The sequence below is a fragment of the Vibrio sp. Vb1554 genome (assembly GCF_033344235.1).
The window spans coordinates 1-57,671 of record NZ_JAWPOJ010000001.1 but is presented as its reverse complement, the minus strand read 5'-3'; the positions used below and the strand labels follow the sequence as shown (position 1 = coordinate 57,671).

Annotated in this window: 48 protein-coding genes and 2 pseudogenes (1 of these 50 running past the window's edge); 26 read left to right on the top strand and 24 right to left on the bottom strand. The window is 44.7% G+C overall.

Annotated features, from left to right (window positions below; translation table 11 throughout):
- From malG to malE, 3 genes are all read right to left on the bottom strand, one after another.
- On the bottom strand, window positions 1-820 hold the 5' portion of the coding sequence (gene malG / locus R8N28_RS00250; RefSeq protein WP_005375275.1) for a maltose ABC transporter permease MalG. The gene continues 71 nt to the left of window position 1, outside the view; 820 of the gene's 891 nt are visible here — the first part of the coding sequence; it begins with the start codon at window positions 818-820; its stop codon lies off the left edge, out of view.
- 12 nt (window positions 821-832) lie between these two features.
- Window positions 833-2,407, bottom strand: coding sequence for a maltose ABC transporter permease MalF (malF, locus tag R8N28_RS00245; protein ID WP_065275438.1), 1,575 nt, complete (start codon window positions 2,405-2,407; stop codon window positions 833-835).
- 79 nt (window positions 2,408-2,486) lie between these two features.
- Window positions 2,487-3,665 carry a maltose/maltodextrin ABC transporter substrate-binding protein MalE gene (gene malE, locus R8N28_RS00240; RefSeq protein ID WP_005375272.1) on the bottom strand — a complete coding sequence of 393 codons (1,179 nt, stop codon included), beginning with the start codon at window positions 3,663-3,665 and terminating at the stop codon, window positions 2,487-2,489.
- Between the two features lie 672 nt (window positions 3,666-4,337).
- On the opposite strand from malE, the gene malK reads away from it, so the two are divergent.
- The 17 genes from malK to R8N28_RS00155 all read left to right on the top strand — a co-directional run bounded on the left by malK (window position 4,338) and on the right by R8N28_RS00155 (window position 22,468).
- On the top strand, window positions 4,338-5,456 hold the full coding sequence (malK, locus tag R8N28_RS00235) for a maltose/maltodextrin ABC transporter ATP-binding protein MalK (protein WP_005375271.1): 1,119 nt from the start codon (window positions 4,338-4,340) through the stop codon (window positions 5,454-5,456).
- Window positions 5,457-5,878: 422 nt separating this feature from the next.
- On the top strand, window positions 5,879-7,279 hold the full coding sequence (locus tag R8N28_RS00230; protein WP_065275439.1) for an undecaprenyl-phosphate glucose phosphotransferase: 1,401 nt from the start codon (window positions 5,879-5,881) through the stop codon (window positions 7,277-7,279).
- 10 nt (window positions 7,280-7,289) lie between these two features.
- Window positions 7,290-8,495, top strand: coding sequence for an outer membrane beta-barrel protein (locus R8N28_RS00225; protein ID WP_053307882.1), 1,206 nt, complete (start codon window positions 7,290-7,292; stop codon window positions 8,493-8,495).
- Window positions 8,496-8,507: 12 nt separating this feature from the next.
- Window positions 8,508-9,041 carry a polysaccharide biosynthesis/export family protein gene (locus tag R8N28_RS00220; protein ID WP_005375265.1) on the top strand — a complete coding sequence of 178 codons (534 nt, stop codon included), beginning with the start codon at window positions 8,508-8,510 and terminating at the stop codon, window positions 9,039-9,041.
- Between the two features lie 15 nt (window positions 9,042-9,056).
- Window positions 9,057-11,237 (top strand): GumC family protein, encoded by a 2,181-nt coding sequence (locus R8N28_RS00215; protein WP_047102586.1) that lies wholly within the window; start codon window positions 9,057-9,059, stop codon window positions 11,235-11,237.
- Window positions 11,215-12,024 (top strand): putative capsular polysaccharide synthesis family protein, encoded by an 810-nt coding sequence (locus R8N28_RS00210; protein WP_065275440.1) that lies wholly within the window; start codon window positions 11,215-11,217, stop codon window positions 12,022-12,024. The genes R8N28_RS00215 and R8N28_RS00210 overlap by 23 nt, the downstream gene beginning before the upstream one ends.
- 2 nt (window positions 12,025-12,026) lie before the next feature.
- Window positions 12,027-13,079, top strand: coding sequence for a glycosyltransferase (locus tag R8N28_RS00205; protein WP_065275441.1), 1,053 nt, complete (start codon window positions 12,027-12,029; stop codon window positions 13,077-13,079).
- Window positions 13,045-14,292 carry an O-antigen ligase family protein gene (locus tag R8N28_RS00200; protein ID WP_031780999.1) on the top strand — a complete coding sequence of 416 codons (1,248 nt, stop codon included), beginning with the start codon at window positions 13,045-13,047 and terminating at the stop codon, window positions 14,290-14,292. The genes R8N28_RS00205 and R8N28_RS00200 overlap by 35 nt, the downstream gene beginning before the upstream one ends.
- A gap of 15 nt (window positions 14,293-14,307) precedes the next feature.
- On the top strand, window positions 14,308-15,141 hold the full coding sequence (locus R8N28_RS00195; RefSeq protein WP_005375258.1) for a putative capsular polysaccharide synthesis family protein: 834 nt from the start codon (window positions 14,308-14,310) through the stop codon (window positions 15,139-15,141).
- A complete protein-coding gene (locus R8N28_RS00190) occupies window positions 15,138-16,169 on the top strand; it encodes a glycosyltransferase family 4 protein (RefSeq protein ID WP_065275442.1) in 1,032 nt (343 codons plus the stop codon). Before R8N28_RS00195 ends, R8N28_RS00190 begins: the two co-directional genes overlap by 4 nt.
- A gap of 8 nt (window positions 16,170-16,177) precedes the next feature.
- On the top strand, window positions 16,178-17,485 hold the full coding sequence (locus tag R8N28_RS00185; RefSeq protein WP_065275443.1) for an oligosaccharide flippase family protein: 1,308 nt from the start codon (window positions 16,178-16,180) through the stop codon (window positions 17,483-17,485).
- A 2-nt stretch (window positions 17,486-17,487) separates the two neighbouring features.
- Entirely contained in the window at window positions 17,488-17,883 is a 396-nt protein-coding gene (locus R8N28_RS00180) for a VanZ family protein (RefSeq protein WP_033906760.1), read from the top strand.
- Window positions 17,884-17,950: 67 nt separating this feature from the next.
- Window positions 17,951-18,271 carry a N(4)-acetylcytidine aminohydrolase gene (gene yqfB, locus R8N28_RS00175; protein WP_005385855.1) on the top strand — a complete coding sequence of 107 codons (321 nt, stop codon included), beginning with the start codon at window positions 17,951-17,953 and terminating at the stop codon, window positions 18,269-18,271.
- A 50-nt stretch (window positions 18,272-18,321) separates the two neighbouring features.
- Window positions 18,322-18,921 carry a TetR/AcrR family transcriptional regulator gene (locus R8N28_RS00170; protein ID WP_005385858.1) on the top strand — a complete coding sequence of 200 codons (600 nt, stop codon included), beginning with the start codon at window positions 18,322-18,324 and terminating at the stop codon, window positions 18,919-18,921.
- A 151-nt stretch (window positions 18,922-19,072) separates the two neighbouring features.
- Window positions 19,073-20,107 (top strand): NADP-dependent oxidoreductase, encoded by a 1,035-nt coding sequence (locus tag R8N28_RS00165; RefSeq protein ID WP_065275444.1) that lies wholly within the window; start codon window positions 19,073-19,075, stop codon window positions 20,105-20,107.
- A gap of 14 nt (window positions 20,108-20,121) precedes the next feature.
- Window positions 20,122-20,739 carry a glutathione S-transferase family protein gene (locus R8N28_RS00160; protein ID WP_005375238.1) on the top strand — a complete coding sequence of 206 codons (618 nt, stop codon included), beginning with the start codon at window positions 20,122-20,124 and terminating at the stop codon, window positions 20,737-20,739.
- Between the two features lie 289 nt (window positions 20,740-21,028).
- Window positions 21,029-22,468, top strand: a complete 1,440-nt coding sequence (locus R8N28_RS00155; RefSeq protein ID WP_017821260.1) for a catalase — start codon at window positions 21,029-21,031, stop codon at window positions 22,466-22,468.
- Between the two features lie 194 nt (window positions 22,469-22,662).
- Here R8N28_RS00155 and R8N28_RS00150 read toward each other — a convergent pair whose 3' ends face one another.
- The 4 genes from R8N28_RS00150 to norV all read right to left on the bottom strand — a co-directional run bounded on the left by R8N28_RS00150 (window position 22,663) and on the right by norV (window position 26,766).
- A complete protein-coding gene (locus tag R8N28_RS00150; RefSeq protein WP_005375233.1) occupies window positions 22,663-23,541 on the bottom strand; it encodes an NAD(P)-dependent oxidoreductase in 879 nt (292 codons plus the stop codon).
- Window positions 23,542-23,725: 184 nt separating this feature from the next.
- Window positions 23,726-24,064, bottom strand: coding sequence for a DUF1971 domain-containing protein (locus R8N28_RS00145; protein ID WP_005375231.1), 339 nt, complete (start codon window positions 24,062-24,064; stop codon window positions 23,726-23,728).
- 42 nt (window positions 24,065-24,106) lie between these two features.
- Complete coding sequence (norW, locus tag R8N28_RS00140) at window positions 24,107-25,255, bottom strand: NADH:flavorubredoxin reductase NorW (RefSeq protein ID WP_065275445.1); 1,149 nt, start codon at window positions 25,253-25,255, stop codon at window positions 24,107-24,109.
- Between the two features lie 8 nt (window positions 25,256-25,263).
- Window positions 25,264-26,766 (bottom strand): anaerobic nitric oxide reductase flavorubredoxin, encoded by a 1,503-nt coding sequence (gene norV, locus R8N28_RS00135; protein ID WP_065275446.1) that lies wholly within the window; start codon window positions 26,764-26,766, stop codon window positions 25,264-25,266.
- A 190-nt stretch (window positions 26,767-26,956) separates the two neighbouring features.
- Here norV and norR point away from each other — a divergent pair, with 190 nt between their 5' ends.
- The 4 genes from norR (at window position 26,957) to azu (ending at window position 31,113) form a co-directional block, all read left to right on the top strand.
- On the top strand, window positions 26,957-28,489 hold the full coding sequence (gene norR / locus R8N28_RS00130) for a nitric oxide reductase transcriptional regulator NorR (RefSeq protein ID WP_065275447.1): 1,533 nt from the start codon (window positions 26,957-26,959) through the stop codon (window positions 28,487-28,489).
- A 397-nt stretch (window positions 28,490-28,886) separates the two neighbouring features.
- Window positions 28,887-29,405 carry a transcriptional regulator gene (locus R8N28_RS00125; protein ID WP_065275448.1) on the top strand — a complete coding sequence of 173 codons (519 nt, stop codon included), beginning with the start codon at window positions 28,887-28,889 and terminating at the stop codon, window positions 29,403-29,405.
- A 269-nt stretch (window positions 29,406-29,674) separates the two neighbouring features.
- A complete protein-coding gene (locus tag R8N28_RS00120; RefSeq protein WP_065275449.1) occupies window positions 29,675-30,325 on the top strand; it encodes an HAD family hydrolase in 651 nt (216 codons plus the stop codon).
- Between the two features lie 335 nt (window positions 30,326-30,660).
- The gene (gene azu / locus R8N28_RS00115) at window positions 30,661-31,113 is read left to right on the top strand and encodes an azurin (protein ID WP_005375211.1); all 453 of its coding nucleotides are present in this window, start codon (window positions 30,661-30,663) and stop codon (window positions 31,111-31,113) included.
- A gap of 226 nt (window positions 31,114-31,339) precedes the next feature.
- On the opposite strand, the gene R8N28_RS00110 is transcribed toward azu, so the two are convergent.
- The 6 genes and pseudogenes from R8N28_RS00110 to R8N28_RS00085 form a co-directional block, all read right to left on the bottom strand.
- Complete coding sequence (locus R8N28_RS00110) at window positions 31,340-31,690, bottom strand: ethanolamine utilization protein EutQ (RefSeq protein WP_017635301.1); 351 nt, start codon at window positions 31,688-31,690, stop codon at window positions 31,340-31,342.
- Window positions 31,687-33,003 carry an NAD(P)/FAD-dependent oxidoreductase gene (locus tag R8N28_RS00105; protein WP_005385877.1) on the bottom strand — a complete coding sequence of 439 codons (1,317 nt, stop codon included), beginning with the start codon at window positions 33,001-33,003 and terminating at the stop codon, window positions 31,687-31,689. The genes R8N28_RS00110 and R8N28_RS00105 overlap by 4 nt, the downstream gene beginning before the upstream one ends.
- Window positions 33,004-33,015: 12 nt before the next feature.
- Complete coding sequence (locus R8N28_RS00100) at window positions 33,016-34,299, bottom strand: NAD(P)/FAD-dependent oxidoreductase (RefSeq protein WP_237289146.1); 1,284 nt, start codon at window positions 34,297-34,299, stop codon at window positions 33,016-33,018.
- Window positions 34,288-34,449: pseudogene (locus tag R8N28_RS00095) on the bottom strand (rubredoxin); the annotation flags it as partial. The pseudogene R8N28_RS00095 and the gene R8N28_RS00100, both read right to left, overlap by 12 nt.
- Before the next feature lie 142 nt (window positions 34,450-34,591).
- On the bottom strand, window positions 34,592-36,028 hold the full coding sequence (locus tag R8N28_RS00090) for an aldehyde dehydrogenase family protein (RefSeq protein WP_064369653.1): 1,437 nt from the start codon (window positions 36,026-36,028) through the stop codon (window positions 34,592-34,594).
- A gap of 1 nt (window position 36,029) precedes the next feature.
- A complete protein-coding gene (locus R8N28_RS00085; protein ID WP_017635305.1) occupies window positions 36,030-37,217 on the bottom strand; it encodes an aromatic ring-hydroxylating oxygenase subunit alpha in 1,188 nt (395 codons plus the stop codon).
- Between the two features lie 319 nt (window positions 37,218-37,536).
- On the opposite strand from R8N28_RS00085, the gene R8N28_RS00080 reads away from it, so the two are divergent.
- Complete coding sequence (locus tag R8N28_RS00080) at window positions 37,537-39,273, top strand: BCCT family transporter (protein WP_021035854.1); 1,737 nt, start codon at window positions 37,537-37,539, stop codon at window positions 39,271-39,273.
- A 92-nt stretch (window positions 39,274-39,365) separates the two neighbouring features.
- Here R8N28_RS00080 and R8N28_RS00075 read toward each other — a convergent pair whose 3' ends face one another.
- From R8N28_RS00075 to R8N28_RS00050, 6 genes are all read right to left on the bottom strand, one after another.
- Window positions 39,366-40,292 carry a LysR substrate-binding domain-containing protein gene (locus tag R8N28_RS00075; RefSeq protein ID WP_054578636.1) on the bottom strand — a complete coding sequence of 309 codons (927 nt, stop codon included), beginning with the start codon at window positions 40,290-40,292 and terminating at the stop codon, window positions 39,366-39,368.
- A gap of 247 nt (window positions 40,293-40,539) precedes the next feature.
- On the bottom strand, window positions 40,540-41,904 hold the full coding sequence (locus tag R8N28_RS00070; RefSeq protein ID WP_065275452.1) for a TrkH family potassium uptake protein: 1,365 nt from the start codon (window positions 41,902-41,904) through the stop codon (window positions 40,540-40,542).
- Window position 41,905: 1 nt separating this feature from the next.
- The gene (locus R8N28_RS00065; protein ID WP_025768537.1) at window positions 41,906-42,559 is read right to left on the bottom strand and encodes a potassium channel family protein; all 654 of its coding nucleotides are present in this window, start codon (window positions 42,557-42,559) and stop codon (window positions 41,906-41,908) included.
- A 151-nt stretch (window positions 42,560-42,710) separates the two neighbouring features.
- Window positions 42,711-43,409, bottom strand: coding sequence for a response regulator transcription factor (locus tag R8N28_RS00060; RefSeq protein WP_025768538.1), 699 nt, complete (start codon window positions 43,407-43,409; stop codon window positions 42,711-42,713).
- A complete protein-coding gene (locus R8N28_RS00055) occupies window positions 43,406-44,440 on the bottom strand; it encodes a DUF4118 domain-containing protein (RefSeq protein ID WP_025768539.1) in 1,035 nt (344 codons plus the stop codon). The genes R8N28_RS00060 and R8N28_RS00055 overlap by 4 nt, the downstream gene beginning before the upstream one ends.
- 237 nt (window positions 44,441-44,677) lie before the next feature.
- Complete coding sequence (locus R8N28_RS00050) at window positions 44,678-46,531, bottom strand: ABC transporter ATP-binding protein (protein WP_033906862.1); 1,854 nt, start codon at window positions 46,529-46,531, stop codon at window positions 44,678-44,680.
- Between the two features lie 145 nt (window positions 46,532-46,676).
- Here R8N28_RS00050 and R8N28_RS00045 point away from each other — a divergent pair, with 145 nt between their 5' ends.
- The 4 genes from R8N28_RS00045 to fhuB are packed head-to-tail and all read left to right on the top strand — an operon-like array spanning window position 46,677 to window position 52,500.
- Complete coding sequence (locus tag R8N28_RS00045; RefSeq protein ID WP_054578633.1) at window positions 46,677-48,779, top strand: TonB-dependent siderophore receptor; 2,103 nt, start codon at window positions 46,677-46,679, stop codon at window positions 48,777-48,779.
- 51 nt (window positions 48,780-48,830) lie between these two features.
- Window positions 48,831-49,616 (top strand): ABC transporter ATP-binding protein, encoded by a 786-nt coding sequence (locus R8N28_RS00040; protein ID WP_017635311.1) that lies wholly within the window; start codon window positions 48,831-48,833, stop codon window positions 49,614-49,616.
- Window positions 49,607-50,536 (top strand): iron-siderophore ABC transporter substrate-binding protein, encoded by a 930-nt coding sequence (locus R8N28_RS00035; protein ID WP_065275453.1) that lies wholly within the window; start codon window positions 49,607-49,609, stop codon window positions 50,534-50,536. The genes R8N28_RS00040 and R8N28_RS00035 overlap by 10 nt, the downstream gene beginning before the upstream one ends.
- A complete protein-coding gene (gene fhuB, locus R8N28_RS00030) occupies window positions 50,533-52,500 on the top strand; it encodes a Fe(3+)-hydroxamate ABC transporter permease FhuB (RefSeq protein ID WP_065275454.1) in 1,968 nt (655 codons plus the stop codon). Before R8N28_RS00035 ends, fhuB begins: the two co-directional genes overlap by 4 nt.
- A gap of 95 nt (window positions 52,501-52,595) precedes the next feature.
- Here the strand turns inward: fhuB and R8N28_RS00025 are convergent, their stop codons facing one another.
- The 5 genes and pseudogenes from R8N28_RS00025 to R8N28_RS00005 form a co-directional block, all read right to left on the bottom strand.
- Window positions 52,596-53,444 (bottom strand): mechanosensitive ion channel family protein, encoded by an 849-nt coding sequence (locus R8N28_RS00025; protein ID WP_005375171.1) that lies wholly within the window; start codon window positions 53,442-53,444, stop codon window positions 52,596-52,598.
- Between the two features lie 95 nt (window positions 53,445-53,539).
- Window positions 53,540-54,880, bottom strand: a complete 1,341-nt coding sequence (locus tag R8N28_RS00020; protein WP_065275455.1) for an HlyD family type I secretion periplasmic adaptor subunit — start codon at window positions 54,878-54,880, stop codon at window positions 53,540-53,542.
- Complete coding sequence (locus R8N28_RS00015; RefSeq protein WP_005375169.1) at window positions 54,855-56,573, bottom strand: type I secretion system permease/ATPase; 1,719 nt, start codon at window positions 56,571-56,573, stop codon at window positions 54,855-54,857. Before R8N28_RS00015 ends, R8N28_RS00020 begins: the two co-directional genes overlap by 26 nt.
- A gap of 152 nt (window positions 56,574-56,725) precedes the next feature.
- Window positions 56,726-57,316, bottom strand: coding sequence for a calcium-binding protein (locus R8N28_RS00010; RefSeq protein ID WP_005375168.1), 591 nt, complete (start codon window positions 57,314-57,316; stop codon window positions 56,726-56,728).
- A gap of 206 nt (window positions 57,317-57,522) precedes the next feature.
- A pseudogene (locus tag R8N28_RS00005) lies at window positions 57,523-57,597 on the bottom strand (helix-turn-helix transcriptional regulator); the annotation flags it as partial.
- Window positions 57,598-57,671: the final 74 nt, after the last annotated feature.

Below are 57,671 nucleotides of genomic sequence, written 5' to 3'. Positions count from 1 at the left end.
TTGGCACTGCTGAAAGTACAGCAGCTGCGGCAAAGTCACCCCACAAGTAGTTTTGTGGATATAGGTATTGCTGCATACCCACTGCAAGTGTGTACGAGTCTACATCAGAAAGCAGTAGTGACGCTACAGGAACTTCACCAATTACCATGATGAACGACAAGATGAAGACTACCGCTAGGATTGGCACAGACAGTGGCAGCAATACCAAACGGAATGCTTGCCATGGTGTAGCACCATCAAGAGCCGCCGCTTCTTCTAGAGACGAGTCAATACTTTCGAAGTAGCCTTTAATGGTCCAAACGTGCAGTGCGATACCACCTAAGTAAGCGAAGATCAGACCGCCATGCGTGTTCAGACCAAGGAAAGGAATGTACTGACCCAGTTTGTCGAACAACGCGTACAGAGCAACCAATGCCAACACTGCAGGGAACATCTGGAAGATCATCATCGCTTTAAGAATGGTGTTCTTACCTTTGAACTTCATACGAGCAAACGCGTAAGCCGATGTGGTTGATAGCGCCACGATTAGGATTGCAGAAATACCACCCACTTTTACAGAGTTCCACAGCCATGTCATTACTGGGAATGGTGGCGGTGTAACTGTACCGTCTGGATTAGTCACCGAGAAACCTAATGCCAATTTCCAGTGATCAAGTGTTGGGTTGTCTGGGATCAGGCTACCCGTTGCAAAGTTACCTTCACGGAATGAAATCGCGATGATCATCAGTAAAGGGAAAATAATCAGTGCCAAGAATGCCCACATTGCAATATGAGTAGCCCAAACACGATACTTTAATGACTTACCTTGTACCATTGCCATTGTAATTTCTCCTTAGTCCTGAGCTACTTTAGTTACGCGTAGGTTGATAAGTGCCAATGCGCCAACCAATAGGAAGATAAGCGTTGCTACCGCACTTGCTAGGCCGAAGTCTTGACCGCCAGCACCTTCGAATGCGATTCGGTAGGTGTAACTTACTAGTAGGTCGGTGTAACCCGCAGGCTCTGATGTACCAATCATATTTGGACCACCGCCAGTCAACAACTGGATAAGTACGAAGTTGTTGAAGTTAAATGCAAAACTCGCGATCAACAATGGTGTTAACGGCTTCAACATCATTGGTAGTGTGATACGTGTGAAGTTCGTGACAAAGTTCGCACCATCAATGGCTGATGCTTCATATAAATCGTCTGGAATCGCTTTTAGTAAGCCCATACACAAAATCATCATGTAAGGGAAACCAAGCCAAGTGTTAACAATTAAGATCATGGTTTTCGCCATGAACGGATCAGAGAACCAAGCCGGGCTAATGCCGAATAAGCCTTCCAACAACATGTTGATCTCACCAAAGCTTTGGTTAAACAAACCTTTAAAGATCAAGATAGAAATAAACGCCGGAACTGCATAAGGCAGGATTAGCAACAAACGGTAAACTGAGCGACCTTTAAGTGCTTCCCACTGAACCACACTGGCAAGGACAAGACCAATAACAAGCGTAAATAATACGGTTAGCGCAGAGAAAACAATGGTCCAGATAAAGATACTGATAAACGGCTCTTTGATACCATCATCTTTCCAAACACGCTCAAAGTTGTGGGTACCAATGTTCACCACGAAACCTGGTGACACTGTGCTGCCAACAAATTGACCGTTTTCATCGACAGGCTGGTAGTAACCTACTTCCATATTTGGACGTAGCGTTTCTTCAGTCCGGTTGTTGTAAAGCGTTTCACCATCTTCTTGTAATGTGTACAAAGGCACAACTGCAGCAAATTTGCGCAGCCCACTCATGCGGATATCATCACCACTTGGCAAATGTAAATCGACACTGCTCAACGCACTGCGGTTCTTAACAATCGCCTTGATTGATTCTTTTTCACCCGTTACTTCTTCAATTGGTGAAAGATCAAACTCCGATGCTGAAAGGTTATCAAACTGAAAAGTCGGGCTTGCAAGTAGCTCACCATCTTTTTCAACCACAAGTTGATGGCCTTGCTCCGTTTTATACAAAGTGAACGGGTAGCTATCACCACTTTGGTAAGTTCGGTCCAAAAGTACGTTCTGAGCGCGATCAAAAGAGAGTTGGTTTTTCGCGCTATAGTTGGTAAACGCCAAACCTATGGTGTACGCCAAAGGAAAAAGAATGAAAAGGATCATCCCTGCTATACCAGGGTAGATGTAACGGTGTGCGTACGTCTTTTTGCTACCAAAGATGAACAACGCTAAAGCGGTAAGAATGAGCGTAAGTAGTGCAAACGCAATCTCACCGCGAGAATACATAAGGATTGTTGCGTAGCCATTGATGATGCCGACTGTGCCTAAAAGTGACCATTTCATGAACACTTTTTTGCTGCTCGGAAGGCTGGCTTCTGGTGCTGTCATAGCATTTGTACCTTGAACTGACTGCATAGGGAACCTGCTAGCGAATATAGAATAAATATAGAAAAGTAAGGAGGAGTTACCTCCTCCTTAAAAAGGTCTTACTTAATTATTTAGTCATTTGTTTTTCTGCATCTGCAAGAGCTGCATCGACAGTTTGACGACCGTCAACTACGTTGATGATTGCGTTCTTAGCCGCACCCCAGAATGCGTTCATTTGAGGGATATTTGGCATGATTTCGCCGTTCATCGCATTGTCCATTGTTGCAGCGATACGAGTATCTGAATCTAGCTCACGTTGGAACGAGTTAAGCGCTACCGCACCTAGAGGCTTATCGTTGTTAACCATACGTAGGCCATCGTTTGTTAGTAGGTAGTTCTCAATGAACTCAACTGCTAGGTCTTTGTTTGGAGACGCAGTGCTGATACCAGCTGTTAGAACACCAACGAATGGCTTAGAAGATTGACCTTGGAACTTAGGTAGCGTAGTCACGCCGTAGTTAACGCCTGACTTCTCAATGTTGCCCCAAGACCATGGACCGTTGATCGTCATCGCTGTTTTGCCTTGGTTGAACGCAGACTCAGACACGGAGTAATCCATATCCGCAGAGATTACGCCTTTATCAACTAAGCCTTTTACGAAGCTCATTGCGTCTTTAACGCCTTCTTTCGCGATACCAGCGTCTTTAACATCGTAACCTTCAGAAGTGTATTTGAACGCGTAGCCGCCATCAGCCGCCATTAGTGGCCAAGTGAAGTACGGTTCTTTTAGGTTCCACATGATTGCAGACTTGCCGTCTTTTTTAAGTTTTGCATCTAATGCTGCAACCTCTTCCCAAGACTTTGGTGGGTTTGGAACTAAGTCTTTATTGTAGATTAGAGATAGAGACTCAACCGCAACTGGATAGCCGATCAATTTGCCGTCGTAACGTACTGCATCCCAAGCGAAATCAACGATACCTTCTTGAATATTCTTAGAAGGTTTAATTTCTGCTAGCAGGCCAGCTTCTGCGTAACCACCGAAACGGTCGTGAGCCCAGAATACGATATCAGGACCGTCGCCAGTCGCTGCAGTTTGAGGGAATTTGTCTTGAAGGCCATCTGGGTGAGCCACAGTCACTTTAATGCCTGTGTCTTCTTCAAATTTCTTACCAACTTCAGCAAGGCCGTTGTAGCCTTTATCACCGTTGATCCAGATAGTAAGTTGTCCTTCTTCGATGGCAGCATTAGCACCAAAAGAACCCAAAGCAACAAGAGTACCTAGTGCTACAGCGCTTAACTTTTTCATGTTCGTATCCTTTTTATATTTTTGATGTAGGGCTAGTCCATTGAGGTTCAGCCGTATTTCGACATATATCATCTGAAATAATCCAATATGTCTCATCCTCCTAATCCCTACGCCCTTACAATTATGACGTATTTTCGTGATCTAAATCGCCAAGGGTAAGAGACTCAAATCACAAAATGGATAGTTCCTGTGATCGGTTTCAACTTTAGGTGGTGCAATAATGTGATTTCCGACCAACTGCTTTCTTCCTCCTCCTTTTTTACTCCTCCCTTTCTACTCCCCCTACAATTATTTCTATTAGGAGGATGTCGCACTACGAACAATCTTAGAAACTGCAGTCATCCAAGAGTGGATGGTAAGAACCCTTTCCCAGCAGTGCCTACGTATTAGGAAAAAGATTTGCTGGTTTTGCATTGCCAGACGAGTGGAATGTCATTATTAGTGTTGTTTGTGGTAATTATTTCACGGGGGAGACAATACGAATAATGTGGGGGAGAGAAACTCGTACTTGGCTATGATGGGTAGCACTTCTATTCAGGACATTTTATTGAAGTGCTACCCTACTTTTCTTACCAACCGCAAGAACTTACCGATTCCTACTGTTACTGCTCGCTAGATAATTCATATAATGATGAGCGGTGAATAATAAAAAATTGATCGAGGACGAGCTACATGGCGAGTGTCACGTTAAAAAATGTTTGTAAAGCGTATGGCGACGTACTGATTTCTAAGAACGTAGACCTAACAATCAACGAAGGTGAATTTGTTGTTTTCGTAGGTCCATCAGGTTGTGGTAAATCTACCCTTTTACGTTGTATTGCCGGTCTTGAAGACATTACTTCAGGTGATTTGTATATTGGTGACCAGCGCATGAATGACGTCGAACCATCCAAACGTGGTGTTGGTATGGTATTCCAGTCTTACGCTCTTTACCCGCACCTTAACTTATATGACAACATGTCATTTGGCTTGAAACTAGCAAAAGCAGACAAAGCAGAAATCGACAAGCGTGTTGAACAAGCAGCAGAAATCCTACAACTAGGCCACTTGCTTGAGCGCCAACCAAAAGCACTTTCTGGTGGACAGCGTCAACGTGTGGCGATTGGCCGAACATTAGTATCGCAGCCAAATGTATTCCTTCTAGACGAGCCACTATCAAACTTGGATGCGGCACTGCGTGTAAACATGCGTGCACAAATTACTAAGCTACAACGCCAACTTGGTTGTACCATGATCTACGTAACGCACGATCAGGTAGAAGCGATGACAATGGCAGATAAAATCGTTGTACTAGACGGCGGTTATGTATCGCAAGTTGGTAAGCCGCTTGAGCTTTACCATTACCCACAAAACCGCTTTGTAGCTGGCTTTATCGGTTCTCCGAAAATGAACTTCATGAGCGTATTCATTGATGAAGTAGAAGCAGAGCGCGTCAAAGTTCAACTATCTAACGGCGTATCTTTCTGGATTCCGGTGGATGGTACAACAGTTAACCGCGGCGACCGAATGTCTTTAGGCATTCGCCCTGAGCACCTATTATCCGCTTCTGAAGCTGATGCAAGTATTCACGGTGAAGTGATGATTGTTGAGAAGCTAGGTAACGAAACTCAAGTATACCTAAACCTAGAAGGTGCGGACGCCGACGTTATTTTCCGTCAGCCTGACACGCTTGCAGTCGACACTGGCGATAAAATCGAGATCGGTATTCCAGCTCATCGTTGTCACCTGTTCCACAGTGATGGTCGCGCATGCCGCCGCCTATACAAAGAAAACGGCGTAGAAGTCGAATAATTCATTCGTCCTTACTCAAAAAAATCCCTCTCAAGTGAGAGGGATTTTTTTATCTTAATAAATATCAGCAATTCGATACTAAATCATTAATCGTGAACGAATCAAATCACCCGTTTCTTCTACCCTCACATAAACCATTGTCTTTGTACTGATACTTCATTTTTAATACTTTTCCTCATTCCTCATAAGTAAGTACCAGCTTTTTCCTAACCCGCCAAACTTAGCCAAAGGGCTAAATATCATTCTTATTTCCACTTACCTCAACAAAGCAAATTTTTACACTTATCAACGAAATTACACGTGACAAAAAACTCAGCAGCATTCCACAGAATGCTCTGTGCACTAACTACTAATAACGTTCACGACACGGCAATTGGGGAAGACACCCAAGGGCGGTAGCGTGTCAGAAGGGAAACTGAGTCATGAAACAAAAAGGACTTATCCGCTCTCATGAGATGGAGTTCGCTTTTTTATATCGCATCTCAGATCTTGCTGTCATCGTCTCTTTTATGCTGCTTTTAGTGTTCAAAGACATGAATACTGCGATGGGGAAAGATTACGTCATATTGGCTTTCGTTGGAGGCATCTCTTTTCTATTTATGGCAGAAAGCGGCAATCTGTATCGCTCTTGGCGAACCAGTTCGTTTAAAGAGCAGATGTTTATTGTCTGTGTTTCTTGGGCGGTGACTTCTGCACTTATCTTTATTGTGCTGTATTTTTCTGAAGTCCATACCTTATTTGATAACACAATTTTAGTGCTGTGGTTTGCGATTACGCCCGCTCTGCTCTTAGCATGGCGAGTAACATTCCGTACCGGATTAGCCTATTTGAGAAAAAAAGGATTCAACACTCGCACTGCGATCATCATCGGCCAAACTCCTCACGGCATTACCCTAGCTAACGAAATTCAAAACCACACAGAACACGGCGTGCTTTTTGATGGCTTTTACGACGAACGATCTTCCGGCAGATTGCCAAATTCTGATTATCCTATTAAAGGAGCTGTTGACCACGCCCTTGAGCGAGCTAAAAAAGGGGAAGTAGATTACGTCTATATCGCGATGCCAATGCACGCAAAAGAGCGCATTGCGTCACTTCTTAACCAATTCTCAGATACCACCGCAAATACGTATCTGATTCCCGACTTCTTCACTTATAACCTTTTACATTCTCGTTGGGCGCAGATCGGCCAAGTTCAAACACTAAGTGTCTTTGATACACCTTTTGCTGGAATTTCTTCTTGGGTAAAACGGTTTGAAGACATCTTGTTTTCGAGCATTATTTTGGTCTTAATCGCCCCTATTCTATTCGTCATTGCGATTGGCATTAAGGCAACGTCTAAAGGCCCTGTCATCTTTAAACAACATCGGTACGGTCTTGATGGACGCAAGATTGAAGTCTGGAAGTTCCGTTCAATGACAACCATGGATCAAGGTTCCAACGTGAAACAGGCGACAAAGAACGATCCTCGTATTACGCCTTTTGGCGGATTTCTACGTCGCACCTCTTTGGACGAACTACCTCAATTTATCAATGTACTGCAAGGGACCATGTCTATTGTTGGTCCACGCCCTCATGCCGTGGCGCACAATGAAGAGTATCGCCAGATTGTTGACCGATACATGCTACGTCACAAAGTAAAACCAGGCATTACTGGCTGGGCGCAGATTAATGGTTATCGCGGCGAAACCGACACCTTAGAAAAAATGGAAAAGAGAGTCGAATTTGATTTGGATTACATCCACCACTGGTCGGTTTGGATGGACATCAAAATCATCTTTATGACCGTTTTCAAAGGCTTCACTGGTGCTAACGCTTACTAAGGTTGAGATTATGAAGAAACTGACAATGGCAATAGCATTGAGTCTGTTTTCTACTGACTTGCTCGCAGAACCGATGGCTTACCAAACCGAGTCTGGTATAGAGTTGATTCCCCTCGTAAAAACTTTCTACGAGGGAGATGACAACATCAATAAAGCGGAAAAATCCGGCAATGTAGAATCGGTCAATATTTGGGGTATAGAACCAAGCTTATTAGCACGTATAGAACGGAATCGCTATCGCGCAGATATTTTATATAAGTTAAAAGCTGGCTTTTCATCTGACGATCGCAACGACTTCGACGACCACACTTTTCAGTTTTCCAACTTTTTCGAATTTAATCATCGTCATCGTTTAGTGGTTGATTACCGTTTTCGCGCCCAGCATGAAGTTCGAGGAGAAGATATTACCGAAGGTAATGGTAGCGCAATCGACTCACCAATAGAGTTCAACCGTAACGATGTAAAAACCAATTATGTCTTTGGATCTAACGGTGCCAAAGGCAGACTCGAATTCGGTTTAGGCTATAGTGATAAAACCTATCAAAACTATCGTGAAGGCTTGCCTGGGCGCCCAAACGCTAAAACTAAATACAACGATTTTCGAGCTCCCAATGCACATTTGGAGTTCTATTTAAGAGCGACGCCAAGAACCTATTGGTTAGTCGGAACAAACCAAATCGTAACCGATTATCAGCACCGAAATTCTGCGCAGCCATCGAAAGATAACAACACCAGTTTCTATTACACCGGTGCCGAATGGGAAGTCACAGGAAAAACCAAAGGCATCGCTCGACTCGGTTATCAAATCAAAGATTTTGACAGCGCTCAACGAGAGACATTTAAAGGCTTTAGTTGGGATATCGGCTTTGAATGGTTGCCTCAAGAACAAACTCTAGTCAGCGTGAAAACCACTCAAGCGGCGGTTAACCCCGATCAAGATGGCGATTACAACCTACAAACTCGTTACCGACTGAACCTGAAGCACGATTGGAATAGTTACCTTGCAACTCGCTTAGGTGCTGTTTATCAACAAGATGATTACACGGGAATCTCCAGAAACGACGATCGGTACACTCTATCTTTTGGTATCGATTATCAGATCAAACGTTGGATACAGCTGCAAGCCGATTGGCAATACCAAGATAAAAACTCTAGCCGATCGGATTATAGCTTCGAACAAAATATTTGGACTTTAAGCGCACAGTTTTCTCTGTAAAAAGGATTATTAATGAAGGCATTCATCAAATTCATGAGTGTAGCGTTGTTGCTATTTAGCACTTTGGTCAACGCTGACTCAAACGAGGAAGATTACTTACTCGATACTGGCGATACCATTTCCGTGCAGGTCTATGGTGAAGAAGATCTTACGATTAAAAATATTCTAATAACGTCAGATGGCTACTTTGATTACCCCTACCTTGGCCGAATTAAAGCAATCAAAAAAACACCAAAACAACTCAAGTACGAAATAGAAACGGGCTTAAAAGGCGATTATCTCATCAATCCAAAAGTGATGGTCACCATCAATAACTTTCGTCTGTTTTACGTTAATGGCGAAGTCAGGAAACCTGGTGGATTTGAGTACCGTCCAGGGTTAACCATAGAGAAGGCCATCGCTCTAGCAGGTGGCTTGACCGACAGAGCCTCACGCAAAGGCATTAACCTCACCAAGCATAAAACAGGTCAAACGATGGAAGGAGTCAGTATGCACCGCAACGTTGAACCTGGTGACATTGTATTTATTGACCAGAGCTTCTTTTAAGTGACAGGGAATCAAATGAACGGGACTCATCCAAATAATCTCCAGATGAACAAAGTAGAACTGATTCGTTTTGGCCATCACTTCAAAGCGATTAAAAAGAATTGGCTAAGCATCGCAGCATTCACGCTTCTGTTCTCATTAACTTGTACTTGGTATATCTACTCCAAAGCATCGATATACCAAGCTACAGCTACGCTACTCATCCAAGAGGAGCAAAAAAGCGCCCTTTCAATCGAGGAAGTATATGGCGTCGACACGACAAAAAAAGAGTACTTTCAAACGCAAATCGCCATTTTAAAATCGAATCATATTGCAGATAAGGTCATTAGAGAGCTGAACCTCACCCCATTACCTGAATTCACAAGCTCAGGGGGGTTAAATAAAAAAATCGACCAAATAAAGTCGATTCCTTTTGTTCAAGACCTACTGAATGTGGCACCAAGCCCAAAAGAAACCGCGCAGTTTTCAGAGTCCTATTATCAGGCACTTCAAGCTTTCAGAAGTAAACTCGATATTGAGCCAGTACGTAACACCCAATTAGTCAGAATTCGCTTTCGTTCTACCGATCCTAAGCTTGCTACGACAATCGCCAACGCGGTCGGCCAAGCCTATATTGACGCAAATTTTGAAGCCAAATTGGTCGTTACACAAAATGCGGCTACTTGGTTGACAAATAACTCTCAAAAATTGGAGGAGCGATTACGTAACTCGGAGCAAGCGCTGCAAGAATTCTTGTTAAAAGAAGGGTTGATCGATATAAACGGTATTGATGAAATTTACGCAAATGAGCTAGAAGAACTCACTCGCAAGCTGAATATCGCTGTTAATAAGCGTATTGAAGCGCAGACGTTAATCCAACTGTTACGACGTAAATCTTCGCAAAGTTTAGACAGCTTGTTGTCAATTGATGAATTCGCTAATCAAGCGCAAATCCGCGATCTAAAATTGTCGGAAGCACAGGCAGCCAAAAATCTCTCTGAACTGGCACAGCGCTACGGACCTAAGCATGATCGAATGATTCAGGCGAAAGCACAGCTTGCTGAAATTCAATCAAGAACCCAGCAACTCATCCGGGACATTTCCTTCAGTAAGCAACAAGACCTTCTTGCTGCAAAAGCGCAAGAGGACATGCTTCGAGCAGAACTCGATAACAAAAAGTCAGACTTCCAATCGTTAGGGTCACAAAAAGCGCGTTACGAACAGTTAAAACGCGAGGTTGAATCCAATAAGGCACTCTATGAAGCGTTCTTAAATCGTGAGAAAGAGACCAACGCCACCAGCGACTACAAGAATGTCACTGCTCGCTTTACTGATAAAGCCATCATCCCTCTATTCCCGGTGGCACCACAACGAATCAAACTGGTACTAATTGCCACCTTTTTTGGCTTTGCCATTGCTTGCGCTCTGGTCATCATCTTAGAAACGATGCGAGAAGTTATCCGAAGCACAGCCGATGTGCAGGAAAAACTTGGTGTTACGTGTTTAGGTGTGATTCCTATGGTCAAAAAACGCAATTTGCGTAAAAACGGCGTCAGTTATACCGCGTATTTAGATGATGAAGAAAAACTATTTAGTGAAGCTTGCCGCTCGGTCAGAACCTCGCTTCTGCTCAGATTAACCAACACGAAGCAAAAGATATTGCCCTTTACCTCTGCTATTCCAGAAGAAGGAAAAACATCGACCAGTATCAATATGGCGGTGTCGTTTTCAAAAATGGAAAAGGTGTTGATCATCGACTGCGATTTACGTCGACCTTCCATCGCAAAGCGATTCGGTATTGCTGAATCAAGCCCTGGCTTAACGCATATCCTGACGATGGATACGCCAATCAAAGATTGTGTTACACATATAAAAGAAGCCAACTTAGATGTATTACCGGCGGGCCTAATTCCGCCAAACCCACAGGAATTACTGGCTTCTGATCGCTTTAAAAAGTTGCTCGAACATTTTCAAAATAAGTATGACCGGATCATTATCGATACACCTCCACTACTGTCAGTGAGTGACGCACTTATTCTTGGTCAGTATGCCAATGGTCTGATTACCGTCATTCGCTCAGAATCGACAAAATCATCACTGGTTAACCTTGCGTTATCTAAACAAATACAACACTCAGTTCCATCTCTTGGCGTCTTAATCACACAAGCCAAGGCCAAGGAAGGAGAGACGCTTTATGTCCAGAAATACGCCTACTAACGTAAACCTATCTTGGTACCAAACGTTGAAAAGCCAAGAACAGCCAGTATTGATCTATCAAATGGGCAAAGTAGGTTCGAGTGCATTAGAGCATTCCATTCCTAACTCGATTCACTTGCACGACCTTATGACCGTCGATGCGCAAAAACAAATATCCCCCGTTAGAGCGCAATTGCATAAGCCTCAGATCAATGCGTTAAAGCGACGACTAAAGCGTATAACGATGAGCCATATGTTAAAGCGCAAGAAAAAAGTTCGAATTATCTCGCTGGTGCGAGAACCGATCGGACGAAATGTCTCAATGTTCTTTCAAGCACTTCCTTTTTGGATGGCGGACAAATATCTAAAGGATGACAGCGCAATACGTACCGAACGACCGCAATTACTCCAAGAAGCATTTGATAAGCACATGAATCATCAATATGCGCTGCAGTGGTTTGACAACGAGATCAAACAACTAACAGGGATTGATGTGTTTAACGAGTCTTTTAATCACGAAGTAGGCTATCAAACATACCATAACAATAACTTCTCACTGTTGGTCATTCGAAGTGACAAGCTAACGCAGGCTAACTCCGCAGTTGAAGACTTTTTAGGTTACCCCGTGGATGTTGTTTATGAAAATCAATCAGACAACAAATGGTACTCGCCACTAATGAAAGAATTCAAAACGCAATTTCAACCTACACCCGAGTACGTTGAAGAAATGCTGAATTCTAAATTGACGAAGCACTTTTTCTCAAATGCAGAAATCACCGACCTTAAACAGCAATATCTGACCAATTAATCATGAAAACCAAGATTCTACATATTATCAATGATCTTTCTCTGAACGGCGGTGCTCAGAAGTTCTTAGTCGACCTTGTTTTAGAACATAAGCCTGAATACGAAATCAAAATTTTGGTCTTGTGTGATGAAAATGATTACTTACCAATGCTATCCGCCCAAGGCATAGAGTGTTTTAACTGGCGCACATTGCCATTGAGTGAGAAATTCTCTTTGCTGCGTTGGCCGGATGTCGTTCACGGGCACCTCTACCCTTCCATTTACCTAGCGCTATTGGCGGTAGGTAAAAAACGAATCCAGACTGAGCACTGTTCTTATAACCGTCGACGTGACTATCCGCTGTTTAAGTTCATGGAATACATCTTATATTGGGGCCACGACTTGACAGTCAGTATTAGTGAAAAAGTACAAGATGAACTCGTGAAGTTCATGCCTCGCTATCAACATAAATATCACGTGGTGCACAATGGCGTTGATTTAAAAAGGTTTTCTATGACGCCAAGATTCGCCAGCCACCTAATCGACAAACCAGTTATCAAGATTGGAATGGTGGGCCGACTTCACCAACATAAAGACCATGAAACGCTTATCCAAGCACTTATCCATTTACCAAGACGATACGAACTCCACCTTGCGGGAGATGGAGAAAAAAAATCGTCACTGCAAGCATTAGCAACAAAAATCAACGTCGCGCAACGTGTTCACTTTCATGGCGTAGTTTCTGACGTTCCAGCCTTTTTGAACGACATGGATATTTACGTGCAATCGTCGCACGTCGAAGGCTTTGGTTTGGCGGCGGTTGAGGCGATGGCAGCAGGCTTACCCGTACTATCGTCGGACGTACCTGGTTTGGATGACGTCACCGGACGTGCCGAATATTTATTTCAAGTTGGTAACGCCACTGAACTGAGCCAAAAAGTTCTCCAGCTGTGTGAAAGTGTTGAGCGGTATGACGCTGCAAGTCAATACTCAGTCAATAGGGCCTCTCTCTACACCATCGATAAATTTCGTGAAGGTTACTATGGAATCTACCAGCAGCTTTGCGCCAACAAATAGTTCCGCGCCATCGAGCCATCGCGCCTCATTGCTTGCAGCATGCCTATTAGCATTGTTCTTTATTCCTATGAAGTTTCGTGCTGGAGGAATAGCGCTAGCCCCATCTGACATCGCAAGCCTTTTGTCCATTGGTTTTACTGCATTAGTGGTATTGGAAGGAAAAGCTGAAAAACTCATGCATCCCTGTATGGGGTTCCTCGTATTGTTCACTGGGTATGTGTTCATAAATGGTCTGCTAAATCGCGTCCCTTTAATGCCGCTAGTTATAGAAACTGTGCAATGGTTAGCGATTTTGTGCCTACTGAGCCTAATGTACGCCTATGGCGTGTTTGATGACGAACGGGTAATGGTTTATTTCACGTATTTGTTGTTTTTCATCTGTACGCTCGTTGCCTTATGGCACTTTGCTCAGGGCTATCAAAGCGGGTTTAAGTTACTCGGGGTAAGTAAATACGGGTTCGGTGTACTGTGCTCACTACTGTACCTTTATCGAGATAAAATTCGCGCTTTCCACCTTTTGATGCTCGTAGCTTTAGTATTACTGGTGTTATCACAAGAAAGAAAAGCGCTACTTGGTTTTTGTCTGCTTTTCTTCTTTGACCAACTGCTCGTAAAAAACTTAATGAGAAAATCGCTCAGCGAAACGTACACGTGGACGATTTTATTAGCCTTAAGCTTCATTGTGTTTACTGCCGTCACAACCACACTCTACGTTGGGTTTGAAACGCTAGCAGACACATTGGAAATAACCCAAGAAGACGTCTTATTTGCCAACCAAAGTGAAGCCCGATGGGTATCGAATCTTCATAGAAAACTTTTACTTGCCAATGGGCTAGATATTTTATTTCAACACCCGGTGTTAGGTGTCGGCGCGAAAATGTTACCCAACTTTATGATCAGTTACTTTAATTATGATGAGCTGGCGATCTACACCCACAACTTTGTGTTAGATACCGCAATTGAATACGGATTGCTTGGTATCGGTCTGCTGTTTGGTGGTTATTTTCTTTTTATTCGCTTTTGCTTCCGTAGTCTTAATGAAAACAGAAAAAGCCTATTACTTGCGATATACGCCCTCATCATGGTGTTTTTCGTTGCGGTAAACACCACCATAATTTTAATACTCTTATTACCCGTCATGATCAGCATGAGCAACGACTCAAGGGCCATTGCTCATACTTTTCCGGTAAACCATCACCACGAATATGAATAATCAAGGATAGGATAGATGAAGTATTCAATCTCTCGACAATTTGAAAAGAACCGAGAACTCCAAGCTGATAATTTTGTTTTAGTTTACCAAATGGGCAAAGTTGGCTCCTCATCAATTGAGCACACGCTAGGGGAGAAAAATATCCCGAGCTATCACATCCACACCTTTGATGATCACGAAGAATTTCACATGTATCACAATAAAAAAGACGTGAGTAAATTCTTCGACTTCCGAAACCGCGCACTCTATCGCTTAGTGCTCAAGCAGCGAAAACGTATCTTACAAAAACGCGAGCAGATTAAAATCGTTACGCTGGTCCGCGATCCAATCGCAACTGTCTTTTCTCGCTTCTTTCAAGATCTCCATTTGCAATTTATCGAAGGCAAAAAGAACGATGCAATTCACCGAGATATGGAAGTCACGTATCAGCACCTCGAGCATTGCTTTGATAACTATATCAATCTCAACTATTTTGCGGACTGGTTCGACAACGAGTTAAAGCGTAATTTCAATATCGATGTGATGCGCCAAGAGCTGGACAACACTCAACCTTTCTTCACATTCCAGAACGATCAGGCCAACGTCATGCTAATCAAATGCGAACAGCTCAGTTCTCTTGATAAAGAAATCGGTGAGTTTCTTGAGTTGCAAGACTTCGTGCTGAAAAACAGCAACGAAGCGAAAAACAAGTGGTACTCCAATATCCACCAACACTTTAAGAATCACTACGACTTCTCAAAACTGTTCTATATGTACGATCTTCCCTTGTATCGCCACGTTTATTCAGAGCAAGAGCGTGATGCTTTTAAACACAAATGGATGCAAACACCAGGGACAAAATCATCATGAAGAAAGTGCTCCATGTTACAGAAGCATTTGGAGGTGGCGTTCAAACCGCCCTCTATAGTTATGTTCACTCATCCAGAGACGAGCCTTATCAGCATTTCTTGCTAGCCAGAGCCCGAGAAAACGACTTGACCAATGAGAACAACCACCACATTTTCGTACAGACAAAGTGGGTAGAAGGCGGCTTGCTTCAATTTATTCGCGATGCAAACCACATGATTGCATCACTTGCTCCCGACGTCGTGCATTTGCACTCGAGTAAAGCGGGATTTCTCGGCCGATTTCTAAAGCTTGGCAAGGCACGCTTGGTTTACACACCGCACTGTTATGCCTTCGAACGTGAAGATATCTCAGAGCTTGCACGCCAGATCTATAAAGCACTAGAGAAAGTAAAACTGAGCAAAATTGATGTGGTTGCAGGCTGTAGCCAACGAGAGTGTGACCTAGCCATTAGCATTGGTGCGAAACGTGCCGAACTGCTCAACAACTACGTGTCTTATCAAAGTGAAGATCGTATAGAGCGAAACAAGCAAGAAGCGCTGAAGCTCGTTGTACTTGGTCGTGTCGCGCCCCAAAAAGATCCTCAGTTTCTTATCAGCACATTGCAGTTCCTTAATCGGTATGCACTTAACCGCCCGATAGAGATCACATGGATAGGTGGCGGTGACCACGTACTCGAACAGAAATTACGCACTGAAAATGTGGATGTAACGGGCATGCTGCCTCGCGATGAGGTAGTTGAAAAGCTCAAGGGTTCAGACCTTTATCTACATACTGCAGCATGGGAAGGGATGCCGTTAACCATTCTAGAAGCATCCAAGTTACATCTTCCTATGGTTATTCGGACCATCGGCGCAACCAAAGATCTCAACTACCCGTTTTTAGCGCTCACACCTAAAGAAATGGCCAAGCAGATCGCGCATTGTGTCAATCATTATGAAGAGATCGATTTTCGCCAATATACAGCAGAATTAAACGATGCCTTCAGTGAAGAAAAACAGCGCCTCGCACTCAATAATATTTACGGTTAAATGCCCCTATGTTTCACACTGTTCAACAAAAATTACTGTTGATGCCCAGCGGTAAAAAAAGCTTGTTATCTACTGGATTAAAAACCGCAATCACGCGTGTGTTGAGTGCGCTATTTGCTTTTTTACTGACTCTGATTGTATCGAAGACCAGTGACGCTTCGACGGCCGGTCAATTTTTCTTTTTATTCAACCTAGTCTCGCTACTCGCTATCGTTTCTCAGCTAGGTTTTGATGTCTCCTTAGTTCGTTACAATGCGATCGCTTTTAATAACAAAGAGAAGCTTGAACAAAGCCAAAACTATAAAACCGCACTTTATCGAAGTATGGCATTTTGCTTGCTCGCCATAGGCGTTTTGTTGGCAGGGTTTAATCTGTTTCCAGAACAGCTAAACCAAACTCAATCACCAATGTATGCGATTACTTTATGCTTGCTTTGCATACCTTTCTTGGTGCTTGCGCAAACCAACAGTCGGGTGCTTCAAGCATGTAGAAAAGTTGTATCATCTCTGTTTGCGTTGCAGCTTGGGGTAAGCATGTTGATGGTCATTTTTGTCTTTGCCCTAGACTATATCGGTCAGCAAAATATCAACAATCTAATGACCACACTGCTTTTAGCGAGCATAGGTGTCGCGGTCATATCTAGTGCCAATTGGCTTGGCTCAGATCAATATCAAACATCGGCTTTCGTACCAAACAAAAAAATGGTCTCTTCTGCCAAGCAAGTCTGGGTTGGCAGTATCTTCACGAATGTTCTTCAATGGGGAAGCCTTGTTATTACGGGCTTTTTTATCTCAACAGCGGAACTCGGTTTGTTAGCCGCAGCCCAACGCACATCACTACTGATTGGCTTTGTGCTGATTACCATTAACTTTGTGGTCGCCCCTATGTTTGCCTCTCTCTACAAAGAGCGTCAAATGCGCAAACTGCAGAACCTGAGCCGCTTGGCGTGCCGAGCCAATGTTGGTTTAGCGATTGTACCCGTAATTATTTGCACCCTCTTCCCCGAATTTGTAATGCAGTTTTTTGGTGAGGAGTTTCTCGCCGCTGCGCCACTATTAGTCGTCCTTTCTCTGGGGCAGTTAGTCAATGTTGCGACTGGTTCAGTAGGTTTTTTATTATTAATGAGTGGTCATGAGAGAACCATGAAATACATTACAATTTCCTCCGGTACGGTGTCCATCTGCCTACTTGTTACGCTTTGCCAAATGTTTGGGGTGATTGGTGCAGCGTGGGCAATGGCAATTGGCATGGCTATCCAGAATTTAGCTGCACTGTACTTTGTAAAACGTTACTTAGGCTTCTTTCCAATAGGTTAATTATGGCTTTAATACTGGCACGCACGAGTTTTGTTTTAGTCCTGATGCTAACCGCTTCACTCTCTTTGTGGAAAAGCTCTGACCTACACCATACTGCTTACCTGCAAATGGAAACCTACTTAGGCGGATCAAGTACGCTTCACTTTACTTTCAGTTTATTGATCGGCTTTTTATCGGTCTTCACGTTCCCTTCTCTGGTGAGCTCGAATAAAACCGACGTTTTTGGGATTCGTCTTTTGCTACTGCTGTTGGCTATCGTTTCAATGGAAGAAATAAGCCAACTTTTTATTCCAAATCGGTCATTTAGTTTTGATGATCTCAGCACCAACTGGATAGGCGTTATCTCAGGTTACTTTAGTGCCAAGTTAATTCGTTTCATCCGCGCTCGATCGTTCTAGTAAGACAGGAATCTCTGGGGTATTTGGGTATATAATTACGCCAAACAACCAGACTAACGAGTACATCATGCCATCTCATCCAACCAAGATTACTTTTTTTGAATTCTTAACCCCGTTGATCACGTCAGGCAAAAAGACGATAACGATTCGAGATGAATCAGAAAGCCATTACGTTCCCAATACAGAAGTCGAAGTTTTTACCTTAGAAACGGATCGTAAAGTCTGCGATATCAAGATACGTTCTGTAGAACCACTTCACTTTGAAGATATTAATGAGTTTCATGCAGAACAAGAAGCCATCGAACTACCAAAACTCAAGCAGTTAATTCGAGAAATCTACCCAAATACCGACACGCTCTTTGTTATTGAGTATGAGCTGATTAAATAACCCACAACAAATACTAGACGACTGGTCTAATTCATTCTATAGTACACTTCATGAACGCAAAGACGAATGACACACGCCAACATATTCTCGACGTCGGATACGAGTTGATCGTAAACCGAGGGTTCACGAGTGTTGGTCTTTCAGAGCTATTAAAAAAGGCCGCAGTGCCAAAAGGCTCGTTTTATCATTACTTCAAGTCCAAAGAACAATTTGGTGAAGCGATGATTCAAGACTACTTTACTAAGTATTTTGAGCGTTTAAACGCACGCTTTACCAATACTGAACTGAGTGGCTACCAACGCCTAATGAGCTATTTCGAAGAAATGGTCAAAGTAGAAGACGACGTGTGTAATGCGAACAAATGTTTATTGGTTAAGTTAAGTGCAGAAGTCTCCGATCTCTCTGAGTCAATGCGCTTGGCATTACGCCAAGGAGCAGACAAAACCATTCAAGCGATAGCGGATTGCATTGACATCGGCATTCAAGATGGCTCAATCCCCAATGGTGACAGTGCGTTATTAGCAAGGCAGATATACTACCTTTGGAATGGCGCTAGCTTGCTGAACAAACTTTATCAAGATCAGGCAGCATTGACGCAAAGTCTGACCTATACTCAACACTTACTGCAGAATACGCGCACTTGCCCATAACGGGCGGCGTGGAAGCAGAATGAACACCCTACACACGTTTCACTGTCAGAAAAAGCGTCAGTGTTAACACAGTAAACCTTCCCGCTTTAAATAAGCGGGATATTTTGAAACAAATACTAGACGACCGGTCTAATCAACAAGTGAGATAGATATGACTAACGCAACAAATCGCAGAATCGTACTCGCGTCACGTCCCCATGGTGCACCGACACAAGAAAACTTTCGTTTAGAAGAGGTAACGAAACCGACTCCGAAAGAGGGTGAAATGCTATTGAGAACGGTTTATTTATCTCTAGATCCATACATGCGTGGTCGCATGAGTGATGCCGAATCATACGCTGACCCTGTTGCAATTGATGACGTAATGGTCGGTGGTACCGTTTGTCAGGTAGAAACATCAAACCACCCAGATTACGAAGCAGGTGAATGGGTTCTTGCCTACACTGTTGGCTGGCAAGACTACGCTATCTCAACTGGTGAGATGGTCATTAAACTTGGTAAAGAACCGCAAAACCCTTCTTACGCGTTAGGCGTTGCAGGTATGCCAGGATTTACCGCGTACATGGGTTTACTCGACATTGGTCAGCCAAAACCAGGGGAAACCATCGTGGTAGCAGCTGCTACGGGGCCTGTAGGCGCAACAGTTGGTCAAATTGGTAAAATCAAAGGTTGCCGAGTTGTTGGTATAGCAGGCGGAGAAGAAAAATGCCGTTACGCTAAAGAGGTGCTTGGTTTCGATGAGTGTATTGATCACAAAGCTGAAGACTTTGCAGAACAACTGAAAAATGCCTGTGACAAAGGTATCGATGTTTACTTCGAAAACGTAGGTGGCAAAGTATTCGAGGCTGTAATGCCACTTCTGAATACAAATGCGCGTATCCCACTTTGTGGTTTGATTTCTCAGTACAACGCGACAGAGCTGCCTGAAGGTACCGACCATCTTCCATTACTAATGGGTAAGCTCCTGACCAAACGAATCAAGGTGCAAGGCTTCATCATTTTTGATGATTACGGACATCGTTACGGTGAATTTGCGCAAGATATTAATAAATGGTTGGCAGAAGGAAAGATCCAATACCGCGAACATCTAGTACAAGGACTGGATAATGCGCCAGAAGCATTCATCGGTCTGTTGGAAGGTAAGAATTTCGGCAAGCTTGTAGTACAGATTAACGACCCATTATAAAAAGGGATATGTAAATGATTAAACTTCACCACCTCAATCAGTCTCGTTCAAAGCGCATCATTTGGTTACTTGAAGAGCTAGATGTAAATTACGAGATTGTACCCTATGTCCGTGATTCCGTGACCTTCATGGCACCGCCAGAACTAAAAAGTGTTCACCCATTAGGAAAGTCACCTGTTCTTGAAGATAACGGCGAGATTATCATTGAGTCAGGTGCAATGACCGAATATTTGATTGAGAAATACAGTGACGGAGCCTTTGCTCCTGAGCGTGGTACAAAAGCACACACAGAATATTTGCAATGGATGCACTTTGCAGAAAGCTCTGCAATTTTACCTATGCTGCTAAAAATCTTCGTAAGCAAAGAGCCAAATGAAACTCAGTTTTTATCAGGCTATGCCGACAAGGAAGCAATGAATGTACTAGGCTACTTCGAGCAATCCTTAGAAGGCAAAACTTACCTAGTAGAAGAGCGTCTGACTGGCGCTGACATCATGATGTCTTTCATTGTCGAATTGGTTCAAAAGTTTGGTTTAGTTAATCACTTCCCTAATATTGAACGTTATGGGAAACAGCTCGCGACACACCCAGCATTTGCAAAAGCTGAACAACTTGAAGTGAAGTACTCTTAATTACTTCCCCCTTTCGCCCCTTTGATGACACGTAAAACTTCATTTAAGGGGCGATATTACTAGCATCGCAGACACGCTAACTGGATAGCGCTCCCCCCAGTCAATCGTATTCGAGAACGTCGATTGTTATGTCAATCAAGCTAATGTAGTAAATTTCTGATTCTAATATAGTTTCGACCATAGTCACCATCTATTGAATTGATAAGCAATATCAGTTTTCTCCTCCAGCTTTTCCGTAATAACCTCCTCTACAGTTTCTAAGGTATTGAGCCCTGGAGGGGGAAGAAAAATGACAAACAAGAAATTGACTACAGCAGCAGGTTGCCCTGTCGCACATAACCAAAACGTTATGACTGCAGGTCCTCGTGGCCCTCAACTATTACAAGACGTTTGGTTCCTTGAAAAATTGGCACACTTTGACCGCGAAGTGATCCCTGAGCGTCGTATGCACGCAAAAGGTTCAGGTGCTTACGGTACGTTCACAGTAACGCACGACATCACAAAATACACTCGCGCTAAGATCTTCTCTGACATCGGCAAAAAAACAGAACTATTCGCTCGCTTCACTACTGTAGCTGGTGAGCGCGGTGCAGCAGACGCAGAACGCGACATCCGTGGTTTCGCACTTAAATTCTACACTGAAGAAGGTAACTGGGACTTGGTTGGTAACAACACACCAGTATTCTTCCTACGTGACCCACTAAAATTCCCAGACCTAAACCACGCAGTAAAACGCGACCCTCGCACTAACATGCGTAGCTCTACCAACAACTGGGATTTCTGGACATCACTACCAGAAGCATTCCACCAAGTGACTATCGTAATGAGTGACCGTGGTATCCCAGCGTCTTACCGTCATATGCATGGTTTTGGTAGCCACACATTCAGCTTCATCAACGCAGAAAACGAGCGTTACTGGGTGAAATTCCACTTCAAAACTCAGCAAGGCATCAAAAACCTAACTGACCAAGAAGCAGAAGCAATCGTAGGTAAAGACCGCGAAAGCCATCACCGTGACCTTTACGAAGCGATTGAGCGTCAAGACTTCCCTAAATGGAAGATGTACGTACAGATCATGCCTGAGCTAGAAGCGGATGAAGTCAACTTCAACCCATTCGACCTAACACGTGTATGGTCTCAAAAAGACTACCCACTGATCCCAGTTGGTGAGTTCGAACTGAACCGTAACCCAGAAAACTTCTACGCAGAAGTTGAGCAATCAGCGTTTAACCCAGCAGCAGTTGTACCTGGTATCGGCTTCTCTCCAGATAAGATGCTACAAGGTCGTCTGTTCGCTTACGGCGATGCTCAGCGTTACCGTCTAGGTGTGAACCACCATCAAATCCCAGTGAACGCACCTCGTTGCCCTGTTCACAGCTACCACCGTGATGGCGCAATGCGCGTTGATGGCAACTTTGGTTCAACACTGGGTTACGAGCCAAACTACAAACAAGAATGGGCAGAGCAACCAGATTACTCTGAGCCACCTCTGCGCATCAATGGCAACGCTGATCACTACGATCATCGTGTAGACGAAGACTACTTCAGCCAAGCGGGTGACCTATTCCGTCTGATGAGCGAAGAGCAACGTCAAACTCTGTTCGATAACACAGCTCGCGCAATGGACGGTGTGCCAGAGTTCATCCAACAGCGCCACGTTCAACACGCATACCAAGCGGACGAAGCGTACGGCAAAGGTCTTGAAATTGCACTAGGCTTAAACAAGTAAGCGAACGCTGCAATCATTACACTGCGTGATTTAAAGACGAAAAAAGGAGGTGCTCTACAGCACCTCCTGATTTCAAATCACTAATCCTTAATCACAAGTCACAAACCATGCTCAAGGAGATTCATTATGATTAACTTAGATTTCTTTAAGCTCTTTGATACCAAAGAACTGTTTATCTATTACTGATTCATCAACTACTGATTTTTAGCTACCGCTTTGATCAGTACTGATGTATCCATGCGACCTAAACCATCACGTTGAAGGTCTGCGTATTGCTCATCCACTTTCTTAGTCAGTGGAAGTTCTAGACCCACTCGCTCAGCTTCTTGCAGACAGAAACCTAAGTCTTTGCGCATCCAATCAATAGCGAAGCCAAAATCGAACTTGTCTTCAGCCATTGTATTTGCGCGGTTTTCCATCTGCCAAGAACCTGCAGCGCCATGCTTAAGCGTTTCTACAACTTGAGCGATGTCCAAGCCTGATTTTTGTGCCAGCAACAAAGCTTCACTCAGACCTTGTAAAACGCCTCCAATACAGATTTGGTTTACCATCTTACAGCGTTGACCCTGACCGTTTTCACCCAGTAGCGTCATCTGCTTCGCGTACACATCCATCGCCGGAGACACACGGTCAAAAATGCTTTGTTCACCACCACACATGATGGTTAGAACACCATTTTCTGCGCCCGCTTGACCACCAGAAACTGGCGCATCAATGAAGTGATTACCATACTTAGCACACGCTTCAGCCAGCTCAACCGCTAGGTCTGCAGAAGTCGTCGTGTGATCGACTAACACTGCATCTGCTTTCAAACCGACCAGAATGCCTTCTTCACCGTAAACAACGCTACGAACGTCATCATCATTACCCACACAGGTAAAAACGATGTCACAGCCTTCTGCCGCTTCACGTGGTGTTTCACAAGCTACGCCTTGGTATTCTTCAGCCCATTTGTCGGCTTTCGCTTTTGTGCGGTTGTATACTTTGGTTTCAAAGCCCGCTTTACTTAGGTAACCAGCCATTGGGTATCCCATCACACCCAGACCAATAAATGCTACTCGTTGTTTTTCCATTGCACGCTTCCCTTAGTTCACCTGACTGAAATGTTTCGTAACATGCTACTAAAGAATTGAAATCATTACTCGTGATTTCTCTTTCCTCGGTCTCGATGATCCTGCATTGCAGTCCGTTTATTGCGCCTTCTACACCCCTTTACTTGACGATTAGCGTAACAGTCAAAGCACTTACAAAGATTCACTACTGCTTAGCGTGGAACATCGCTTGCCCACTTTTGTCCTTGTTCGACCAGAAATTGATGTTGAACTGAGCATCATCGCTCATCTCAATGCGGTGCCAGTACTGCGGTGGGCTTGTAGCAAACTGGCCTGCATTAATCACCACCACAACTTCTGCTTCTGTGGCATTTTCATCAGCAAAGCCGTAGTAAGTCACTTGCCCTTCCATGACGCACAGCTGTCCAAACACTCCCTCAGCGGTATTATGATGAGTCAGTAGCGCTGGTGGCACATTGTCTTTAGTGAAGAAAGGCGTTGAACGTTGAACAGTCCAGTCTTTAGGAATTCTTAGATGCGACATAATGATACCCTCTCTAATTACAATTCTTTTCGTTAAAATCGGTTAAGCCTGAGCGGCTTGAGACAACTCTCGGAGTAGTGGAAATGCTTGCGTAACTTGTTCTCCCGTCACGACGAAGCCCATGAGTCGGCTATTTTCATCTTCTGCTTTCGCGGCAATGCCAGTTTGAGAAATCTGCACGCTCCAGTTCGTCACCGAGCTAAAATCGCCTGCCAATTGAATTGGGTAGCTCGGCGTTTTGACCTTTACCATCATAGGCGGTAGTTTCAGCTCTGCTTCTTGCTCCAGTAGTTGTTTCCCTAAAACATTGGCACTTAGCACGATCGGTTGGAGATAAGGCATCATTCGACCTTGGATCTCGGCGCAATCGCCTAATGCAAATACATTGGCTGCTGATGTCTGTAATCGGGCATCTACCTCGATGCCTTTATTGACACTCAACCCACAAGCCTTCGCTAACCAAGTGTTAGCACGTAAACCCGCCGCTGAAATCACTACATCGGCTTCGATTGCTTTACCTTTGCTCAAGCTTGCCACCAGCGAATCATCTGAACGATTGATCGCAACTACACCAGTCTCCAAGGCAAGTTGAATACCTTGCTGCTTAAGTTGGTTTTCGAGCGGCAATGCGACGAATTCAGGAATCAAGTTAGCGAGCAAACGGGAATTTGGCTCAACCACCGTAACCGCTTTACCACTGGTTGCGAGATCCATGGCGATCTCGACGCCGATCAAACCACCACCCATTACTAGAATTCGTTCCGCGCGGCTAATTTGCTCTTCCGCTAATTGATATTCTTGTAACGAGTTCAGCGTTATCACCTCAGGTGCTGCACCACCAGATATTGGCGGCACAAAGGCTTTCGCGCCTGTCGCAAACACCAGTTTGGAATAAGGATAGGTTTGGCCGTTGGCGACCACTTGCTGAGCTTGCACGTCGACATGCTCAACCTTGGTATGGGCGAACAGTTCGATGTTGTGTTCCTGTGCAAACGCCTCACCACTTTTAACTACCAAGTCTCGGGCAGTTTGCTTGTTACTGAATACATGACTCAAATCGGGCTTGTTGTATTCCGCGCCATCATCAGCAGTAAACACTTGCAGCGGAATATGTGCGTCCATTCGACGCACTGTTTTCACCAATTGGTAAGCCGCAAAGCCGCTACCAATAATCACAATAGGTGCTTGCATATTCCCTCCTAACCGTTGTATTCAACGAAAACGTCTTTACCCAAGTGACATTCTGGGCACAAGAAGTAATCTGGCACTTCAGACCATGCAGTACCCGGTTCAACGCCTTGATTAGGCTCGCCTTTAGCTGGGTCGTATACCCAATTACAAACGGTGCAAACCATGCATTGGCAATCTGCAGGATGCGCCTCGGCACTAGGGTTGCTAGGAGCAGCATCGACTACCGCTTGTGTTGCTACTTGTGCTGCGGGTTGTGATTGAACTTGTGGTGCAGACGTAGCAATCGCCGGAGAAATAACAGGACTTGTCAGGTCATGCTTCGCCCACAACTTCGCGATGTTCTGACCATGTTCACGGCACTCACGCATCGCATTACCATCTGGTCGCCATTTGGTTTTCAAGCTCACTGCGGTTTCAAAACCTGCGTCAGTCAATCGAGCATGGATACGATCCACCGCGCCACCATTCCAACCGTAACTACCGAATGCAGCGGCCTTCTTCGCTTTAAAGCGCAAACCAGTAATTTCTTCTAGCATGCCTGCGATCTTCGGCATCATGACGTTATTCATGGTAGAAGAACCAACCAAGATGCCTTTTGAGCGGAATACGTTGGCGAGAATTTCATTCTTATCATGCTTAGAGACATTAAAGACTTTGACCGCCACGCCAGGATCGACATCGTGAATGCCTTGCGCGATTGCATCGGCCATCATTCGAGTGTTGTTTGACATTGAATCGTAGAAAATCGTAATGCGATCTTCTTGATAATTGTCTGCCCATGCTAAGTATTGCTCGATGATTTGAACCGGATTATCGCGCCATACAATACCGTGTGACGTGGCGATCATGTCGACAGGCAAATTGAAGCTCAGCACTTCTTTGATTTTTGCGGTTACCAAGCTGCTGAATGGCGTTAAGATATTTGAGTAGTAACGCAAACACTGTTCCATCAACTCATTTTGATCCACTTCATCATTGAACAGACGTTCATCGCAATAGTGCTGACCAAATGCGTCATTGCTGAATAACACTGCATCGCCGGTTAGGTAAGTCATCATGCTGTCTGGCCAATGCAGCATCGGTGCTTCCACGAAGACCAATTGCTTACCGTTACCAATATCGATGCTATCGCCCGTTTTTACGGTTTTGAAGTTCCACTCAGGATGGTGGTGATGACCCACAATCGAATCTATCGCCGCTTCTGTACAGTAAATTGGCGTGTTCGGAATCTTCTCCATTAATGCCGACAATGCACCTGAGTGATCTTCTTCTGCATGGTTTACCACGATAAAGTCGATAGACTTAAGGTCGATTTCCATCTCTAAATTTTGGATGAATTGTTGACTGAATCGATGATCGACCGTATCAATCAATACGGTTTTCTCTTCACGAATTAGATAACTGTTGTAGCTGGTACCTTTTGTCATTTTGTATTCTGTACCGTGGAAGTCTTGAACTTCCCAATCGCGTTGACCTACCCAGTGAATGTTGTTTTTTACGTGAATTGTCATAATTACTACCTTGAATGACGGGATAAACAAAAATAATTTCTTCTTGTATTGCACCGGGCGTGCCAACTTTTAATTTCTATATATTTCAACAACTTAATTAAAATCCAACATTGAAACATGTCATTTAGACACAGTTGAAAATTGTCATTAAGACACTACAATAGTCATATTGACACAATTGGTATTGGCTATGACTTCTTTAATCGCGCAATGGCTACACATCACGCAAGACCTTAACTCGGCGCTCACTCAACAGGCTCGCTTCGATACGTTATTAACCACGATTCGAGAGGTATTGAAGTGTGACTCTTCTGCCCTTCTTTTATATGAAGACCAGCACTTTAAACCTTTAGCAATCAATGGATTGGCGAAAGAAGTGCTTGGACGCCGTTTCTCCATTGAGCAGCACCCAAGATTAGAAGCCATTGCCCGAGCAGGCGATATCGTGCGCTTTCCCTCCGACAGCGACTTACCTGATCCATACGATGGCTTGATTCCAAACCACGATGACAAACTGCATGTCCATTCCTGCATTGGTTTACCTCTGCTGATCGACGATCAACTGATTGGTGCCATCACGATTGACGCCTTCGACCCCAACCAATTTGATGGGCTACGCAACCAAGAGTTACGTTTTGTCAGCGCGTTGGCAGCAGGTGGCCTACACACTGCACTCCTACTAGAACAACTAGAGACACAAGCGAGCCTGCCACGTGACTCTTACGCCGAGAAGCGCACCTTAAGTAATGAAATCATTGGCAACTCTCAGGGTATGAAGAATCTTCAAGAGCAGATTGATGCAGTCGCCGATACGGAGTTGTCTGTATTGGTCATGGGAGAAACGGGCGTAGGTAAAGAGTTGGTTGCCAGCGCTATTCACCATCGCTCTAGCCGCTCTAACAATACCTTGGTTTACCTCAACTGTGCGGCGCTGCCCGAATCGGTCGCGGAAAGCGAGTTGTTCGGCCATATCAAAGGCGCATTTACAGGCGCAATCAGCAATCGCAAGGGTAAGTTCGAACAAGCCGATGGCGGCACACTGTTTTTAGATGAAGTCGGCGAACTGTCGTTAGAGCTGCAAGCCAAGTTACTTCGAGCCCTACAATACGGCGACATTCAACGTGTGGGTGATGACCGCCATATTCGAGTCAATACACGCATTGTCGCCGCCACCAACCGTATATTGCATGAAGAAGTGACTGCTGGTCGCTTCCGAGCCGACTTATATCACCGCCTAAGCGTCTTCCCGCTTCATGTTCCACCTCTTCGTGAACGTGAAGACGATGTGGTGTTACTCGCAGGCTTTTTTGCCGAACGTTTAAGAAGCAAATTGGGATTGAACAGCATTCGTTTGTCCCCCACTTTGGTGCAGGCACTCAAAGACTATTCATGGCCAGGCAACGTGCGAGAGCTTGAACATGTCATTAAACGTGCTGGTGTTTTGGCAAAAGCGCGTACCCACGCCATGGACATTGAGTTAGTTGAGCAAGATTTTGACATCCGAACGCCGAATCAGAACATCAAGAACGTTGAAGAAACGGAACAAAAATCTCGGCTTGAGCTACCAGAAGGCGGATTAAAGCCTGCCACAGACGCCTTCCAAAAAGCGATGATTGTTCGAGTTCTGGAAGAGAACCAAGGTAACTGGGCAGCAACGGCACGTCAGCTTGAATTAGATAACGGCAATTTGCACCGATTAGCAAAACGGCTAGGGATAAAATAGACACTAACGAATATCACCTAATATGGCATATTCATCGCCAAATAAAGAGCCGATGCCCAACCGCTCACTCAGCCCACTATAAGTAGTGAGCTGAGTGCTCAGATAGAATAGCCACCTAAGTTTGACGGTATTTTCTTCTAAATTTTATTGTCTTGAACCACCTCACAGATTTAATAACCCTTAACAATAAACACAATAATAGTTAAGGTATTTTTATGAGCCAGATCTAATAAAATTAAATATATAGTATTTATTTTAAGAATCTAAACTTTCAAAGTTCATCATAATAAATACAACCTCTATGTATACACTTTACCTTCAAAAAACATCAAAATATAATCCCTTCGATAAAAACACTTAAATGAATTTAACTGTATAAAAGTGAGGAGAATAAAATATGGGATATGGGGCGACAGTATATTCATTAGATACTGAAAAGGTTTTTAACGTACTAAAGAATGAGCGTAATCCAGAGCTAGAAAAAGCCATCATGGAAAGGTGTCAAGACTCCTTTAAAGTGATTAATGAAATGCTGGAAAGTAGTGGCGAAAGCATCCGAGCTGAAGAGCTTCTTATGCAGATGCTGTCTGAAGAGATAAAATACAGTCACTTGGGTTACGCCTATGCTTACTTGCTTGAAGCTATATGTAAGATCACTGGTTATTACTTATCCAATAACTCTTGGTATCCTTGCGATGTAAACGATTTCTGCGATATTCCATTCACTAATACCGATTATCCCATAAAATTCCCACTCCCTGACGATTTCCCTGTTGTTTTTATGATAAAAAATCAAGATATTCACCAAGATAACGTTGACTTCGGAGGCTTATCAGAGCAACAAATATCTGAAGTCAAGAGCTGGTACACTCATGCAGTCGTAAACAATCGTGACTTGGTATTATTTCATTATTAATTTTAACTATTAATAAATTATCCAATAGTTAAAATAACAATAGAATATTAATAAAACTCTAGCTTATATTAAGATAGAGTTTTATCTATTTAACTGAAATTTTTATAATTTTAAAAATATTATATTTCACACCTAATTTATAGACTCTGTGTATAGTGTGTTCAGAGGCAATGTGAACTCATAGGATCAAAATCAAGTTCTAATTTTTAGAAGAAAAAACGATCTGCTTGTGTCAAAATGCGCCATCCCAACCAAAAAGTCTTAATGTAATGAACTACCAAGCTGCTATTTTTGATATGGATGGTTTGCTCCTTGATACTGAGCGCGTCTGTATGCATATTTTCCAAGAAGCATGTGAAGCCCAGAACCTACCCTTCTATAAAGATGTTTACCTTTCAATCATTGGTCGCAATGCAGCGGGCATTGAAGTGATTTTTCGTAAAGCTTATGGGGATGATCTTGACCGCTTACACCAAGAGTGGCGCGACCGTTACGACGCTGTGGTTAAGCACCAAGCGATACCAGTAAAAGAAGGGGTGATTGAGCTGCTTGAGTGGTTGAAAGGCCAAGGGTTGCCAATTGCAGTCGCCACTTCTACAGCAAAAGAAGTGGCACAGAAGAAGTTGGAGTTAGCGGGCCTAAGCAAGTATTTCGACAACTTAACGACAGGCTGTGAAGTGTCACACGGCAAACCTGATCCAGAGATCTACCTGCTTGCAGCAAGTCGTCTAAGCGTAGATCCAACCAAATGTCTCGCTTTTGAAGATTCAAATAATGGCGTACGTGCTGCGGTAGCAGCGAACATGATCACTTATCAAATTCCTGATTTGGTTGAGCCTTGTGACGAAATAAAGCAATTAGGCCATACTCTCGCACCTTCACTGCATGATGTGTTGCACACGTTAAAGCAAACTCGCTAGGCCTACTTGTCGTCTGTTCTCTAGAAGCTCAGCAATTTAGCTGAGCTTCTTTCTTGAAACCTCTCCAATACCGTAAAACCAAACAATTCTGCCACCCGTTTAGAGAGATTATTTTCACCTTAACTCTGGCTAATCACGACTTTTGATTTAACTCACGCAATCGCATGAAATAAGGCATTTGAGTGATCAAATAGCGGAACTGACCAGTACAAGCTTGCAACAAAACGTCAATATACCGATTGAAGCACGTTTTTGGAGTGAAAATTGGCTGATAATGAGAACTATTGGATAAGATCAATCCAAGTCAGCCTAAAATACAAAATGGAGAGTGTTATATGTCTTTACGTTTATTAGCAACAACCTTCGCATTAGTAGGAATGAGCTTTGGTGCCCAAGCCAGTGCCGAGTGTGAAGTGTCATTAGATGCTAACGATATGATGCAGTTTTCTACTAAAACATTGAGCGTACCAGCCACTTGTAAAGAGGTAAAACTAACGCTGAATCACACAGGTAAGATGCCAGCGCAATCGATGGGTCACAACGTGGTCATCTCTGACACAGCCAACCTACAAGCAGTCGGTACTGATGGCATGGCAGCTGGAGCAGAAAATAACTACGTAAAACCAAATGATGATCGCGTCTACGCTCACACAAAAGTAATTGGTGGCGGTGAAAGCACCAGCATTACGTTCAGTACTGAGAAAATGAAAGCCGGCGGTGACTATTCATTCTTCTGTTCGTTCCCGGGTCACTGGGCAATCATGCAGGGTAAATTTGAGCTAAAATAAAAGCTTTAGCCAAGCCAAAAGAAGACTCATTATAGGGAAGCCAAGGCTTCCCTTTTTGATAGATAAAATAGCAATTGAGAAAGGTCTAACACGTCTGGAAACGTGACCAAGAAACATAGCAAGTATGAAACCCTTGCTCCATTGAGATTAAGTTCTTTTGCGAAAAGTTATGGTTAAAAATCAGATTTTTATTTTGCCTTTCCGAAACACAACTAAATGATAAAAGTCATTCAATACCATGTAACTCTTTCCAGTTTCCTGGATGAACCACATAGCCGAACAGAGCATGCCCACCATAAACCAATTCAGTCCCTTCCGGTATCCACAGCATCTGACCTGGGTGCACAAAATGTGTTTCACCATTTGCGGTCAGCTCGAAACAGCCTTCAATCACGAAAATAACCTCATCATAAAGCACTGTCCAAGCCACTTTAGCGCCTTCCCATTTAGCAAAGCCTACGCCTATGTTTGGTGAAATTTCTGGGCTTAACGCCCTGGCAACATACGCCATTCCTGGCGTATCACCACGAACATTGAAATCTAGACTTTTACTATCAACAAGTTTGACTGGCTTCATAATTCACTCCGGCTTTGCCATTTTGCTAATTGGATACGCGTTTTTACTCCCAAACCTAAAAAAGGCTCTGGCGGATTCAAACAAGGCATTCCTGTCACTTGCTGTATGTCATCCAATGATTTAGATGTCGCACCAACGACATAGTCAGCTAACAGTGTTCCAGAAATGGTTCCCCACGCAGCACCAACACCATTGTCACAAGCGCTGGCATAAACACCTTCATCTAATTGACCGAAAAAGTTAGTAAAGTTACGAGAGATTGCATACACCCCACCCCATGTGTGAGTAAATGGTACGTCGGCCAGCTCGGGATAACGCGCCAGAAAGACCTGACGATGATCGTCGCGAATTTGTTCTCTGACTTTATCGTTCATGCTTGAGCCATATTTCGGCACGTGTTTGTAAGTATTGCGGATCAAAATACGTCGATCGGCGGTCATACGTAACGTCGTTCCCGCATGATCAGCTGGAGTTAACCCCCAATTCAGCTCACCTCCGTATCGTTGCATTTCTGCGTCGGTTAATGGACGCGTCCAGCTTGCAAACGTCATCACTGGAAGTAGTCTGTTTTTAAGATAACCAAACTCCCGAGTAAAAATGCTGGTCCCAAGCAGCAGTTCAGGGGTTTCAACAGAGCCACTATCTCCATGTAATACCCAGCAACCGTTTTCTTTACTGAGCTTGCGGATTGGCGAGTTCTCTAACACCTCGACGTTCTCTGGAAGGCTTTCCCCTAGCCCACGCACCAAAGCAGCAGGTTGCATTAAATAACCACCTGGCGTGTAAATTGCGCGGCTGTAGTAGTTGGTTCCCAAGACTTTCGCCAGCTCACTGCCATTAACATGGAAGTATGGTTCGCCAAGGTCTTTCATTAGGTGCTCAAAGTGATCGAGATACGCTTCACCGCGCGCCCCTACGGCTCCTTGATATTTGCCCTTTGCTGACCACTGACAAGAAATACTGTGCTTCGACACTAAAGTGTTTAGCTGAGCAATCGCAGAACGGTTGAGCGACAATAACTTTTGTTTGTGCTCAGGGTCGGGATGCTCAAGTGAAAACTTATGAGGCAAATCGATAACAAAGCCCGAATTTCTTCCTGAAGCCCCTTGGCCGATACGTTGCGCATCAATCAGTATAATTCGTGCATTAGGCATAAGTTCAGCTAAACGTCTTGCCATAGCTAGGCCTGCGAAACCGGCACCTAACACGGCATAGTCAGCACTTTGTTTACCTTTTAACGCCGATTTTTCTGGAATACTTGGCAACGCATGGTACCAACCACACGTCACGTCATCATTGGGTAAATGAATCATCTTTTTTCTCCGCTACGCTGCTGACAGTTTCAATGACAATTGATCTAGCCAAGGGCCGCGTAATGACTGTACTTTTCTTCCTAGCAACGCAAAACCGAGCATTGCTCCTTCTGGTGAATAAAACGCAGCGGTCAATTCATCTGCTTGGGTCTCGATGTACCATTGTCCCTGTTCTTCAGCGGCTACCGGGAAAATCGTGAGTGGAAGAATCGGCGTTTTTACAATCACTGGAGTTGGTGTTAACGAGATAGGAGCGACATCGCCTAGCAAGCTTTTCGCTACAGAAGGGATCATTTGATTAATCGGTGCAATATAGGGCTGCCAACCTTGCTCAGTTTCAACACAGTCACCTAGCGAGTAAATATTCTCATCACTCGTCTGGCCGAATTGATTCACTTTCATGCCCCGGCCAACTTCAAGCCCCGCGCGCTCAGCCAGAGAAACATTTGGCTTGAGTCCAACCGCGCTCAGCACTAGATCTGCTTCAATCTGCTTGCCACTGTTCAGATGTAAAACCGCACTGGATGCGGACCTTGGCTCGATTCTGGTGATACTGTCTTGTAGAGCCCATTGCACGCCTCGATCGGCAAGTGCGCTTTGTAATGATTCACCCAACTGTTGCGGGATCAAACGCTCCATTGGCCATTGACCCAACCCGATAACTGTTACTTCATAACCGCTTTCGATCAGATCATTTGCGAACTCACAGCCAATTAAGCCATCACCTAGGATCGCGATGCGCTTTTTGTCTTGCAGCTCCGCTCTGAAACGGCGGTAATCAACTAAGTCGTTCACACTCATAACCCAAGAGCGATCGCCCTCAATTGGGATTTCAATCGGTGATGCACCTGTTGCCAGTACCAAGCGGCTGTAGGCGTATTTACCGATGGAGGTATGTAACGTTGAATTGGCACGATCGATCTGTTCAACACGGGTATGCGGGTAAACTCGGATGTTGAGACGGCTTTCCCACTCCAACGCGCTCTCACTTTGTAGCGCGTCGCCGTCTTTATTCATGACCAGTGCATTAGACAAGGCAGGCTTGCTGTACAGTGCGCCATCATCAGCGGTAAAGACAGTGATCGGAACCGTCTCAGATTGCGCTCTAAGTGCCGCCGCCAACTGGTAACCACTGTGGCCACTACCGATGATAACGATAGGGTCATTTGAGAATACAGGTTGAGTAACTTCAGATGGAAGAGGCTGAGCAGTATTTGGCTGAACAGACGATCCTACCGATACCGAAGACACTGCCGCGACCTCTTCTACTGGCGCATCGTCGGTAATTTCGATCATTTCAAAATCGGCCTTACCCACTAAACAGTCAGGACATAACCAGTCATCCGGTACATCTTCCCATGCTGTTCCTGGTGCAATGCCATCGGATGGCCAACCTTGTGCTTCATCATAGATTAAGCCGCAAATAATACAGAGCCACTTTCTCATCACTTATACTCCAACTACCTTGTTCAGAATTTCCGTGTTTACAAACCGCTGTCAGATTTGTTGTGATTCCATCAACCTCGCCCTAGCTTGTGGTCTGAAATCCAAGCCGGTACGAGGTGATGAAAATACAGTTACACGGTAGCTATACGTTGCTGTCTTGCTGCAAACGAATGGCAATATTGCGTGTCTGGACGTAGCTATAAATCGCTTCTTGTCCTTTTTCTCGCCCAAACCCGGACAAGCCCACGCCACCAAATGGTGTTTCGATGCCACCAGCAAACCATTCATTGATGAACACTTGTCCACCACGCAGTTGCTGTGCCACACGCAATGTTTGGTTTAGGCTTTCACCAAAGACACCAGCGACCAGGCCAAAATCGGTGCCATTCGCGATTTCAACGGCCTCTTGCTCGGTTTCAAACGGTGTAATTACCAGTACAGGACCAAACACTTCTTCTTGAGCAATACGCATATCTGGTGAGGCTTCAATCACCGTCGGTGCCACAAAGTAACCCGACAAATCAGGGGCGTATCCACCCGTTAGGATGTTCGCGCCGTCGGCTTTTGCTTGTTCTATCATTTCAAGCACGCGCGCTTGTTGATCAGCCGATACCAACGGTGTTATATCCGGCTGGCTTTCACCTTGACCAATGGTTAGGTCTTGCGCCATTTTCACTACCGCCGCTTTTACTTCTTCATAACGCTCTTTTTGAATTAGCAAACGAGACATTGCCGAACAAACTTGACCAGCGTTAAAGAAAATACCGACTTGAACGCTTTGTAAAAGCGTTTCGAGACTCACATCTTTCAGTGCGATAGCGGCCGATTTACCACCCAGCTCCATCACAGATGGTGTGGCGCGTTGCGCTGAATCTTTCAGTATGCGTTGGCCGGTCGGCACAGAACCTGTAAAGACAATTTGATCAACGTCTTGATGCTGCACCAAGTGGCTGCCAACTACGGAGCCTTTGCCACATAGCAAGTTAATCGCGCCTTTTGGGAAACCCGCTTTTTCAATCGCTTTAATCAACAACGTCATAGCGAGTGGGGAAATCTCTGGCGATTTGATCACCACTGCGTTACCAGCAGCTAATGCAGGTGCTAATGAGCGTGCACAAATAGAAACTGGGAAATTCCACGGCACAATCTGCACTGACACACCAAACGGCACATATTGGGTGAAATCGACATAATCTTTACCCAACGGAATTGACGTGCCTTCCAGCTTGTCGGCCATGCCAGCGTAGTATTCGAAGTAACGTGCCGATTCTAAAAACTCATCTTTAGCATCTTGCAAAGATTTCCCATTTTCACGGCAGGCAACTAACCCACCTTCATCAACCATTTCACGAATAGCCGCGGCGGCTTTTAACATCCACTCGGTTCTGGCGGCTGGACGAACGTCCGAAAGAACGCCTTGATTGACTACTCGACGTGCCGCTACCATTGCGCGATCTGCATCGGTGATAGTGGCTTCTGCAACCGTCGCATACGCTTCGGCTGTGCCAGGGTTCATGACGGTCAGCGCTTGCTCTGAATCGCACCACTCACCATCAATATAATTAAGGTAATGCATCATATTACTGCTCCAGTGCCGCTTTCACTTGCTTTGCCAACCAGGTTTGAAAGAAATGCGTCGGAACATCCATTTCTGGTGAGAACACACCACCACCAAAGCCAGGTGAGTAACGACCTTCCTGCATGCCCTCGACCGCTCCAATATCTTCGCCGAATACGACTCGCCATGACTCAACGGTAGCAGTACGGCACGCAGCGAACTCATCTTTCGTTGCTTCATCACCCACATAGAAAACACGTAGGTGCTCAACACTTTTATTCGCAGTGATTGGTTCAATCATCATTGCAAAGGCATGATCGGCTTGAATACCAAGCAACACGTTTGGAAAGAGTGCAACATATTCTGCATGACGCAGTTTATCTTCTGGCCAGCTTGGAAATTTAGGTAAGTGTGTTCCTGCAGTATCAGAGAGGTTGTATGCGAGACTACCTTGGCCAGCAAAACGCTCTGCAAACATGATGTTGTAGTGATCCTCTAGGCGAGAATAACTGTTCAAACTCGGATGCACCCAAGGTAAGTGGTAAGCTTCACAGTAGTTTTCTACGGCAAGCTTCCAGTTACTTTTCACTTCTATCTCTAAGTTGCCACCCATGTTCACGCGGCGAAGAAGCCCTAATCCTTCTTCACCTAAGAATTGCTGCCAACGTTGCTCTAGCGGCGCGATATGCTCTTCAAAGCTTTCTGCTTTGCCCGATAAGTTGACGAATACCATGTCCATCCAAACGGCTGAACGAAGTGGCTTAAGGCCATGCTTTTCACACTTAAATCGGTCATCTTTGTGTTTTGCGATACCACCGATGTGTGGTGTGCCTTTTAGATTGCCGTCAAGATCGTACGTCCATGAATGGTAAGGACAGCGAATCATGCCTTGAACTTCGCCTGCCTCATGAACCAGCTTCATACCACGATGGCTACACACGTTGTGGAAGACTTGGACTTCACCTTGACGATTTCTCATCATGAGTAGTGGAAGATTCATGAAATCAAGTGGCATTACATAACCATTTTTAAGCAGGTCTGATGCAAAACCAATACATACCCAAGTGTTACCAAACACCTGATCACGCTCAAAAGTAAAATACTCTTCGCTGGTGTAGGCCTGATTCGGCATTCCTGTTGCTTCACTGATTGGGTTCAGTACATTATCAACAAGTTCAACAGGAATAATGGTTTGGTTGACATTGCTCATATTCTTATCTCCGAGAGTCGAGTTGCATCCAGTGCGTACAACATCGTGTTGTGTTAGTGGAGATAATTGTGATTAACAACCCGGCAACAAACAAACGACTTTTTCGCCGGGCTTGGATGAGTTTTTGTCATTCATGCATTGATCTCGAACAAAAAAATAACCTTTTAATTAACAATGATCTTCTTGTCATGATTAATACTCATTAACCGATGAGTATTAATCAGTTGAAACACAAAAGCCCTCTCTCTACTCTCTTTCAAAAATTAACAATAACGCAACAAACAATAACGTTAAAACAAACGCACTGTGAGGGATGCCTATGAGAGCAACATCTGGGATATTGAAAGGACTCAATCCGACTGTGACAATCGCATCAAAGATCGTCGTTATCGGTTTTGTACTTTTCTGCGCCATTCTCGCCAATCAAGCGGGCCAATACTTCGAAACGATTTCCGGCATTTTGCTACAGAATATGAAGTGGTTTTACATCGGACTTGTTTCACTCGTTGTCGGTTTTCTTCTTTACCTTATGGTTAGTCGATATGGGCATATTCGTTTGAGTAAAGATGACGAAAAACCAGAGTTTAGTTATTTGTCTTGGGTATCCATGCTTTTTTCCGGAGGCATGGGGATAGGCTTAATTTTCTGGTCGGTCGCCGAACCGATGTGGCATTACGCTGACAACCCATTTACTCAAGGCCTGACCAATGAAGCCGCAACAACATCAATGAAACTGACATTCTTTCACTGGGGTCTACATCCTTGGTCTGTCTTTATCATTGTTGCACTTGCATTAGCTTACTTTTCCTACCGTAAAGATCTGCCTTTTACCCTACGCTCTATCTTGTACCCTTTGATTGGTGATCGTATTTATGGGCCTATCGGACACACGGTTGATATCCTAACAGTCGCGGTGACTGCTTTCGGTATCTCTCAAACCTTGGGGATGGGAGTTATCCAAATAAACTCTGGTTTGAATCAAGCCTTTGGTCTAGATATTAGTTTGGGGATTCAACTCTTTATTATCGTTTCCCTTTGTACTTGTGCGGTTGCGTCGGTGCTATCTGGTGTAGGAAAAGGTATTCGCCGTTTATCAGAATGGAACATGCTGCTCTCACTCGCACTCGTGCTAGTCGTACTTTACATTGGTCCAACTCGCTATATCTTAAATACGCTACTCGAAAGTACGGGGCTTTATGCACAAAACATTGTCGGTATGAGCTTATGGAGCGATGCACAGAATGACTCTGGCTGGCAAAACTGGTGGACGGCTTATTACTGGCCTTGGTGGATGACTTGGGCACCTTTCGTTGGCATGTTTGTAGCTCGTATCTCTAAAGGGCGCACAATACGTGAACTTATCGGTGGCGCATTAATCGTACCTACGCTAATCACGTTTTTATGGATTTCAGTATTTGGTGGTGCAGCGTTGAAGGTAGAGCAAGACGCTCGTGTTGCTCATCAAGAGCAAGTCACTGCGGCACAAGAAGCCAAACAGACACCACCTGCGGATTTTTCTGGCGGCCCGATTCTTGAAGCGACTAAAGCTGATACGACACGCGCTTTGTTTACGCTATTCGACAACCTAGATACAGGTATGTTTGGTAAACTCCTTAGCGTGCTTGCGTGTTTATTACTCGGTACTTATTTCATTACCTCCGCTGACTCAGGTACCTTAGTTCTATGTACCCTCGATGCCGCTGGACACAGTGAGCCTCCTACGTCTATACGCGTATTGTGGGGAATCATGATCGCTGCCATTGCGGGAGTGCTTCTATATGCAGGAGGGTTAAAAGCAATGCAAACGGCCTCCATTATTGCCGGTTTCCCTATCGCGATTTTTATCGCGGTGATGAGCTTAACGCTGTTCCATAGTATTCGACGCGAACCTAAGCCATGGGCAATGCTTCCTGAACATGTTCACCCAGAACAAGAGAAACTTGATGGTCCTGTTGAACCGCTTGTTGAAAGCAAAACTGTGGCTTCCGAGCCTATCGCTTCAAGATCCTCGCTGAAAGATGATTCCACACTCAATCAGGGACCAGTACTAAGTTAGTGCGTCGTTTCATCAATCAATTAAAAAAGCGGGAACTGATATTCCCGCTTTTTTAACATTACCAAACTCTGTTATTTTCTCTGCTTATTGATTTAAGCTAAGCCTCGATCACCTACCTCATCTGGCAACTGATGCAAAAGCCATTCTCTAAAACGTTTGACGCTGGCTGGGATTAAACCTCTATTTTTAGGTTCAAGCATAGAAAAATTGGAAGGTGTTGAAAGCACGTGTTCGACTGGCCTAACCAAAGCGCCGCTTTGTAAATAGTCGTCCACTAATGAGCCCCAGGCTAACGCGATGCCCTGACCATTAATTGCCGCTTGTAACAGCATTGGATAGTTATTGATGTTCATGCGATTACGAGGCGAAATATTTGGCAACCCCACACTTGCAAACCACTGCTCCCAATTCACCCAATCTCTTTGAGACTCTTCCAGATAGAGTAACGTTTTATTGAAGATTTCTTCTGGCTCACTAGGCTGGCCGATTTTCTCTAAATAAAGCGGGCTACACACAGGGAATACTTCTTCTGAAAATAGCGTTGTCACATCCATTTCCGCAGGTGGAGTGCGACAATAAAACAAGGCGAGATCGCAATCTAATCGGCGTAAGTCCAACACATTATCTGAGGCCAATATCCTTATATCGATGTCATCATGTTCATTTTGAAATTGAGCAACCTTAGGCAACAACCACAAGGCTGCCATTGCATTTGTCGTCGCAACCGTGATCTTTTGTTCGCCCTGCCATTTCTTCACTTCACCCGTGATTTGAGCAATATCGAGCAAAGATTGGCTGACAGCTTGATAATATTGAAGACCTGTAGGCGTTAAATTAATGCTTCGATTGGCTCGCGTGAACATAGCCTTGCCTAAGTATTCTTCTAATTGTCTAATTTGACGACTGATAGCACCTTGGGTCACGTTTAGCTCGTCAGCGGCTAATGTAAAACTCAAGTGCCGCGCCGACGCTTCAAACGCAACGAGGCTATTTAAAGGTGGGAGGGGTTTGATTTTCATGTATCTTCCAGTAAGGCAGTATTGTAATTATTTTTATTCCCGGCAATCTTATGTTGCACGTGGATAATGCCATTCTGGACAACACCCCAAAAACGACAATTTATAAATGATAAAAAATAGAGATGAATCATAAATTGTTGTGAGAGAGACTGCCGTATACAGTTTCGTGGCTACAACGAGCACAAAAAGAGGAGCAGTTACTCCTCTTTTGCCTAGCCTTTTGCTCACTTTCTTCGAGTTAGCCCATTTACCCTATTGCCAATTTAGTGCTCGCGTAACGCGCTTTTTTCTTTCTTGGACTGGCTAAGAAGTACGCCAAAGTAAGGGGGCCTAATCGTCCCATAAACATCATGAAGATGATCACTAACTCACCCGGTTCGGATAAACTGCCCGTTAAGCCTCGCGACAAACCAACCGTACCCAGTGCCGAGACTGCTTCGAACATAATGTCTAACATAGACGCTTTCTCTGTCAGTAACAGCGTGAATATGGCAAACCAAGTCACCCCCACCGAGATCAGAGTCAGCGCCAATGCCTTGCTGATGGTCTCTTTGGGAATCTCGCGTTGAAAGGCATAGGTTGCTTCATCGCGACGCAAATAGCTGTAAGTTGCCAAGACCAATACCATAAATGTCACAACTTTAATGCCACTTGCCGTACTCAATGATCCACCGCCGATAAACATCAACACCAGAATGATCGCCGTTGTGGCATCTTCCAACTGATCGATAGCTAAAGTGTTGAACCCTGCCGTTCTTGGCGTCACCGCTTGAAACCACGATGCCCACCATTTCCCTGCTTCGCTCAAAGGGCCAAGCGTGTTGGGGTTCTCATATTCAATCAGGTAAATCGCGATAAGTGCCACCACGTTAATGATCACCGTGCCTAAGATCATCATTCGACTGTAAACGGTGAGTCGGTGCCAACGGCGATTGCGTTTTAAGTCAATCCAAACCGAGAAGCCTAAACCACCAATAATGAACAAACTGGTAATGGTGAAGTTAACGATCGGGTCGTCCACGTAAGGCATTAAGCTATCGGCACTCAACGCAAAACCTGCATTGTTAAACGCACTGATGGTGTAGAAGAAACCATGGAACAAACTGGTTTTCCAACCCAGCTCTTCACTCCAATAAACGCTCAAAATAGTGAAACCAATAAGTTCAACGAGCAGAGCGAACATCAATACAGATTTAGCGGTGGCAATGAGTGTCGATGAGTCAGTTTGGTTGAACGCCTCTCTCGCGACGGCTCGCTCCAAAAAGCCAATTTTTCCGCCCAGAGCCAGCAAGGTCACGATGGCAAACGTCATTAAACCTAGGCCACCACATTGAATCAGGAAAGCAATAACCACTTGCCCAAAAGGCGTAAACGCCGTGCCCGTGTCTACCACAACTAATCCCGTCACCGTAATGGCCGATGTCGCAGTAAACAGGCTTTGAATCCAAGTGATGGGCTCTGTGGTGGCAATCGGCAGTTTGAGTAAGACCGTGCCGAGCATGATCAAGCACGCAAAGCTGAGGCTAAGTATTAATGGCGGTGCGCCCAACAATTTTTTGCCCGCTTTGGGTTTTCGCTCGATTGGGATAATAGAGGGATGCCACAAAACCATGTTACACCAACCTTGGAGCGACGTATTTCAGCTCAGCGCGACTACCACAAAGCAACAGCGTGTCGAACTCATTAAGCACAAACTCATCATTGATATTGGTGTAGATGGCTTCTTCGCGCTTCACCAAGATCGGCTGAATGTTGTAACTGCCTCGGCTGATCAACTTAGAAAGCGGCGTATCGTGCAGATTGGATTTAACGTGGATTTCCACCACATACAAGCCATGCCCCATTTCCAAATAGTTGTTCACCATCGGATAGTTGAGTGCCTGTGCGACTCTTACGCCCATCTCCTCTTCCGGATGAATAATGCGTTGTACACCAAGCTTAGACACTATGGTGTGGTGTGCTTTGGTGCTCGCTTTGACCCAAATGGATTTCACACCCAGATTTTTCAGCGCCAGAGTACACAACAAACTGGCTTGCATGTCTTCGCCAATCGCCACCAACACCACATCACTGTTTGCTAACGCTAACTCTCTGAGTGCACCTTCGTCTGTTGCGTCACATATGACCGCTTGCGTTAACTCCTCGACGTATTTTTCGACGATTTTCGGGGCGCTATCCACCCCCGTTACGGTGTGTCCAAGATGAATAAGTTCTAAGCTGGCGGCAACGCCAAATCGCCCTAGACCAATTACTGTAAAGTGAGCCATATCAATACCTAACTGTGTTTTATGTATAGAAAATGCTAATGCGTTAAGGGCTAGACTGATTTTCCGTCACGGAAAATAGGCAACACGAATCCTGTTCGAGTGCCGATAACCAGCACTAAACCTTGGCATTAACGTTGATTAAATTTGGAATTTAGTGGTGCTTGGACGCCTCTAGCACTAAACGATAACCCAGCCCCGGCTCGGTTTTTAAAAGTCGCTGTTCGTCAGCACTATCGTTCAGTTTTTTGCGTAGTTGACTCACTAACACGCGTAAGTAGTGAGTATCTTCGACATGACTTTTTCCCCAAATCACCGCTAGCAAATGAGTTTGCTCAATGAGTTTTCCCGGCTTGAGAATCAACTGTTCAATGAAAGAAAATTCTTTCTTGGTGAGTGGAATTTCCCTCTGATCCAACCAAAATTGGTGGGTGCTTTTGATGATTTTGACTCGGCCAGCCACCAGCTCATCAGCGATGGATTTCTCATCCACCAAATCTCGAACCAGCACTTTGATGCGCGCGATGAGCTCTTTTACGCCAAAAGGCTTGCTCAAGTAATCATTCGCGCCCGCTTCTAAAAGGCGGATTTTTTCCTCTTCTTGATCGCGAGCCGTCAGCACTAGCACTGGCGTTTTATACGTCTGACGAAGCGTAGTGAGAAACTCCTTCCCATCGCCGTCGGGCAAGCCTAAATCTAGCAGAATGACGTGCGGCGAATGCGCTTCGAAACACGCTTTGGCTTCTGCAATGGTACTCGCGCCAATGTAATCAAACCCTTCAGCAGACAGCGAAATTCGAATAAAGGTATGAATGCGAGGCTCATCGTCCACGACTAAAACTTTGTAACTCACGCCTGCTCTGCTCCTGGATTGAGTGGAAGTCGAATGCGGATCAGCGTCCCTTCTGATACTGGCATAGATTGAATCTCTCCTTGGTGTGCGATGATGATGCCTTTGGCAACCGCGAGTCCCATTCCGGTGCCTGAATCGGCCGATTTGTTGTTCGCGTCGGAATAGAAAAGGCTGAATATTTTTTCCGCATCTTCAGCTTTGATGCCAATCCCCATGTCCCGAACATCAATCACGCACGACGAACCCTGCTTAGAAAGTGAAACCTCGACAGATTCATTCTCTGGTGAAAATCGCATGGCATTATCCAACACATTAAAAATCGCTTGCTCGATGAGCGAACGACTTACTGACAAATAATCAACGGAATCATCCATATTCATGGACACTTTCTCGGTGTAATTTGGCAAACGAGAAACCGCATCCCGAACAATATCTGCAATCAACTCATCTTTTTTGGTAATTTTTAATGTGCCGTGCTGGAGCTTAGTCGCCTGTAAGAGGTTCTCGATATATTGATGCAAGCGATGGCTTTCTGAAGTCGCACTGTCGAGCAATTCTTTACGCTCTAAGTCATTGAGCTTGGGCATGTACTCGTTGAGTGTGGTCAATGTTCCAATAATGGTTGCCAGCGGCGTGCGTAAGTCATGGGACACCGATAGCAGGATGCTGTTTTGCAGCTTGGTTTGTTTTAACTCGCCCTGCTGGCGACGATAAAGATCCGCAAAGGTGCTGGTGATAAATGCCACCACCATAAACACGACTAAATTAAAAATGTCTTCCGGACGAAACATCTGCAAAGAGTAACGAGGTGTCGTAAAAAAGAAGTTGAAGCTCAGCGCTTCGATCACCGCCGCCGCATAAGCGAATCGCGAGTTGCATTGAAACGCCACTACCACGACCGCTAACTGTAAAATCAGCAGGACGGCAGCCGTAGAGCCAAACAGTTGGTCTAACAACCATGAGACGACAACCGCGCCAACAATCACGGTAGTAGAAAAGAGAAAGGTGTTATCTCGCCATTGAACAAACATAAAATACATCAACCAAAATTCGATGTAGAAAACTTTAGCAAAAGCCCATTCGGAGTTCGCGTAAAAAAAGCGTAAAAAATTCAATAACGACAGTGAGTTATAAACATAATCATCATTAAGTTGGCCTAACTTAATGAATAATCACAAGTTAACGTTGCCCATTAACGCCTACTTACTCGGTATAAACGACAGACACAAAAAAGAGGAGCATTTGCTCCTCTTTCGTGTAGCGTCATATTAGATGACTTGCAGTTGAGCATCACCTTGCTCAGACAAAAATCCGCCGGTTTGATGCTTCCACAACTGAGCGTAAACACCACCCAATTGCAGCAGCTCGTAATGCGAGCCTTGCTCAATGATTTTGCCGTCATCCATTACAATCAAACGATCCATCGCGGCAATCGTTGATAAACGGTGAGCAATCGCAATCACTGTTTTTCCTTCCATCAGAACTTCAAGGTTTTCTTGAATTGCCGATTCTACTTCTGAATCAAGTGCAGACGTTGCTTCATCCATGATCAAAATTGGCGCGTTTTTCAGCAGAACGCGAGCAATCGCCACACGTTGACGCTGACCACCAGACAGCTTCACACCGCGTTCACCCACTTCAACGTCATAGCCAACGTTACCTTGCTCGTCTCGTAGAGATTGAATGAAATCATGAGCATGTGCTTTCTCAGCAGCTGCGATAACGGCATCCATTGAAGCATCTGGATCACCGTAAAGAATGTTCTCTTTAATTGAACGATGCAGCAAAGAGGTGTCTTGCGTGATCATACCGATGTGTTGGCGAAGCGACTCTTGTTCGACTTGAGAAATGTCCTGTCCATCAATACAAATCTTACCGGTATTTACGTCGTAAAAACGCAGCAACAAGTTGACCAACGTGGATTTACCTGCCCCAGAACGACCGACAATGCCGACTTTTTCGCCCGGTTTGATAGTCAGGTTCAAGTTCTCAAATACCGCCTTCTCGTCACTGTAGTTAAAACCTACGTGATCAAAGCAGATCTCACCTTGGGAGATTTGCAAAGGCTTAGCATTTGGTACGTCTTTCACTTCAACATCGTTTGAAATCGTATTAATACCGTCTACTACTGTACCGATGTTTTCAAACAGTGCGCTAACTTCCCACATGATCCACTTCGACATACCTTGTACGCGCAATGCAATACTGATGGCAATCGCAATAGCACCAATTGTTACAGCGTGATCTAGCCATAGATAAACCGAAATGGCACTAATAGACATCAGCAGCAAATAGTTGATGGCATCCACACTAAACAGTAAACAAGTCACCATGCGCATTTGGCGGTAAACCGTCACCAAAAATTGCTTCATGCTGCTTTCTGCGTATTCCAACTCTCGTTGCGAGTGCGCGAATAGCTTTACGGTAGATATGTTGGTGTAAGAATCGACAATGCGCCCAGTCATTACAGAACGAGCATCCGCTTGCTCTGTCGCTACTTGTTTCATTTTAGGGATAAAGTAGAACTGGATAACCGCGTACATTCCTATCCAAATCACAATAGGTAGCATTAGCAAACCATCGGCTTCGCCCATCATCCAAAGCATCGAAAGAAAATAAACGCTGATATAAACCAGTACATCCACCAGCTTCATGACCGTTTCTCGTACCGCTAACGCACTTTGCATCACTTTGGTCGCAACTCGGCCTGCAAAGTCACGCTGGAAAAATCCAACCGCTTGTTTTAGCAAGTAACGGTGAATCAACCAACGGATAGACATCGGGTAGTTACCCAATAACGTTTGGTGCATCACCATTGAGTGGACAAAACCGAGAGCTGGCATCACAACCGCCACTAAGAACAGCATCATTAGCATGCGATCACCCTGGTCTTGCCAGAATGTTGCGCGATCTTGATTAGAGAGAATATCGACGAGCTCGCCCATATAACGCAACAGCGTCACCTCAGTAATGGCAATAAGCGCACTGAACACAGCCATAACGAGTAAAGGGGCTTCAAAGCCACGAGTGTAAAAACGACAAAAGCCAAATAGCGTCTTCGGTGGCTTTTCGGTTTCCATCTGGGGAAAGGGTTGGGTCAGCTTTTCAAACCAATTGAACATAACAATGACTTTAGGTACCGCGAATGAATTTGCGAACGTTTTACTATCTTTTGATACAAAAGTCAGTAAAATACCGAAACAAAAGCTCAAATGATAATAATTACAATTAAGCTTAGCGTTAATCATAATTATCGGGAATAGATTTATGCAAAAGAATAACTCACTGACCATCGCTATCCGCAACGCGTTGGTTTGTGCTTTAGCACCTACAGCAGTGGTTGCATTCACAGCACAAGCTCAAGAAGACGTCGTACAAGATGACGTGATTGCCATGGAGACCATAACGGTCACCGCGCAAGCACTTAAAGTAGAAACCCCGGCAGCAGAAACGCCGCGCAGCGTATCTATCATTTCTGAAGATGAACTTCGTGTTCGTGCACCGAAAAAGCTAGATGAAGCATTACGCTACACGTCTGGTGTAACCGCTCAGCCTTATGGCGCAGACAACGACACTGATTGGTTCAAAGTTCGTGGATTTGATGCAGCGACTTACCTAAACGGCAACCGCCTATTCCGCGATGGTTACTACACATGGTTGGTCGAACCTTACGGCCTAGAAAGTGTAGAAGTCGTTAAAGGTCCATCGGCTATTCTGTTTGGTGAATCGGCACCAGGCGGTATCGTGAATGCTGTTCAGAAAAAACCAACGTTTACGCCTCAAGGCGAAGTAAAAGTCGAAGTTGGCAACAACCAACACCAATCCGTAGGTTTTGACATTGCTGACGAAGCAAACGACGCAGGCACTGTGCGCTATCGTTTGGTTGGCTTGATGACAAGCCAAGATGGTGAACTGGACGGCACAAATAACGAGCGTTTCTACCTAGCGCCAAGTGTCGAGTTCGACATTTCTGACCGTACAATGCTGACCGTTTTGGCAACTTACCTTCATGATGACGGTGTACCAACTAACCCATTCTTCCCGGCAGCAGGTACTCTGATTGGTTCTAACTTTGGCAAAATCGATCCTTCGACTAACCTTGGTCAGCCAAACTACGATAAATACGAACGCACGCAGTTTTCTCTAGGTTACTTACTAGAGCACGACATCAATGACATGTGGTCACTCTCGCAAAACCTCAATTACGGTTCGAATGAGTTGTACTTGCGCAGCTCTTACGCGTTCTCAAACAACGATCCAGCGAAAGAAGAGTTAACGCAAGGCATCGTATTCCGTGACGGAAAAAACCAGAGCATCACGTTCGATAACAATGCTGTCGGCAACTGGATGACAGACAACGCAGAGCACACAGTGCTTATCGGTATGGATCTGCAATTCCACAAAACCGATGGCGACGAGCAAGACAACTATGCATTTGGCACTATCAACCCGTGGAACCCAGTTTACGGCAACTTCACCCCTCTTGATCCTGCCAACAACGTGAAACGTGAGATTGAGAAATCTCAAGCAAGTCTCTATTCACAATACCAATTGAAACTGCATGAACAGTGGATTGGTAACATAGGTGCTCGTTACGACTGGGTGAAAACAGAAAACTCTGGCAAAGGCGCTACCGTTGATCAAAGTGAATCTCGTGATGATGGTCAGCTCTCTCTAAGTGCGGGTGTGATGTACCTTGCAAACAATGGCCTGTCACCTTACGCAAACTACTCTCAGTCGTTTGAAGTGATCAGCACTATTGATGCGGCAACCAATGAACTTTACAAACCGCTGGAAGGCGAGCAAGTAGAAGTGGGTGTAAAGTATGAGCCAAGCTTTATGGATGGCTTTATCAACCTTGCATGGTTCGACATCACGCAAAAGAACGCGTTGGTCACTAACCCATCAACATGGATTGCGACACAAACAGGTGAAGTGACATCTCAAGGTATTGAGCTAGAAAGCACGGCGCAGCTAACCGACGATCTAAAACTGATGGCAAGCTACACCTACACTAAAGCGAAAACAGATGAGAGCTTTGGCCAAGGTAAAAAACAAGCCGCACTTATTCCTGAGCATCAAGCGTCTGCATGGGTAGACTACAGCGCCTACAGCCTGATTCCAGGCCTCAATATCGGTACTGGTGTGCGCTACGTAGGTGAGTCAAAAGATAACCCTAAGAGCTCGAACCTAACGGTTCCTTCTGTCACTCTTTGGGATGCGTCAGTCACTTACGACATCACTTCACAGTGGCAAGCACAGCTAAACGTGAACAACATCCTAGATAAAGAGTTTGTTTCAGGTTGCGATTACTGGTGTTACTACGGCCAGTCTCGCTCTGTTATGCTAAACGCAAACTACCGCTGGTAATTGTACTTCTACTCCCCTCTATTGAGGGGAGTTTTCTCCTAAGAGCCATCCATGTTTCAACTGTCTAATATTGAGATCGTGCGAGGTGGACGTCAGATCCTCGGCATCGAACAACTTAACATCCCAACAAATGAGCTAACGGTCGTTTTAGGCCATAACGGTTCAGGTAAGTCGACACTGGTGAACCTGCTTTCTGGTCAAATGCCACCAGATAAAGGCACGGTAACACTAAACGATACTTCCCTTTCATCACTCAAAACCAAAGAGTTGGCAAAACAGATCGCCTATTTGCCACAAAAGCTGCCCTCTTCGGCTGGTTTAACGGTAGAAGAGCTAGTGCGCTTAGGTCGCTTTCCGTGGCGTGGGGCACTTGGTCGTTGGAAAGCTGAAGACAAACAGATCATCACGCAGGCTATGGAACGAACAGGGGTTACACCTTTTGCTCAAGCTTTGGCGGATGACTTATCGGGCGGCGAGCGCCAACGCGCTTGGGTGTCTATGCTACTGGCTCAACAATCGCCAATTTTAATTCTCGATGAGCCAACCTCGGCGCTCGATGTTCACCATCAGTTTCAACTAATGGCGCTGCTGGCAGAACTGAATCGAACCGAGAACGTAGGCATTATCGTGATCCTGCACGATCTGAACTTAGCCCTGCGCTACGCCACCCACATTGTTGCGCTCAAAAAAGGTAAAATTGCCTTTGAAGGCAACGCCGACATGTTGTTAGACGAGGCACGCCTTTCTAAACTATATGAGTCACCAATTAAGCTGATTGAGCACCCAAGCCCGGCTAACACATTAGCGAGCCAAAAGGTGGCTGTTGTATGCGCATAATGGCTCGTTTACTTACTGTGGTTACACAATCTGCTTTTCTCCTCGTATTTTTTATGACCAATGCACATGCAGTCATCACCGTTACCGATGAATATGGTGAGCATAGTTTTGAGCAAGCGCCTCAACGCGTTGTTGCCTTAAACTGGGACATCTTAGAACAAGTTTTGGCGCTAAACGTAGAACCAATCGCAGCCCCAAATTTACCAGGCTACCGCCAATGGGTCGTCAATCCAACTGCACCAGAGTCAATTGAAGATATTGGAACCCGAGCAGAGCCCAACTTAGAAAAAATAGCCAGTTTGAAACCAGATGTCATCCTTGCTGCGTCTCCACAGCAAGACTTGATTCCGTTACTCAAACAAATTGCTCCGGTAATCTATTTACCTAATTTTTCTGAAAATGAGGCCGCAGCTGAAACGGCCATTCGTCACTTTCGTACGCTCGGCAAGCTATTCAATAAAGAGGCACTTGCTGAACAGAAATTGGCAGAATTAGATGCTTCATTTGCGCAGATGCGCCAGCGAATTCGCCACTATTACTCTGCTCCACTCAGCGTTCTTGTGATGCGATTTTCAACCCCGAATACTGTATTACTTGCAACCGAAAACTCTACCACTGACTACGTGGTTAGAAAACTGGGATTACAGGCTCCAATTAAAGAGGACCCACGTGCGTGGGGAGTAAAGCAAGATCGAATCAATCGGCTTCAGGGCCTTCAAAACAGCTACGTTCTCTACGTACAACCTTTCCCAGAAGAACGAAAACTGAAAGAGTCGCCACTTTGGCAAGCGATGCCGTTTGTGAAAAAGCAGCGGGTAAATTCAGTCAGAGCAGTGTGGGCGTATGGCGGTGCCATGTCTTTGCAATACACCGCTGAAGCGATTACCGACAGTCTAATAGAGTTGGCACCAGAACAATGAGAACGAAACATTATATTGGTTACCTGGCGCTGATTACGTTACTTAGCGTCTTTAGCCTACAAATTGATACTAATTTATCACTTTTCGAACAATGGCAATTATTAACAAAACTAGAGGTAGCAACCGAGTTTCGTGATGTATTCTTTACGCAAGCGCAACTTCCTAGGTTAAGTATGACCCTGCTTGTTGGTGCCATGCTTGGTCTCACCGGCAGCTTAATGCAGCAATTAACGCAGAATAACCTCACCTCGCCGTTGACTCTTGGCACCTCTTCTGGTGCTTGGCTTGCATTAGTCGTGGTAAACATTTGGTTCGTCGATTGGGTCGCCGATTACTCTGCATTAGCCGCAATGTTTGGGGCTTTAGTGGCGTTTGGCCTGATCGTATCAATTGCCGGTGTGCGTAATATGACAGGTTTGCCGTTGGTCGTTTCGGGGATGGTAATCAATATCTTGCTCGGTTCTATCGCCACAGCCATTATTATTTTAAACGCCCAGTTCGCACAGAATATTTTTATGTGGGGAGCAGGAGACCTCTCTCAATACAGCTGGGATTGGTTTGAGTGGTTATTGCCTCGCTGCGCTATCGCAATCGTAATTTTGATCGTCGCACCACGTATTCTGACCTTAATGAAACTAGGACAAGAAGGCGCAGCAGCCCGAGGCTTAGCGGTATTACCCGCGTTTGGTGCGTTAATGGTGATGGGTATTTGGCTGGTATCTGCCTCCATCACCGCAGTTGGTATTATCAGCTTCATCGGATTACTGACACCCAATATTGCCAGAGCGATGGGGGCAAGAACACCGCGCGACGAATTGATCAGCAGCATGCTTTTGGGCGCAATGCTACTAATCATCACAGACTCTGCCGCTATTTCGCTGAGCTTATGGTTAGAGGAAACCATTCCTAGCGGTGTAGCGGCTGCAGCTATTGGCGCTCCCGCTTTAATTTGGTTTACTCGTAAAAAGCTGACGGCAACCGATCAACTTAACCTTTCAATGAGCCAAGGAAAAACGGCGCTTTCTAAACGCGCGGTATGCAGCATTGCGCTATTCAGTCTGGTTGGGATTCTAGCTTACTCATTCGTTACCCATGGTATAAACGGAATTCAATGGTCTGTGCCAGGTGAGTTCCAATGGCAATTGCGTTGGCCGCGAATGTTAACCGCACTTTCTGTCGGTATTGCGCTATCCGTTGCCGGAATCATTTTGCAACGCATTGTTTATAACCCTCTGGCAAGTCCCGATATTCTCGGTGTGTCTTCCGGAGCCACGTTTGCCATTATAACGACAGGAGTCATCGCTGGGTCGCTTCTCTCCGCATTTAGCTGGGGTATCGCTTTTTTCGGAAGTATGTCCGTATTGATGTTATTGCTGATTATCGGTAAACGAAGCCATTTTAATCCATCTAACTTCGTGTTGTCCGGCATCGCACTAACGGCACTATTAGAAGCCCTCGTTCAATTTTCGCTAGCTCAAGGCTCAGGTGACAGTTACAAAATTTTATTGTGGCTAACTGGTTCTATTTATCGAGTCACAGCCGACACCGCACTGATGCTATGTTTGGCCATAATAGTTCTGCTTGCCGCTGTATTCTCGATTTCTCGTTGGCTAACACTAATTTCCATCGGGCGACAATTCTCAAATGCACGAGGGCTTAACCCTACCGTAGCCAATACGCTTATGCTCACCATCGTTGCTTTGTTATGCGCCTTTTCTACCGCTACAGTTGGTCCAATATCTTTTGTTGGCTTGGTCGCTCCCCATATGGCGATGATGTTAGGAGCAAGAAAAGTGAAAGAGCAACTGTGTGTCAGTGCCTTAATTGGTGCAACCCTAATGTTGTGGGCAGATTGGCTAGGACAAATCGCTATTTATCCAAGTCAGGTCGCAGCTGGCACGTTGGTCGCTATTATAGGCAGCACTTACTTCCTATTTTTAATGCTGAAGAGTAAATTCAGCTAAGTTGGGAATATTGTTACAGCCTAAAAATACGCTAAGAAAAACAAACCCCGCTATTTTGATAGCGGGGTTTGAAATTAAAGGCGAAGTACGATGCTCTATTCTTCTCGCACTACAGGAAAACGTTGCTCATAAAGTTCCATAAAGTCCTTACGAATTAAGTGCTCTAAGTGGTTCGCTTTATCGGTTGGGCAGAAAATCATCACGTGCAGAATTTGTTCACCATTAATGTTACTAGAAATATGCATATGTGGCTCAGAACCAGGAAGGTCAACACCGGCATGTTTTTCAATCATCGCATTGTAACGATGTGCAACATCAGCAAAGTAACTGCAATGTTCTTCAATTTTATCAGTTAAAATCGGTAGCAGTGGATACAAATTGACGAAGTCTTTCACCACTACAGAAAAGTTGTGGTAAACGTACCGCTTCATGAAGTTGAGGTTCTTTACTGGATAGGTAAAGAACATACTATTAGGCAATGTCGCTGTTTTGCCGGTGTAATGATATTGCCCATGATGCAGGTCGATCTCTTGAATCACCGTCGCCATCATATTGTGCTCAATCACTTCACCGCATAACTTCCCGACCTCAATCCAGTCCCCAACGCGAAAAGAACGTGAACTTGCTCTTTGAATCGAACCCGTAAAACACAAAATGATTTCTTTGGATGCCACTACAATGGCAACGGCAATCGCCGTTACACTCAGAGCAAACTCGTTAATTTCTGATTGCCATAAAATAAATAAAATCAGTAATGTAACAGCAAAGGTGCCATTTTTAGTTCTGGACATCCAACTACGCTGATCTTCTGAGAGAAAAGCGTGATCACCACGAATCATCGATAAAATTGCACGACGAATTAACCACATAATCGCAAAGATCAGTGCGGTAAAAATCAATTTATGAGTGAGAAGAAAATCGACAACTAACTGCACTTTCTCCATTCCACGGCTCCCTCGAATAAAAATACGGCCCAGTAACAGCTAACGATAACAAATTATTTTGTCTGTTGTCCGTGCTCACTCAAGTCTTTTTGAAATTACTCCTCTCTGAAGGCGCGATTCATGCTTTCTGTAATTGGCTTTATTAGGTAGCTCAATGGCGTTCGTGGCTCAGATAAAATAAGCACTTCGGCATTCATGCCTGAGGTTAAACGATGTTTTGTCACATCTTCCGGTGAAATTGCAATTCTAGCGAGATAAAAATCTTCTTGGTTTTCTTGCGAGAGCTTATCGGCAGAAATCGTCAGCACAGTACCGTCTAAAGGTGCCAACATCCGTGCATTCAGAGCGGTCAGACGAACGTGTGCTTGCTGGCCTGGATTCACTAAATCAATATCCTGAGGATTAACACGAGCCTCGACTAACAACTTATCGTCTTGCGGGACCAGTTCTAGTAACGTTTCACCCGAGCCAATCACACCTTTTTCGGTAAACACTTGCATGTTGACTACGCGACCAGAAATAGGTGCGTTGATCGTTGTTCTTGCGACAATATCTTGAGCGGAGCGATATTCTTCCCGAATTGCGACAATTTCCGTTTTGGTATTTCGTAGTTCCTCTACAATCTCATTCAGCCTTTCAAGCTTCAACTCTTCAATTTGCGCCAAGTTCTCATCTAACCTTTTTCTAACGGTGAGCGACTGCCTGTCTAACTGGCTTAAGGTACTTCTCACCTCCGCTGCTAGGCGCTTTAGTTGAAGTAAGGTAGATTTTCCCGAGAAACCTTTTTGCACCAAGGCTTGGTTGCTGTCTATTTCTTCAGCAATAAAGTTGAGCCGTTCCGTCTCAATCACTTTGGTTTGCTGAAGGTTTTCAAGTTCTAAATTTGCTCCAGAAATACTCTGCTCAATGATACTCAGTTTACTGTCAAAGAATCGCTTTCTCGCTTCAAAGATCTTGTTTTGAACCAGTTGTGCTTCTTGGACGATATCGACACGGGGAATGCTCTCAAGATCATCAGACCATACAATCGTTGGAAGCTCATCAAGCTCCGCACTTAAACGGTTTTCCTTTGCTAGAGTATGGATAAAACGACCACTTAACGAATCCAACTTAGCCATAGCTTGACGCTTAGAAAGTTGAATTAATAACTGACCTTTTTCGACTAAATCCCCTTCCTGTACATATAGCTTTTCAATAATACCGCCTTCTAAATGCTGAATTTCTTGTCGCTTAGTGAGAACTGACAAATCACCATAAGCAATCGCTGCACTTTCTAATTTGGCTGTTGCAGCCCAGTAGCCAAGGCCTCCAAGAAAAACACTTAAGGTCACCACACCGAGTAAAATTGGTTTTCGAAAGTTTAGTCTCGCTTTGGGGCTAAAACGATATACGATCTCGGTAGAACTCTGATTAACGGTTGGCAGTTGATTGCTCATTTCTTACCCTTGGGATATCTGTTCTTTCTTCGCCCATCAAACGTTTTAATACTTCATCTTTAGCGCCGTATAACTTGACTCGGCCGTCAGCCAAATACAAGAGCCTATCCATTTGTCGTAACGTACTCGGATTGTGGGCAATGACGATAATCGTTGTACTCTGTGCTTTTAAATGGGCAATCAAACGTTGATACGCAGCCTCTCCCTCACCATCGAGGTTGGCATTCGCTTCATCGAAAATCACAATAGATGGGTCGCCATAAACGGCTCTTGCAAGAGCGATTCTCTGCCTTTCCCCCCCAGATAAACCGCGGCCATTTTCACCAATAATGCAATCATAGCCTTTGTTTTTCTTGAGTATTAATTCATGACATCCTGCTAGTTGCGCCGCCTTGATAACTTTAACCGGGTCTTCTTCTTTAAAGCGCGCGATGTTCTCTCGAATTGTGCCAGGAAATAACTCCACCTCTTGAGCGAGATACCCAAAATGCACGCCGCGATCTTCAGATGCCCATACGGAGACTTCCATTCCATCAAGAGTCACTTTACCCGCTAATGGCTTAACCGTACCTAATAACAGCCGAGCAAACGTCGATTTACCCGTACCAGAAGGGCCAATCACCCCAACAGCAACACCCGGAGGAATCGATAAGCTGATCGATGAGAGCACTGGTTCGGTTGCTCCAGGATGGCGATAGGCTAGTCCGGTAAGCTCATAGTGTCCTTTTGGTTTAGGCAGTGGCATATCTGATTCATCTTGGCGCACGATCGCATCGATTTCTTTCAACCTTTTATAGGCGCCTTTAGCAGACATCGCACTTCGCCACGTGCCTATCGCCTGCTCCATCGGCGATAATGCCCGACTCATTAATATGGAGCTCGCGATCATCGCCCCTGCCGTTATCTCATGTTGGATTACTAACCATGCACCACCTCCCAGTAAAAATATCTGTAGTGATCCACGCACAAACTTAGAAAAGTTAGCCATGTAGATAGACTTACCTGCAACTCGCTCTTCAAGCACATTCACTTCACTCACGCGCGACTGCCACTTCTCTAAAAATGCATTCATCATCCCCATTGCGAGAATTGAATTGGAGTTTTGCGTGGCTAATTCTGCGTTGTTGATATGAGAAATCGCTCTGACTTCGCTCTCTTGCATTGTTTTACGCGTCATTAGCTCATTAAGTAGACCTAGGCTAAACAATACGATAGATCCAAGTAACGCGATGTGACCTAGTATCGGGTGCAATAAATACACAAATAAAATAAACAGCGGTGTCCAGGGCGCATCCAACAGTGGATAAGGTGCTTGACTGCTCAAAAAGCTTTTGATGTTCTGAATGTCTCTCAGAGTTTGCGAGGTATAACTCTTCCCAGTATGTGATTGATATTGAATCGTGCGCTTGAGCATGAAAGCGGAGAGTTTTGTGTCCATCCAATAACCAAAAGATTTACTCATTTGTGCTCGTGCAATGTCGATGATGGACATGGTTAACAGCGCGACAATTACGATGACAGTGAGCAAGAATAAAGTATCGGTTGAGTAGGAGGATATCACCCGGTTGTACACTTGAAGCATGTACAGCGGAATCGAGAGAACCAATAAGTTGATAAAAAGGCTAAAAACGATCAGCAAGCCCGCAAGCGTGCATAGTTTTTGTTTCACTTCTTTGAAAACCGTTTTTTGCACGACTACTTCCGTTTAACGTGAAAATTGTAGGCGCCAGAAATACTAGCGCCTAGCTTAAGGTAACCTCAAATCGCTCTAGAGTGTTCGATTAGTGCACCTCAGCATGGCAGAGCCACGCAAACTAATTCCCATCCAGAGTTATTTTCAGTCGTTTAGATTACGAACAGATCTGCACCATAGGTGTTGATGTCAGTTTCAGTCACGCCAATAAGTTTCACTGTTAGATCAGCCCCATCGGTAAACACTGCATTCCCAACTGCATCGTAGCTAAAGCTTAAATCACCAAAGTCAGTGACAGAGTCGCTAATGATGTGCAAAGAGTCTTCACCAATGGTGAAATCAACAACTTTGGCTTCGCCATGGCCACCAAACTTATCCGTGAACACAAACTTATCGCCATTGCTGCCGCCAACTAAAACGTTGTCACCAGAACCAGCAACAAGAATATCTTCACCGACACCACCATTTAATTTATTGTCACCCAACAAACCCAACAGCAAGTCATTACCGGTACCACCGCCGAGGTAGTCGTTTCCTGTACCAGCCCTAAGGATGTCATCTCCAGCACCACCAGTTAGGCGATCGTCGCCGTCGCCGCCGATCACATAATCATTACCGCCACCGCCAACAAACGAGTCATTACCACCAAAACCGATAAACAAATCATCGCCGCCATCGAAATCAGCAAATTGGTTATTTACACCTGCATCGCCTAAATACGTGTCATTGTCACTTGCGCTCATTTTTATTCCCTCTTAGCTTATTAATTGAATAGACCTTCTGGTCCACGTCTGACTAGATTCGTCACGACATGAGAAGTCTAATAGTCAACTGAATAGGAATAAGTTTGAATATGGGATGATATTTCAGACTGACATTTTAATAATAAATATAAAATTTAGTACTTTATAGAGTATTTTCTTTTTATTACAGCAAGTTAATACTAGTACTACAGGTTTCTCTTAGCCCAACTTGTAGCTTGCGTACGGTTCTTTACTTCTAACTTTCTAAAAATATTGTATATACCCATTCAACTTGAAGATGCAGGTTTCAATATCTGAAAGTTATCCGTAATTCTGGATGACAATGAGCCTGCAA

Bases quoted from the DNA above. Each gene is read 5' to 3' on its own strand.
- malF (WP_065275438.1), bottom strand. From the start codon at position 2,407: ATGCAGTCAGTTCAAGGTACAAATGCTATGACAGCACCAGAAGCCAGC.
- malE (WP_005375272.1), bottom strand. From the start codon at position 3,665: ATGAAAAAGTTAAGCGCTGTAGCACTAGGTACTCTTGTTGCTTTGGGT.
- malK (WP_005375271.1), top strand. From the start codon at position 4,338: ATGGCGAGTGTCACGTTAAAAAATGTTTGTAAAGCGTATGGCGACGTA.
- R8N28_RS00230 (WP_065275439.1), top strand. From the start codon at position 5,879: ATGAAACAAAAAGGACTTATCCGCTCTCATGAGATGGAGTTCGCTTTT.
- R8N28_RS00225 (WP_053307882.1), top strand. From the start codon at position 7,290: ATGAAGAAACTGACAATGGCAATAGCATTGAGTCTGTTTTCTACTGAC.
- R8N28_RS00220 (WP_005375265.1), top strand. From the start codon at position 8,508: ATGAAGGCATTCATCAAATTCATGAGTGTAGCGTTGTTGCTATTTAGC.
- R8N28_RS00215 (WP_047102586.1), top strand. From the start codon at position 9,057: ATGAACGGGACTCATCCAAATAATCTCCAGATGAACAAAGTAGAACTG.
- R8N28_RS00210 (WP_065275440.1), top strand. From the start codon at position 11,215: ATGTCCAGAAATACGCCTACTAACGTAAACCTATCTTGGTACCAAACG.
- R8N28_RS00205 (WP_065275441.1), top strand. From the start codon at position 12,027: ATGAAAACCAAGATTCTACATATTATCAATGATCTTTCTCTGAACGGC.
- R8N28_RS00200 (WP_031780999.1), top strand. From the start codon at position 13,045: ATGGAATCTACCAGCAGCTTTGCGCCAACAAATAGTTCCGCGCCATCG.
- R8N28_RS00195 (WP_005375258.1), top strand. From the start codon at position 14,308: ATGAAGTATTCAATCTCTCGACAATTTGAAAAGAACCGAGAACTCCAA.
- R8N28_RS00190 (WP_065275442.1), top strand. From the start codon at position 15,138: ATGAAGAAAGTGCTCCATGTTACAGAAGCATTTGGAGGTGGCGTTCAA.
- R8N28_RS00185 (WP_065275443.1), top strand. From the start codon at position 16,178: ATGTTTCACACTGTTCAACAAAAATTACTGTTGATGCCCAGCGGTAAA.
- R8N28_RS00180 (WP_033906760.1), top strand. From the start codon at position 17,488: ATGGCTTTAATACTGGCACGCACGAGTTTTGTTTTAGTCCTGATGCTA.
- yqfB (WP_005385855.1), top strand. From the start codon at position 17,951: ATGCCATCTCATCCAACCAAGATTACTTTTTTTGAATTCTTAACCCCG.
- R8N28_RS00170 (WP_005385858.1), top strand. From the start codon at position 18,322: ATGAACGCAAAGACGAATGACACACGCCAACATATTCTCGACGTCGGA.
- R8N28_RS00165 (WP_065275444.1), top strand. From the start codon at position 19,073: ATGACTAACGCAACAAATCGCAGAATCGTACTCGCGTCACGTCCCCAT.
- R8N28_RS00160 (WP_005375238.1), top strand. From the start codon at position 20,122: ATGATTAAACTTCACCACCTCAATCAGTCTCGTTCAAAGCGCATCATT.
- R8N28_RS00155 (WP_017821260.1), top strand. From the start codon at position 21,029: ATGACAAACAAGAAATTGACTACAGCAGCAGGTTGCCCTGTCGCACAT.
- R8N28_RS00150 (WP_005375233.1), bottom strand. From the start codon at position 23,541: ATGGAAAAACAACGAGTAGCATTTATTGGTCTGGGTGTGATGGGATAC.
- R8N28_RS00145 (WP_005375231.1), bottom strand. From the start codon at position 24,064: ATGTCGCATCTAAGAATTCCTAAAGACTGGACTGTTCAACGTTCAACG.
- norW (WP_065275445.1), bottom strand. From the start codon at position 25,255: ATGCAAGCACCTATTGTGATTATTGGTAGCGGCTTTGCGGCTTACCAA.
- norV (WP_065275446.1), bottom strand. From the start codon at position 26,766: ATGACAATTCACGTAAAAAACAACATTCACTGGGTAGGTCAACGCGAT.
- norR (WP_065275447.1), top strand. From the start codon at position 26,957: ATGACTTCTTTAATCGCGCAATGGCTACACATCACGCAAGACCTTAAC.
- R8N28_RS00125 (WP_065275448.1), top strand. From the start codon at position 28,887: ATGGGATATGGGGCGACAGTATATTCATTAGATACTGAAAAGGTTTTT.
- R8N28_RS00120 (WP_065275449.1), top strand. From the start codon at position 29,675: ATGAACTACCAAGCTGCTATTTTTGATATGGATGGTTTGCTCCTTGAT.
- azu (WP_005375211.1), top strand. From the start codon at position 30,661: ATGTCTTTACGTTTATTAGCAACAACCTTCGCATTAGTAGGAATGAGC.
- R8N28_RS00110 (WP_017635301.1), bottom strand. From the start codon at position 31,690: ATGAAGCCAGTCAAACTTGTTGATAGTAAAAGTCTAGATTTCAATGTT.
- R8N28_RS00105 (WP_005385877.1), bottom strand. From the start codon at position 33,003: ATGATTCATTTACCCAATGATGACGTGACGTGTGGTTGGTACCATGCG.
- R8N28_RS00100 (WP_237289146.1), bottom strand. From the start codon at position 34,299: ATGATCGAAATTACCGACGATGCGCCAGTAGAAGAGGTCGCGGCAGTG.
- R8N28_RS00090 (WP_064369653.1), bottom strand. From the start codon at position 36,028: ATGATGCATTACCTTAATTATATTGATGGTGAGTGGTGCGATTCAGAG.
- R8N28_RS00085 (WP_017635305.1), bottom strand. From the start codon at position 37,217: ATGAGCAATGTCAACCAAACCATTATTCCTGTTGAACTTGTTGATAAT.
- R8N28_RS00080 (WP_021035854.1), top strand. From the start codon at position 37,537: ATGAGAGCAACATCTGGGATATTGAAAGGACTCAATCCGACTGTGACA.
- R8N28_RS00075 (WP_054578636.1), bottom strand. From the start codon at position 40,292: ATGAAAATCAAACCCCTCCCACCTTTAAATAGCCTCGTTGCGTTTGAA.
- R8N28_RS00070 (WP_065275452.1), bottom strand. From the start codon at position 41,904: ATGGTTTTGTGGCATCCCTCTATTATCCCAATCGAGCGAAAACCCAAA.
- R8N28_RS00065 (WP_025768537.1), bottom strand. From the start codon at position 42,559: ATGGCTCACTTTACAGTAATTGGTCTAGGGCGATTTGGCGTTGCCGCC.
- R8N28_RS00055 (WP_025768539.1), bottom strand. From the start codon at position 44,440: ATGTTTGTTCAATGGCGAGATAACACCTTTCTCTTTTCTACTACCGTG.
- R8N28_RS00050 (WP_033906862.1), bottom strand. From the start codon at position 46,531: ATGTTCAATTGGTTTGAAAAGCTGACCCAACCCTTTCCCCAGATGGAA.
- R8N28_RS00045 (WP_054578633.1), top strand. From the start codon at position 46,677: ATGCAAAAGAATAACTCACTGACCATCGCTATCCGCAACGCGTTGGTT.
- R8N28_RS00040 (WP_017635311.1), top strand. From the start codon at position 48,831: ATGTTTCAACTGTCTAATATTGAGATCGTGCGAGGTGGACGTCAGATC.
- R8N28_RS00035 (WP_065275453.1), top strand. From the start codon at position 49,607: ATGCGCATAATGGCTCGTTTACTTACTGTGGTTACACAATCTGCTTTT.
- fhuB (WP_065275454.1), top strand. From the start codon at position 50,533: ATGAGAACGAAACATTATATTGGTTACCTGGCGCTGATTACGTTACTT.
- R8N28_RS00025 (WP_005375171.1), bottom strand. From the start codon at position 53,444: ATGGAGAAAGTGCAGTTAGTTGTCGATTTTCTTCTCACTCATAAATTG.
- R8N28_RS00020 (WP_065275455.1), bottom strand. From the start codon at position 54,880: ATGAGCAATCAACTGCCAACCGTTAATCAGAGTTCTACCGAGATCGTA.
- R8N28_RS00010 (WP_005375168.1), bottom strand. From the start codon at position 57,316: ATGAGCGCAAGTGACAATGACACGTATTTAGGCGATGCAGGTGTAAAT.